Here is a 55,480-nt window from a genome sequence, read left to right as displayed (position 1 = left end):
GGCCGGTGTCCGGGTGCCGCTGATCGACAGGGAGCCCTCGGCGGTCCGCACCGGCTCCGCCGCCCAGCGCTGGTCCGCGGTCCGGCCGCGCACCTTGACGACGATGTCGGCGTTCGCGTCAAGGGCGGTCGGGGTGAGGGCCAGTTGTCCGTCCCAGCGGGGCAGCAGCTCGCCCTGCCCGGTGAGGTCGTAGCGCACGTCGTCGCCCCGCCGGTCGCCCCGGTCGGCGCAGGTGCCGAGGACCACGACACCGGCGTCCTTGTGCGAGTCCAGGCACAGACCGGGGTCGGCCACGCTGCGCAGCAGCCCGTCGTCCTCGTACGTCCACTGCTGGGTCCACCGGGCGGAGCACTCCGCCAGCCGGGCGCCGACGCCGTCCTGGGGCTCGCTCCGGATGTCGAGGCACAGGCCGGAGGCGACGTTGCGCAGCCGGGTGCGCTCCGGCGCCGTGGGGAGTCCGGCGGCGCCGGGCGGGGACACGGACGGCACGGAGGCGCCGCCCGCGACGCCGGTGGCTCCGGTCGGGTCGGCGCCGCCGCCGTCCGGCGTGGAGGACCCGGCGATGAGCACGCTCACCAGCACCCCGGCGGAGACGGCACCGAGGCCGGTGAGGAGCGTCCTGGTGGAGCGCACCGGGTCCGGGAGCGCGATGCCCGCGAGCCGGTCGGGAACGGGGATCCGGGACAGCAGGCGGTGGCGGCCGCTGCCGGAGGGCCCTCCGCCGCGCCGGTGCCCGCGGCGGGCGGCGCGGCCGCCGCGCGGACCCGACACCGCGCGGCCGGGGCGCGAGTCGAGATAGCGCCGGGCGCCCCAGCCGAGCACCGCCTCGGCCAGCAGCGTGCCCAGTCCGCCCTCGAAATGGCTGAGTTGTTCCGCCGCGTTCCGGCAGTGGCGGCACTCCGCCAGATGCTTCCGGACGTCCGGCAGCAGGGCCCCGCCCCGGCGGATGGGGACGTCGAGGAGGCGGTTGTAGAAGCGGCAGTCGTTCGTCGGTGACAGTTCCCGATGGGCTTGGACACAACCTTGACGGAATGTGTCACGTGCCCGTTCGAGTGCGCCCGACGCGATGTCGGGATCCATGCCGAGCAGACCGGCCGGGACGGAAATGGGTTCCGCCTCGACCTCGACGTGCCACAGCAGACAGCGCGCGAGTGCGGGCAGGGACCGGAATGCCCGCTGAGCGAGGGTGCGATTTTCCGGGGTCATGGTCGCCGCGGTGCGCATACCGCGTCCGCCGGCCGGTTTCCGCAGCGCGGGCAGAACACCGGTTATCCGATCGTCGGCGGCCCACTCCCGGACCGTGTCCCGCACGGCCACCAGCAGCGCCGGGCGCAGCGCGACGGCCGGCTCGCCGTGGGCGACCCGGTCCAGGACCCGGTGCAGGGCGGCTCCGGTGACCATCGCCGCGGTCGGCCCGGACGAGGCGAGGCAGACGACCGCGTAGTCGTGCACGGCCTGCCAGTGCCGCGCCGTCAGCAGCGCGACGGCACGGGCGGCTTCGCCCTCCGGACGGCCTCGCAACCGGGCGGCGAGGAGCTCGTCGGACTCCCCGGGGTCCCCGCCGGGCGGGGGATACGGAGGTCGAGGGGGGTGGGGGGTGGGCACTGAGATGGTTCCTTTCCCACGCGCAGTGACTCAGAAGTTCGACGCCGAAAAAGGGGGCTCCGAATGGTGCACACCTCTTTGGCGGGACGCGGAGGGCGAATTCACCGACGGCGAGCCGGCCCCGGTTCGTCAACTGGCATGTGACCCCGGCCTTTACCCCCCGCGCGGGTGGCTCACTCTCGCACAACCCGCACAGGACCAACAAGGCGGGTGAGCAAGATCTGCGCGTTGACAGAAAGTCAGAAAGGGAAGGCGGCCCGCACCTCTCGCACCCGCTTTCGACCTGGGTTTTCCCGCGGTTCACACCCGGGCGGCGAAAGGAGCGCCGGGAGCGCGGGCCGGGGCGCGCCGGGAGCGTTCCGCACCCCGTGTGAACTCCGCACATCCGCCGGGTGCGCCGCGCACGCTCCCGGCGCGCGCCGGAGCGTGGTCGACTGGTCACGGCCCTTCTCGGAGGTCACCGCACAGGACGGCGGCTCCCCTGCGCGCACGGCCGCCGGCCCAGCTCCCCCGCCCTCGGCCGGCGGCCCCGGAAGGGCCCGCGCCCCTCTCAGATCTGCCAGGACCGCAAACGGTCCGCCGCGCCGTAGACGTCCGTCGTACCGGACATCAGATCGCGGGCGAGGTCGACGAGGGCGCCGTAGGGCGGGTCGATGCCGACGCCGCTGACGAACATGTACGCCACCGCCGTGGCGCAGGCGAAGCGGGCGTTGGCCGACGGCAGCGGGCGGAGCACGGCGAGGGTGTGCAGCAGAGCCGCGGCCCGCCAGGCCGGGTCGGAGTCCACGCCGAGGCGGGGCGGGTCGACCCGGTGCCGGGCCACGGCGGCGACCAGCGCGGAGAAGTCGTTGATGGTGGGCTGGTCCGGGAGGACCTCCTCGTGCCGCTGGAGCAGCCAGGGCACGTCGATGTGCAGGACGGGAGCCATCGGTCAGGCGGCCCGTCCCGCACTCCCGGCGGGGTGTTCGTCGTCCGGGAACGCGGCGGCGAACTCGTCGGCGTGGGACGCGAAGAAGCGGCGGAACTCCTCCGCGCCCTCCTGCAGCGCGCGGTGGCGGGCTATGTCGGCCGCGGCCGCCTCCCGCACGAGCGCCTTCATGGACGTACCGCGCTCCTTGGCGATCTGCCGCAGGTCCTCCAGCTCGCGGTCGCTGAACTCCACATTGAGAGCAGGCATGCCCCTACGGTACCGCTCGGGTACTGACACGTAAATAACCCCAGCTCAGACGGCATACCGAGAGGTACCTGCCGGGACACGGACGGAAATGGATCAGCCTCTGCCCGGTGCTGCCGGCGGCAACGACGTCGTCGCGACCCGGTTCCACCCGTCGGTCAACACGGTGACGTGGGCGGTGCGGATCGCGGTGTTCGTGGTCCCGGCGGTGGTGTTCGCCGTCACCCGGCGCGTCTGCCCGGGCCTCCGGTCGCGCGACCGGGAACCGGTGGCGCACGGCGGGGCGACCGGCGTGGTCAAGCGGCTCCCGCACGGCGAGTACGTCGAGGTCCACGAGCCGCCCGACCGGGCCCGGCTGCACACCCCGGCCGCCCACGAACGGCCCGCGGAACCCGTGGAGCACGGGCCGGCGGCGAAGCGGCCGCCGGCCCGGCGGCGAAGCGGTTAGCCCTGGTCGGCCACGAAGGAGGCCATGCGGGTCAGGGCGGCGTTCCAGTTGATGGTGTGTTCGTTGGTGGACCAGGACTGGATGTCGTCGATGAAGCAGAACTGGGCGACGCAGCCCTGGAGCTTGGACTGGGCGTAGGGGTCCTGGATGCTGGAGTTGGGTCCGCCGGACAAGGTGCCGGCGGGCGGGCTCGGCAGGTTCGGGTCGAGCTGGCGGGCGTACCAGCGGCTGTGCTGGTTGTGCGCGTGGACCTCGCCGTAGCCGGTGACGTACGAGATGTTCAGGGCGTTGCGGCCCAGGATGTAGTCCATGCTCTGCAGCGCGCCGTCACGGTACTTCGCGGCGCCGGTGAGGTCGTAGGCGGTGGCGAGGACGACCGCGTTGTTGAGGATCTGGTGGCTGGAGCCCCAGTCGTAGACGTTGTCGGCCGGCGCGTACGGCATGCCGTACGGATGGGCCCTGAGCGTGGCCAGGTAACGGTCGGCGCCCTTGACGACGGAGCGGCGGACCGCGTCCCGGCCGGGCAGCTTGTTCGGCACGGTCGCCAGGTCGAGCCGGCCGGCCGCCGCGGTGCGCGACCAGTCGAAGCCGAGGGGGCCGAAGATGTCGGCGGTGTGCACCGGGGAGTTCAGCACGTACTCCTTGAACTGCTTCTCGCCCGTGGTGAGGTACAGCTCGGCCGCCGCCCAGTAGAACTCGTCGGTGACGTCGCCGTCGGGGTAGGCGCCGCCGCCGATGCCGTCGTCCGGGTCGGCGTACCTCTCCGGGTGGGCGAGGGCCGCCGTCCACGCCTGGCGTGCGGCCGCCAGGGCCTTCGCGGCGAACTCCTCGTCGTGGGGCCGGTACAGGCGCGCCGCCTGGGCGGCCGTGGCCGCCAGGTTCAGGGTGGCGGCGGTGGTCGGCGGGTGCAGTTCCCGCTTCTGCGGGTCGTCGCTGGGCAGCAGCGGCAGCCCGGTCCACTGCTCGTCGTGGATCTTGTGGTGGGCCATGCCGGCCAGCGGCTCGCCCTCGGGCACCTGCATCTTCAGCAGGAACTCCAGCTCCCAGCGGGCCTCGTCGAGGATGTCCGGCACCCCGTTGCCGCTCTCCGGGATGTCCAGGGTGCCGTCGCCGAGCCTGTCCGCCTGCCCGGTGCGGGCGTGCCGGGCGCGTTCGTAGGTGCTCAGCACCTCCCAGGTGCTGATGCCTCCGTTGACGACGTACTTGCCGTGGTCGCCGGCGTCGTACCAGCCGCCGGTGACGTCCAGCGTGTAGTCGCAGACGCCCGGCTGGCAGGGCACGTCGCCGTCGCCCCGGTTGGGTGCCACGTCCACGTGTCCGGCCGGGCGGCCGTAGCCGGGGCGCAGGTCGTCGCGGATCTCGGTGCCGCTGCGCTGGGTGTAGTAGTACTTCGCCGAGTCCAGCCGCAGCCGCTCGTAGGCGCTCGCGCCGATGTCGAAGGGCCGGCTCGTCTCGCCGTCCGCGGTCAGCGTGTAGCCCTCGCCGCGCCCGCGGAAGCCCCCGAAGTCGATGGAGTGGACGTTCTGCCCGGAGGAGGCGTCCACGCCGCGCGGCACGGTCCAGCCCTGCCGGACCACGTCGCCGTCGGCGTCCTTCAGCTGCCAGGGCAGGCGCTCGCCGGCGTCGGTGACGAGGGTGGCGTTCTTCGGCCCGGCGGGCAGGTAGGCGACCTGGTTGACGCGGACCCGGGGCCCGGTGTCGGGCACGTACGGCTCGGGCTCGACCCCGCCGAGCAGGGACACGTCGTCCACGCAGAAGCGCCAGGGGTCGGCGCTGCCGCCGAGCTGGAAGCCGACCTGGCCCTGGGCGGTGTCGACGGGGGAGGTGAAGGTGTAGGTGTACGTGTCGCCGGAGACGCTGAGCTGCGGGGTGACCTCGTGGTAGGTGTCGTACGGGGCCACCGACAGGCCGACGATCGCCCGGACGGCGTGGCCCGCGGGCGAGCCGGTCGCGGTGAAGGAGAAGCGGTACGACTCCCCCTTCACCAGCGTGATGTCGTTCTGGCCGACGGCGGCGTCCCAGCGGTTGGCGGTGCCGCCGGGGACGTCCGCGCACAGGCGGCCCTCGGACGGGCCCGCGGTGACGTTCGCCGAGGCCCACCAGGGGTCGGTGCCGGTGTCGAAGGTGCCGTTCCTGACCTGCTCGACCTCGTCGGCCCCGGCGGGTGCGGCGGGCAGCGCGGTGAGCGCGGTCGCCAGCAGGCCGGTCAGGGACAGCAGAGCGGTTCTGCGTCTGTTCACGTCTGGGCTCCTCTGGAGGAGGTGCGGGTGGCGCGGGAAGGGGCACACACGGTATGGGAGCGCTCCCATGTCCGGTGCGCAGACCATCGTTGTGGCAGGGGTGACATCCCGTCAACGGTTGGGACGGGACTGCACGACGGGGCGGCCGGAACGGGGTTCCGCTCCACGGCGGGCCGTGACGCACTAGGCTGGAACTCAGGCGGTACACCGGTTCACGGTGAGTGTGCGCGATGGAGTGGCGACGATGAGGCCGGACGACCCGTTCGACGATGCCGTGACGGCCCGGGCCGTCATCGCCGCCGACGGCACGCTCGCACGGTGGAGCGAGGGCGCGCGCCTGCTGCTGGGCCACACCGCCGAGGAGGTCGTCGGCCGCCCGGCCGCCGACCTGCTGGCCGACCCCGCCGACATGCCCCGTCCCCCGGAGAACGCGCGCTGGAGCGGCTCGCTCGCGCTGCGGCACCGCGGCGGCGACACCGTCACCGTGTGGGTGCTCGCCCACCGCAGACAGCCGGAGGACGGCGGTCCCGGTGACTGGCTCGCCGTCACCCCGCTGGAGGTCACGGAGCACGCGCTGCCCGACGACCCGCTGGTCAGGACGGCCGTGTTCCAGTCGCCCTGCGCCACCATGGTCTTCGACGAGCGGCTGCGGCTGCGCGGGCTCAACGACGCCATGGCGGACCTCCTCGGGCTCCCGGCCGACCACCTGCGGGGACTCAAGCCCACCGACATCGGCGGCCGGCCCCAGCACTCCGAGCTGGAGGAGCACATGCGCCGGGTGCTGCGCACCGGCCGGCCGCACGACATGCAGACGTACATGAAGGCCACCGGCGAGGACCGCCCGCACGCCTGGCTGGCCCGGCTCGCGCCGCTCACCGACGGCTCCGGCCGGGCGCGGGGCGTGTGCGTGACGGCCCACGACTTCACCGAGCAGTTCCGGGCCCGGGAGCGGCTGCAGCTGGTCAACGAGGCCAGCATCCGCATCGGCACCACCCTCGACGTCACCCGTACGGCGCAGGAGCTGGCGGAGGTGTGCGTGCCCGCGCTCGCCGACTTCGTCAGTGTGGACCTGCTCGAGCCCGAGGAGCCCGGCGGTGACCCCTCCGGGCCGCTGACCACGCCGGTCTCGCTGCGCCGGGTCGCCCACCACTCCCTCACCCCGGGCAGTCCCGAGTCGATCGCCGAGGCCGGCGAGGTGGTCGTCTACCCGGCCGCCGCGCCCCACGCCGACTCGCTGATCGCCGGTCACAGCGTCGTGGCCTCGGTGGAGTCCGGTGACCTGGACCCGTGGCTCGCGGTCGACGAGGCGCGCGCCCGGCAGATCCGGGAGTTCGGGGTCCACTCGATGCTGTCCGTCCCGCTCCAGGCCCGGGGCACCACCCTCGGCGTCGCCGCCTTCACCCGCTTCCGGCGCCCCGATTTCTTCACCCACGACGACGTGCTGCTGGCCGAGGAGGTCACCGCCCGCGCCGCCGTCTGCATCGACAACGCCCGCCGCTACTCCCGCGAGCGCGAGACCACCCTCACGCTCCAGCGCAGCCTGCTGCCGCGCACCCTGCCGCGCACGGCCGCCGTGGAGGCGGCCACCCGCTACCTGCCGGCCGCCCGCTCCGGTGTGGGCGGCGACTGGTTCGACGTGATCCCGCTGTCCGGGATGCGGGTGGCCATGGTGGTCGGGGACGTCGTCGGCCAGGGCATCCAGGCCTCCGCGACCATGGGCCGGCTGCGCACCGCCGTGCGCACCCTCGCCGACATCGACCTGGCCCCCGACGAACTGCTCGCCCACCTCGACGACCTGGTCCAGCACCTGTCGCACGAGTGGGGCAGCGACACCTCCCCCAGCGAGGTCGGCGCGACCTGTCTGTACGCGGTGTACGACCCGGTGTCACGGCGCTGCACCCTGGCGCGGGCGGGGCACCTCCCGCCGGTGCTGATCCCGCCGGGCGGCCCGGCCCGGCAGCTCGACCTGCCCTCCGGTCCGCCGCTGGGCACGGGGGGACTGCCCTTCGAGTCGGCCGAGTTCGAACTGCCCGAGAACACGGTGCTGGCGTTCTACACCGACGGACTGGTCACGGCCCCCGCACGGGACATGGAGGTCGGTCAGGCCCTGCTCCGCGAGGCGCTGTCGAACGCCTCCGGCTCGCTCGACGAGACCTGCGACCGCGTCCTGCACACCCTGCTCGTCTCGGGCGGACCCCCCGACGACGTGGCCCTGCTGCTGACCCGTACGCACGGACTGCCGTCGTCGCAGGTCGCCACCTGGGACATCCCCGCGGACCCGGCGCTGGTCGCCCCCGTCCGCAAGCAGGTCCTCGACCAGCTGGCCGACTGGGCGCTGACCGAGGCGTCGTTCACCGCCGAGCTGGTGGTGAGCGAGCTGGTCACCAACGCCATCCGGTACGGGGCCCCGCCGATCCGGCTGCGGCTGATCCACGACGCCTCGACGCTGATCTGCGAGGTGTCCGACACCAACCACACGGCCCCGCACCTGCGGCGGGCCAAGACCTGGGACGAGGGCGGCCGGGGACTGCTGCTGGTCGCACAGCTCACCCAGCGCTGGGGCAGCAGGCACACGGCCGAGGGCAAGACCATCTGGGCGGAGATGACGGTGGTGGACGAGATGTGAGGCGCCCGGCCGGGCGCGGACGACCGTACGTGAGGGATCCCTACGGGCGGGAGCGAGGCATGGCGAACAGGACACGGCGCGCGGTCGCGCCGGCCGCGGGCGCGCTGGCCGTACTGGGCGCACTGGCCGCCTGCGGCACCGGGAGCGGTGCGGCGGACGCCTCCCCGCGGCCCGCGGCGCTCACCGGCCGGACGGGCGGCGACGCCGCCCCGGCCTCCCCGAGCGGGGCCACGCCCTCCTCGCGTGAAGCCCCCGCCTCCCCGAGCGACGCGGCCGCGCCGGCCACCGGGCGCACGGACCGCCCGGAAACCCGGTGTCACACCTCCGAGCTGAGGGCCGCCGTCGGGCGCGTGGACCCGGGGGCGGGACAGCGCAACTTCCCCGTGGTGCTGACGAACGTCTCCTCCCGCGCCTGCACGCTGTACGGCTATCCGGGCGCCGCCTTCGTGAACGCCGCCGGCGAGCAGCTGGGCCCGGACCCGAAGCGCTCCCCCGGCGACGCGGCCACCGTCACGCTGGCCCCCGGCGGGAGCGCCTGGTCGGGACTGCGGTACGCGAGTCCCGGGGTGAGCGGCGCCCGCACGGCCACCCCGGCGGCGCTCCTGGTCACCCCGCCGGACGAACGGGAACCGCTGAAGGTGCCGTGGAAGGCCGGCCCGGTCCCGGTCGCCGGCAACGCGTCCGCGGTGTTCCTCACGGTGCTCGAGCCGGGCGACGGTCCCTGACCCCCGCGGGGGCGGGCGCCCCGGCCCCTCCCCCGGCGTCCGCGGCGGAGGTCCCTGCCCTCACCGGACCGGGAGGCCGCGGCCCCGCTCCGACTCGGGGCGCGGCCCCAGGATGCGGCGGTCCCGCTCCGCGATCGGCACGTCGTTGATGCTCGCCTCGCGCCGGGTCATCAGGCCGTGCTCGTCGAACTCCCACAGTTCGTTGCCGTACGAGCGCCACCACTGGCCGTCGGCGTCCCGGCACTCGTACTGGAAGCGCACCGCGATGCGGTTGCCGTCGAAGGCCCAGAGGTCCTTGCGCAGCGCGTACTCCCGCTCGCGCTCCCACTTGGCGGTCAGCAGCTCGGTGATCGCGGCGCGGCCGGTGACGAAGGTGTCGCGGTTGCGCCACACCGAGTCCGGCGCGTAGGCGAGGGCGACCCGGTGCGGATCGCGGGTGTTCCAGGCGTCCTCGGCTGCCTGGACCTTCTGCGCGGCGGTCTCGCGGGTGAACGGGGGCAGGGGCGGGCGAACGGTCACGGTGTCTCCCTGGAGAGGGGCGGCGGGCCGGGCGGGACGCGCGGAGAACGAGCGTTCTCCGCGCCCCTGCTACCGTAGGAGAACGCTCGTTCTCACGTCAAGGAGTGGTCGGTCCATGGACAGTGCGGTCGCCCGCGAGCGGGCCCTGGACGCCGCGGAGGAGCTGTTCTACGGGCGCGGGGTGCACTCCGTCGGCATGGACGAGGTGCGCGGCGCGTCCGGGGTCTCCCTCAAGCGGCTCTACCAGCTCTTCCCCTCGAAGGAACTGCTGGTGGAGGCCTATCTGGAACGGCGTGACACCCGCTGGCGCGAACGGCTCGCCGCCCATGTCGACCGGCACGGGGATCCGCGGCGGCGCGTCCTGGCCGTCTTCGACCGGCTCGAGGAGTGGTTCGCCGAACCGGACTTCCGCGGCTGCGCCTGGATCAACGCCCACGGAGAGCTCGGCGCCACCTCCCCCCGTGTGGCCGCCCAGGTCCGGGCGCACAAGCGGGCGTTCCACGCGTACCTCGCCCGGCTCGTCGCCGACGCCGGACTGCCCGGAGCGCTGGCCGGGCAGCTGTACCTGCTGGCCGAGGGGGCGATGGTCACCGCGGGCATCACGCGCACCACGGAGCCCGCGGCCCGGGCCCGCGAGGCGGCGGTCCTGCTGCTGCGGGCGGCGTGAGCCCCCACGGCGGGCGGCGGGCGGCGCGGAACCCGGCGGCCCGCCCGGCCCGGCGGCGGCGCGCTCCCCCGGAAAACCGGTTGTCCGTCCCGGGCGTCCGGCCCCAGGATCCCGCCATGCGCACGTTCCGCACCCCGACACCGCTGTCCGGCACCGCCCCCGCCGCGGGCCGACAGCGGCAGCCCGGCGGGCGGGGAGGTCCGACGCCGCCGCGCCCGTGACGGCCGCCCTGGTCGCGGGGCTGCTCGCCGGGTACGGCATCGCCGTCCCCGTCGGTGCCGTCGGGACCTATCTCGTCTCCCTCACCGCCCGCACCTCCCTGCGCACCGGAGTCTGCGCGGCCCTCGGCGTCGCCACGGCCGACGGGCTGTACGCCCTCGCGGCCACGGTCGGCGGCTCCGCCCTGGCGTCGGTGCTGCGGCCCGCGCTGGGGCCGCTGCGCCGGGTCTGCGTGCTGGTGCTGCTGGCGCTGGCGGCGTGGGGAGCGGTCACCGCGGTACGGCGGTACCGCGACCACCGGCTCACCGCCCGCTCCGACCCCGCTCCCCCGAGCCCCGCCCGGGCGTATCTGGCGCTGCTCGGGATCACCCTGCTCAACCCCACCACCGTGATCTACTTCGCGGCGCTCGTGCTCGGCTCCCGGGGCGGGCGGGCGGCCGGGCCCGTGGAGCAGGCCGTGTTCGTGACGGCGGCGTTCGCCGCGTCCGCGAGCTGGCAGGTGCTGCTGGCCGGGGGCGGCGCCCTGCTGGGCCGGGCACTGACCGGCCGCCGGGGACGCCTGGTGACCGCCCTGGTGGCGAGCGGGGTGATGACGGCACTCGCGGTACGCATGGCGATCGCTCCCGCCTAGACGGGCCGTCCGGGTGCCGGGCCGCCGGCCCCTGGTGGTGGACGGCGTCGGCGCGATCACCTCCGGGGTCGCGGGCCGGCCCGCGGGAGCCCTCCCGGTGCGGATGCGTTCCGGGTGCGGGAGCGTTGTGCGTGTGATCGAGTCGGTTTCAGGATGCGACGACGGGACGGTTGCCATGCCTCTCGAGGGCGAGTACGAACCCAGTCCGACGCGGTGGGTGCGCGAGCAGGTGGAACTGTACGAGGGTTCCGGCGGTGTGGAGGGGACGACCCTGCCGGGTACGGACCGGCCCGTCGTCCTGCTGACCAGCCGGGGCGTGAAGAGCGGCAAGCTGCGCAAGACGCCGGTGATGCGGGTCGAGCACGAGGGGCGCTACGCGGCCGTGGCGTCGCTGGGCGGAGCGCCCAGGCACCCGGTCTGGTACCACAACCTCAAGGCCGATCCGCGTGTCGAGCTCCAGGACGGCCCGGTGAAGCGGGACATGACGGCCCGCGAGGTCACGGGGGACGAGAAGGCCGAGTGGTGGAGGCGTGCCGTCGCGGCCTATCCGCCGTACGCCGACTACCAGAAGAAGACGGACCGGGAGATCCCGGTCTTCGTGCTGGAGCCGGGCGACGAGGGCTGACGTCGGGGACGCCCGCACGAGCGTCCGGCACGCCCGGTGTGCCGGACGCTCGTGCGGACGGGGGAATTCTCCGCGGCCGGCGCGATTTCCTGCGGCCCGGTGCGCATGGGACGCCGTCCGCCGGGCACACGTGAGTCAGGCCCCGCCGCGTTCCCCCGTCGCGGCGGGGCTTTCCCATGCCTCCTGCGCGTCGGGGGCACGCCGGTCGGTGACGTCGAGGAAGACCTGTTCCGCCTCGGGGAACACACCGGTGATGGACCGCTTGATGCGCACGGCGACCTCCTCCACCTGCTCGCTGTCCAGGCCTGGCACCAGGTCGACACGGGCGGCCACCAGCACGGTGTCCAGGCCCGTCTTCATCGTGAACAGCGCCTCCACGCTGTCGATCTCCGGCTGCGCCCGGAGCAGCGCCCGGATCCGCCCGCTCGCCTCCGGGTCCGCGGCCTCGCCGATCAGCTGGTCGCGGGCCTCGCGCCCCAGCCGGTAGGCCACGTAGACCAGCAGCGCGCCGATGGCGAGCGAGGCGGCCGCCTCCCACACCACCTGCCCGGTGGCCATGTGCAGCCCCATGCCCACGGCGGCCAGGGTGACGCCCACCACCGCGGTTCCGTCCTCGGCGACCACCGTGCGCAGCGCCGGATCGCGCAGCCCCCGGTCCGCACCGCCCTGCCGGCGCACCTGGTACAGGGCCCGCAGCAGTGAGCCGCCCTCGGCGAGGAGGGCCACGCCGAGCACGACCAGTCCGGCCACATAGCCGTCGAGCTCCTCCTCGCCGCCGGTCCTGAGGGCCTCGACGCCCTGGTAGAAGGAGAAGCAGCCGCCCATCACGAAGATCCCGACGGCGGCGAGCAGCGACCAGAAGAACCGTTCCTTGCCGTATCCGAAGGGGTGGCGCCGGTCGGCCGGGCGCCGGCTGCGCCGCAGCGCGGCCAGCAGGAACACCTCGTTCAGACTGTCGGCCACCGAGTGCGCCGCCTCCGACAGCAGGGCCGGGGAGGCCGCGGCCAGGCCTCCGACGGCCTTGGCGGCCGCGATCACCAGGTTGGCGGCGAGGGCCACCAGCACGGTGACCCGGGTTCTGCGATCCGATCGTGTACTCACGTCGGCCGATTGCCCCGGTCGGACCGGGGCACACCGTGCCGATCGCGGAAAACGGGGAACGTGGTGACAGGAACATCCGCACGGCGAAGGAGAGCACCATGGCCCGCGACGACGGGGGCGGCGGCAACAGCTCCTACGGCAGGAAGGCGTTCAAGCGGTCGAAGGCGCACTTCGCGGACCGGATCACCGCCGACGGCAGGGACGGGTGGCCGGTGGAGGCCGGGCGCTACCGGCTCGTCGTCAGCCGTGCCTGCCCGTGGGCGAGTCGGGCGCTGGTGTCCCGGCGGCTGCTCGGGCTCGAGGACGCCCTGTCCCTGGCCGTCGCCGACCCCGTCCAGGACGACCGCAGCTGGCGCTTCACCCTGGATCCGGACGGCCGCGACCCGGTCCTGGGCATCCGGTACTTGAGCGAGGCGTACGACCGGCGGGAGACGGACCACCCGGGCGGGGTGAGCGTGCCGGCGGTCGTGGACGTGCCCAGCGGGAAGCTGGTCACCAACGACTACCAGCGGATCACCCTCGACCTCGCCACCGAGTGGACGGCCCTGCACCGCGAGGGGGCGCCCGACCTGTATCCGCGGGAGCGGCGCGACGAGATCGACGCGGTGGCGGCGGACGTCTTCGAGGACGTCAACAACGGGGTGTACCGGGCGGGCTTCGCCACCGGCCAGGAGGAGTACGAGGCCGCGTGCGCGGGCGTGTTCCGGCGGCTGGAGCTGCTGGCGGAGCGGCTGGAGGGGCAGCGGTACCTGGTCGGCGACACCATCACCGAGGCGGACATCCGCCTGTTCACCACGCTGGTGCGGTTCGACGCCGTGTACCACGGCCACTTCAAGTGCAACCGGTGGAAGCTGACGGAGAACCGGGTGCTGTGGGCGTACGCCCGTGACCTGTACCAGACGCCCGGCTTCGGCGACACCGTCGACTTCGACCACATCAAGCGGCACTACTACCAGGTGCACACCGGGATCAACCCGTCCGGCATCGTGCCGCTCGGCCCGGACCTGTCCGGCTGGCTGACGCCCCACCACCGTGAGGAGCTGGGCGGCCGGCCGTTCGGGGACGGGACCCCGCCCGGGCCGGTGCCGGCCGGCGAGGAGGTTCCGGCACGGGGCCGTCCCTGACCGCCCCGACCCCACTCATCCACCGAAGGAAGCGGACCTAGGAGATCCACGTGGCGAAGAGCAAGAAGAAGAAACTCCCCCTGGCGTACAAGCCCATCGGGTTCGCCCTGGGCTGGACGAGCGGTACCCTGGCGGGGCTCGCCTTCCAGAAGACCTGGAAGATGATCCGGCACGAGGACAACGCGCCCGACGCGCTGGACCGGGACCGCCGTTGGGGCGAGATCCTGCTGGCCGCGGCGATCCAGGGCGCCATCTTCGCGGTGGTGCGCAGCGCCGTGGACCGTGCGGGCGCCAAGGTCATCGAGCGCTCCACCGGTGTCTGGCCGGCCCCGGACAAGGGCGGCCGCGACTGACCCGTCCGCAACCGCCCCTCCCGGCCGCTCCGTTCTTCTCGGAGCCGGTCCGGGAGGGGCGGACGTGTGTGGCGCCGCCGCGCCGTCGCGCCGCGCGGCGACGGGCCGTCCCTGTCGGTCATCCCTGTTTGGGCGCCGTCGGTGCTCCCCGGCGGACCGTGAAGGAGTGGCCGGCCGGGTCGGCGTAGCCCCGCTCCTCCGTGGGGCCGGACGCGTCGCCCGCTTCCATCGGGCGGCCGCCGAGGCCCACGATCCGGCGTTCCACCGCGTCCAGGTCGTCCACCACGAACTCCAGGTGCGCCTGGAGGGAGTTCTCCGGGCGGGGCCAGCTCGGCGGGGTCGCGTTGACGTCACGGCGCAGGGCCAGGCGGAAGCCGCCGGCGGCCCGGATCTCCACCCGGTTGGCATGGGCCTCGACCTCCTCCGCCGCCAGCAGCTCCTTGTAGAAGGCGGCGAGTTTCTCGGGTTCGGCGCAGTCGAGCACCACGACGCCCGCAGTCACCAGTGCCATGTCTCCTCCGCAGGGTCCGGGGCGCGGGGCGCTCCTGCCCCGCCCGGTAGGTGACGCCTATCCCCGCTCGCCGGATTCAGTCGGGTCCCGCACCCGGTGGCTCCGGGGAGGGCTGCGCGGCTCGAGTCCCCTGCGCGGCAACGGAGTTCGTCTCGTTCAGCATGCCGTCCGGAACGTACGGCGGTAGGCCTGCGGCGACACCCCTATGGCGGCGTGCAGGTGCCGGCGCAGCGAGGTGCCGGTGGCGAAGCCGACCCGGCCGGCGATCTGGTCCACCGTCAGGTCACTGGACTCCAGCAGGTGCCGGGCCCGGGCGACGCGCTGCTGGATCAGCCAGCGGCCGGGGCTGAGGCCCACCTCGTCGTGGAAGCGGCGGGCGAAGGTGCGCCGGCTCATCCGGGCGTGGCCGGCGAGGTCGGCCAGCACCAGTGGTTCGCCGAGGCGTTCCAGCGCCCAGGCGCGGGTGGCCGCCGTGCTCGTGGCGCCCTGCTCGGGGACGGGCTGTTCGATGTACTGGGCCTGGCCGCCGTCCCGGAACGGCGGGACGACGCAGCGCCGGGCGACCGCGTTGGCCAGCCGGCTGCCGTGGTCCTCGCGGACGAGGTGGAGGCAGACGTCCACCCCGGACGCGGCTCCGGCGGAGGTCAGGATCCGGCCGTCGTCGACGAAGAGGACGTCCGGGTCGAGTTCGACGTGCGGGTACATGCGCCGGAACAGCCCGGTGAGCTGCCAGTGGGTGGTCGCCCGCCGCCCGTCGAGGAGACCGGCCGCGGCGAGCACGAAGGCACCGGTGCAGATGGAGACGATGCGCGCCCCGGGACGGATGAGCGCGAGGGCCGCCGCCATCTCGCCCGGCAGTCCGTCGGTCACCCGGTCGGGTGAAACCGGTGCGACCACGACCGTGTCCGCCGTGGCCAGCACCTCGGGGCCGTGGTCGACGGTGATGCCGAAGTCGGCGTTGCTGCGCACCGGCCGCCCGTCGACGGTGCACGTCAGCACCTCGTACCGGCCGTCGGCGGCGCCGAGGATCCGGGCGGGGATGCCGAGCTCGAAGGGATAGACGCCGTCGAGGGCGAGGACCACGACCCGTTCGGTGCGGGGTGCCGCGCGCTTGGTCTGCCGCATGGCACGATCTTATCGGAGGGCGGCAATCTTGCCACTACCCGATCAGCGGCCGGCCCGGCAGGCTGGACGGCATGAGCAACGACAACACGATGCGAGCCATCGGCCAGGACGTCCTCGGCGGTCCCGAGGTCCTGAAGGAAGTACGGCTCCCGCGCCCGGCGCCGCGCCCGAACGAGGTACTGGTGCGGGTGCGGGCGGCGGGGGTCAACCCCACCGACTGGAAGCACCGCGAAACGGGCGGGTTCCTCGGCGCTCCGCCGTTCGTGCTCGGCTGGGACGTCTCCGGAGTGGTGGAGGAGGTGGGCATCGGCGTCGCCCTGTTCGAGCCCGGCGACGAGGTCTTCGGCATGCTGCCCTACCCGTTCGGACACGGCTCGCACGCCGAGTACGTGACCGCTCCGGCCCGCGCCTTCGCCCGGAAGCCGGCCGGCGTCGACCACGTCCAGGCGGGCGCGCTCCCGCTGGTCTCGCTCACCGCCTGGCAGGCCCTGGTCGAGCGGGCCGACCTGCGGCCGGGGCAGCGGGTGCTGATCCACGCGGCGGCCGGCGGGGTCGGTCATGTGGCCGTGCAGATCGCGAAGGCGCGCGGCGCGCACGTGATCGGCACGGCGAGCGCGGGCAAGCACGACTTCCTGCGCGGCATCGGCGTGGACGAGCCGGTCGACTACCGGGAGACGGACTTCGCCGAGGTGGTGAAGGACGCCGACGTGGTGCTGGACACGATCGGCGGCGACTACGCGCTGCGTTCCCTGCGCGTGCTGCGCCCGGGCGGGATCGTGGTGTCGATCCTGCCGGTGGGGTCCCCGGAGTTCCACGAGGAGGCCGAACGGCTCGGGGTCCGGGCGGTGCGCATGCTGGTGGACGCCGATCACACCGGTATGCGGGCGATCGCCGGGCTGGTCGAGGAGGGCCGGCTGCGCGCCACGGTCGCCGACACGTTCCCGCTCGCCGACGCCGCCGAGGCGCACCGCCGGGGCGAGACCGGCCGGACCACGGGGAAGCTGGTGCTGGTGATCGACTGACCGCCGCCGGAGAGCGGGTACGGACGGGACCGGACCCTCCGTACCCGCGCCCCTGCCCGTACCCGCACCGCGCACGCGCCCCGTGAAACCTTGGAAGAACTCGGTCGCAATTCGAAGACATATGTCAATCGAACATGCTCAGATTCCCTCGATCGAGGGTAACTTGCAGGACGGGGAACGGTGTTGGAGCCGATCCCCGCCCTCATGTACGGAGCAGGCTGGAGGCGATGGCGTCGTGCGGTACGAACCTGCGCCGCTGACCCGGCATCTGCGCGTCCGCCAGGACCGGGGACACACGGTGCTGGAGTTCCGCGGCGAGATCGACATCGCCGCGGCCGAGGAGATCGCCCCGCACCTGGACGCGGCGACGGCGGCCCCGGACGCCCGGATCGTGATCGACCTGACCGGGATCGAGTTCTTCGACTGCTCCGGCCTGCGCCTGCTGTTCCGGGCCCGGCACCGGGTCCTGGCCGGGCAGGGCCGCCTGTGTCTCGTCTGCACCCACCCGCTGACCCTGCGCATGCTGCGGATCACCGGCCTGACCCGCCTGCTGCCCCCGCGCCCGACGCTGGACGCCGCCCTGGGACAGCCCGAGTCCACGTCCGGTCCGGTGTGACGGCGGGAGCTCCACCCGGAGGGAGCGGGGGCCCGGTTCCCGCAGCCGCCCGAGCGGTCCGGGCGCCGTGCCGCCCTCGGCGATCTCGTCGTCCAGGACGATGACGTCCCTCCCGGCCGCCCCGCCGACGGCGGAACGCGGCGGTGTCGCGCACGGCCGGCTCCTCGCACGATCGGATCGGCCGGGAGGCCCGTGCCGCCGGCCCGGACCCGGTTCCGGTCCGCCGCTCCCGCGCCCGTGGTGCGGAGCGTGCGCCCTCCATGCTTCCGGCGATGTCCCGCCTCCTCCAAGTTCCTTGTCTGGCCCGGTTGCTGAGGGGCATCCGGACAGGAGGAAGGAGGTTCGCCGCCATGACGACTCCCCTCAGGGGTCTCCCCACCCGCGTCCCGGGCTGGGTGAAGGCGCTGATCGCACTGGTGGTGCTGCTCGCCGTGCTGTTCGCCGGAATCCGGCTGAGTGTGCTGCCGGGGCTGAAGGACCTCTTCGGCACTCAGACCCACGACCGCTCCGGCCCCGCGCTGCTGGAGTCCGTCCAGGACATCAGCCGTTACGAGGCGGCCTCGGGGAACTTCCAGGTCGTGGTGGACCTGGAGAAGGACGCCCGGTTCCTGCCCGACGCGGTCCGCGGCAGCCGCACGCTGTACGTGGGCGCGGGCACCGTCGACGCCTACGTCGACCTCGGCAAGCTGGACGAGGACGACGTGCGGGTCGACGACGACCGTACGTCCGCCACGCTGCGGTTGCCCCACGCCCGCCTGGGCACCCCGGCGCTGGACCCCGAGCGTTCCTATGCCGTCTCCAAGCAGCGCGGCCTGCTCGACCGCCTCGGAGACCTCTTCTCGGACAATCCCAACGGCGAACAGGCCGTGCAGAAACTCGCGGTGCGGCACATCGGCGACGCCGCGCGGGAGAGCGGGCTGACCGCGCGGGCCGAGGCCAACACCACGGAGATGCTCGAAGGCCTGCTGCGTTCCCTGGGGTTCGAGAAGGTACGGGTCACCTACGGCGACTGACCGGGCGACCGGCGCACCACACGACGAAGCAGACGACTGGAGGACCGAATGTCCCGTGCCGCCCCACATCCGCACTCCCAGGTGCGCCGGCGTTCCCGCCCGCCCGGGCGCGGAGCCGGGGACGAAAGCGAGCGGCGTCCGCTCCCCCTGCCGCTGAGGCTGCTGGCGATGCTGTGCGCGTTCGCGTTCATGGTCGTCTTCGCGGTGGTCCTGGCCCGGCTCACGCTGCAGCCCTCCCCCGCCTCGGAGGCGCTGACCCACACCAACCTGCATCCGGGCCGCTCGCTGCGGGCCTATCTCGACCAGCCCGCGCTGCGCGACGCCGTGCGCCAGGTCGGCGGCAACATCCTGCTCGGTGTGCCCTTCGGCGTCCTCGCACCGGTCGTCGCACCGCGGACGCGCGGGTTCCTGCGGATCCTCGCGCTGACCGCCGTCGTGATGCTGCTGGTGGAGTGCGCGCAGGGCGTCCTGGTGACGGGCCGCGCCTTCGACATCGACGACGTCATCCTGAACACCTGCGGGGCCCTGATCGGTTACCTGCTCGTGGGGCGGCGGATGAGCCGGGCCGTGCACGCGCGCAGGCCGAAGCAGTGACCGCGGGCCCGCGCACGTCACCGCGCCCGGGCACCGCGCGCGCGGTACGGCGGCACCGCTCCGGCGCAGCGTGAACGTGCTTGCCCGGGCTCCGCGCCACTACCCGCTTCGAGGGCGACGGCTGTACGGAGGGCCGCCCTGGTCCGCCTCGCCGGAGCCTCGGTGTCCAAGCCCGGGGCCATGCCGGCCGGGGTGGAGGGAGCCTACGAGGAGGCGCGGGGACGGATCGGCGTCGAGCCAGGCTCCGAGGGCTGGGCGCTGTGGAACACCCGGAGCGGCGGTGACCTGAAGGTGCCCGTGGCGGTGTCCGCCGTCGAGACGGCCGAGGGGCTGTTCGAGAACCGGGCACGCGGGAGGGCGCTCGATCCGGTTGCACCGCTGCCGTCCCGGATCGCCCTCGTCCGCCGGGGCCGGACAGGACCGGTGACGTTCTCGCCCCGCGGCGTCAGCCGGACGGGCCCGGGCGGTCGGCCGCTGTCCCGGCCGTGTCCCTTCGACGGGCCGGTCGGTCGTCCCGACGGACCCGGCCCGTTCCGGACCGCGCACCGGCGGCCGACCGGACGGGCCGTCGACGGCCACGAGAACCCGGTGCCGGGCCGTGCGGTCGGCGGTGACCCGGAACCGGGGACGATCGGGGCGTACTTCCCCGGTCCTCCCCCGGCCCCGGCAGGCGCCGGGCTCCCGGATCAGTGCGGTGAGGCGCTCCGCGTCCTGCGCGACCGCGCGCCTGGTCGTCCTGGCCGCGTCCGCCGCAGTTCAGGGGCGAACACCACCGGGGCCCATTGCCTGCCCGGCCTTGTTCCGCTTTCGGAGCGCGTCCTAGTGCACGGTCCAGGTGAACTTGTCCCCGCCCACCCAGCGGACCACGTCCGGGTCGTCCAGGTCGTGGACCGTGATCCCGAACGCGGCGGCGGCCTGCAGCACATCGGTGACGGCCTTGGCCTCGCCGACCACCTGTCCGTCGATCTCCACGATCCGGAACGGCGGCGTCCCGGGCTGCACCCCGAGCACCATGATCCGCGGGTGCGACATGTACGGGCTCGCGCTTTCGGTCATGCCTAGAGGGTAGAGCGCGAGCCGCGCGAACGCGGTGTCACGGCCCCCGGGCCGCACCCCGGGGCCCGCGTCCCTCAGGGCCGCCGCCAGTCGTCGCTCGTCAGGTGCGAACCGGCCTGCGGGCCCATCCTGAGCATGCCGCCGTCCACGGTCCAGGACGCGCCGGTGACGTACGAGGAGTCGGGTCCGGCGAGGAAGGCGATGACGGCCGCGACCTCACGCGCGTCGCCGGGCCGCCCGAGCGGGACGCCGGGGCGGCTCTCGGTGTGCGGATCGGTGTCCTCCTGGCCGGTCATGGGTGTGGCGATCTCGCCCGGGGCGACCGCGTTGACGGTGATGCCGTGCTCGGCGAGCTCCAGCGCCATCACCTGGGTGAGCAGGCCCAGGCCGCCCTTGGCCGCGCAGTACGGCGCGGCGCCCACCCGGGGCTGGTGCTCGTGGACGGAGGTGACGTTGACGATGCGGCCCCCGCCGCCCTGCCGGATCATGTGCCGCGCCGCCTTCTGCCCGCACAGGAACGGGCCGACCAGATCGACGTCCAGGACCTCGCGGACCTTCTCCGGCTCCAGCTCGAGGAAGGGCGTCATCGTGCCCGTACCGGCGTTGTTGACCAGCACGTCGACACGGCCCAGACGTGCGCACAGCTCGTCGACGGTGTCCGCGGCGGCGGGCAGCCGGGTGAGGTCCATCTGCGCCACCTCCGCCCTCCGCCCGTGCGCCCTGACCTCCTCGGCCGTCCGCTCGGCGCCCTCGTGGTCGCTGTGCCAGGTGATGCCGACGTCCATGCCCGCGGCGGCCAGGCGCACGGCGGTGGCCCGGCCGATGCCGGAGTCGGCGCCGGTGATCACGGCGACCTTGCTGCTGGGGGCGGTGGGAGCGGACATGCGGGCCTCCTGATCCGTACGGGGTGGAACGTCGCATCGCAGTACCCGGGCGCGTACCGGACAAACCGCGCTTCCACCGTGCGGCCGTACGCGCGCCGCGGAACTCCGGAGCCGGGAGACGGCGACGGGTCCCTTCGGGACGTCGGACCGGATCGCGTTCCCGCCGGAGCGGGCGGGAGCTGCGGGCGCCGCCCGGGCCCTGGAGGGGCTGCCGGCGTGGCGGGCGGCTGGAGTGGTACCCGTGCGGCTCGTGAGGAGACGAAGGGACCACACCATGGAACGGGCGGCCGTGTTCGACGTCGACGGCACTCTGGTCGACACCAACCACCTCCACGTGACGGCGTGGTGGGAGGCCTTCCGGCAGGCGGGCCACCGGGTGCCGATGCACGCCGTCCACCGGGCCGTGGGCCTGCCCTCCTCCGACCTGGTCGCCCATCTGCTGGGCGAGGACCGGGACCGGGACCGCGACGAGGAGCTGAGCGCCGCGCACAAGGCGCTGTACGGGCAGTACTTCGACCGGCTGCCCGCGTTGCCGGACGCCGGCCGGCTGCTCGAGCGGCTGCACCGGGACGGCTGGAAGGTCGTGCTCGCCACCTCGGCCGGCGGTGCCGAGCTGAGCGCGCTGCGCCGGGCGATCAACGCGGACGCGGCGATCACGGCCACGGCGAGCGCCGACGACGTCGACCGGGGCAAACCCTCGGCGGAACCCGTCGAGCACGCCCTGGAACTCGCCGGGGTGCCCGCGGAGCGCGCGGTGTTCGTCGGCGACACCGTCTGGGACATGCGCGCGGGCAGCCGCGCCGGGGTGCGCTGCGTGGGGGTGCTGTGCGGCGGCATTCCGCGCGCCGACCTGGAGGAGGCCGGCGCGGACGCGGTCTACGACGACCCGGCCCATCTCCTCGCCTCCCTGCCGGACAGCCCCCTGGCATGAGGTCGCACACGTGTGGGGTCGCGGGGCATGGGGCCCCGCCCGCCCGGGATACCCGCAGCGCATGACGCGTGTGAGGGAAGAGATACGGCTGGGGAAGACCGCACGGCAAGTGGCTCCGGTGTCGCGGGTGGCGGACGCCGCACGGCGGGACGCGCTGGCCGTCGGCCGGGCGGCGCGCGCCGTCCTGGAGGGGCCCGGGCGGGAGCGGGACCTGATCGTCCAGTCGCTGAAGGCCGCCGCGGCGGCGCTGCTCGCCTGGCTGGTGGCGCAGGTCTGGCTCGGCGACCCGATGGCGCTGATGGCGCCCTGGGTGGCGCTGGTCCTGGTGCAGGCCACCGTGTACAGCTCGCTGGTGCAGGCGGCCCGGCAGTTCACCGCGATCTGCGTCGGGGCCCTGGTCGCCTCGGGAGCCCAGGCGATCACCGACGACACGACGTGGGCCCTGGCGCTGTCCGTGCCGGTGCTGATGCTGCTGTCGAACTGGCCCCGCTTCGGCGACCAGGGCATCTACGCCGCCACCACGGCGGTGTTCACGATCGCCTCGGGAACGGTGAGCGCGGTCGCCGTGGGACACCGGCTGGGGCAGGCGGCGCTCGGCGCCCTCATCGGCGTGGCCGTCAACGCGCTCGTCCTGCCGCCGATCCATCTGCGGGACGTGCGGGAGAACCTGGCGGCGCTCGCCCGGGAGGCGGGTGACGTGCTGCGGACCGTCGCCGGGGACCTGCACGAGGGCGAGTGGGACGCGCAGACCGCCGCGGGCTGGCTGGACGCCTCGGCCCGGCTGCAGGGCCGCGTGGACGCGCTGCGCTCGGCCCGCGGCTGGAGCAAGGAGAGCCTGCGGCTGACCTCGGGCGCGCTGCGCGCCCTGCACCGGGCGCCGACCGCGGCCCTGCCGCCGGAGGACGAGGACGAGCGGTTCGGCCGTGTCTCCGGGCACATCGCGGCGCTCGTCCGCACCCTGGCGGTGGCCGCCGACGAGGACCGCACCCCCACCCCGCCCGACGCGGAGGTCCTGCGCTGCTACGCCGAGCTGCTGGACCTGCTCGGCGACACCTGCCACGCGGAGACCGAGCGCCTGCTGGACGGCGGCGGGCCGCCGGACGCCCGCCTGGACGAGCGGACCGAGTCGGTGATGCGGGAACTCCACGAGAGGCTTCAGGAGGGGCTGCGGGAACAGGCCGGGCGGGGCGCCGCGCGGACGGCCGTCCTGGGCACGCTGCTGCTCCAGGCGGAGAACCTCTGGGCCGAGCTCGACCCCGACGCCCGGGGCCGGTGAGGCCGTACGGCCCCGGGGCCGGAAGGACCGGGCCGCACGGTGCCGCGGGACGGGTGACGCACATCACCCCATAAGGGGCGGAAGGGTGGAACACCCGGGGGTGGTCTCCCGTTGAACAAGCCGTGGGTGCGGAGGGGACAGTGTCCCCGGGCCTCACCTTCCGCCCACAGGGACGATCGTTCGGCTGAAGCCCTGTGGAGCCTTTCGCCGAGAGGCGACCGCCCTCCGCGCCCACCCCACGACCGCCCCGACCGCGATCCCCCCGTCGCGGTCGGGGCCTCTTTTTGCGCCGGGCAGGAGGGGTACCCGGTCCGCCCCGCGGGAGCATCGGCCGAGAGGAGCGGAAGTGGGCAGCGGAACGGGCATGAGGGTCGTCGTCACGGGCGCCACCGGCAACGTCGGGACCAGCGTGGTGCGCGTGCTCTCGGAGGAGCCGGAGATCGGGTCCGTACGGGGGCTGGCCCGGCGGATCCCCGAGTGGTCGCCGCCGAAGACCGAGTGGTCGGCGGTGGACCTGGCCTCCCGGCGGTTCGACCTGGTGGAGGAGTTCACGGGCGCCGACGCGGTGATCCATCTGGCCTGGGCGTTCCAGCCGACGCACGACCCGGCGACCACCTGGCGCACCAATGTGCTCGGCAGCATCCGGGTGTTCGACGCGGCGGCGGAGGCACGGGTGCCGGTGCTGGTGCACGCCTCGTCGGTCGGGGCGTACTCACCGGGTTCGAAGGACCACGCGGTGACCGAGTCCTGGCCGACGCACGGCTGGCCGGACGCCGCGTACTGCCGCGAGAAGGCCTACCTGGAGCGGACCCTGGACACCTTCGAGCGCGATCACCCGGACATGCGGGTGGTGCGGATGCGGCCCGCGTTCCTCTTCAAGCGGGAGTCGGCGAGCGAGCAGCGCCGCATCTTCGGCGGACGCTTCCTGCCGGGCCCGCTGGCGCGGCCCGACCTGCTGCCCTTCCTCCCCGACGTCCCGGGGCTGCGGGTGCAGGCGCTGCACACCGACGACGCGGCCCACGCCTACCGGCTGGCGGTGCTGTCCGCCGACGCCCGGGACGCCTACAACCTCGCCGCGGAGCCGCCGGTCGACGCGGAACTGCTCGGCGAGATGCTCGGCACCCGCCGCGTCAGGCTGCCGCGCACCGCGGCCCGCTCGGCGATCGCCGCCGCCTGGGGGCTGCACCTGCTGCCCGCCTCCCCGCACCTGTTCGACGCCGTGCTGAGGCTGCCGCTGATGGACTGCACGCGGGCGCGTACGGAACTGGGCTGGCGGCCGACGCGTACGGCCACCGAGGTGGTGGAGGAGTTCCTGCAGGGCGTGCGGCAGGGCGCGGGCGCGGCCACGGAGCCGATGCGGGGCCGCAAGGCGGGCTGACGGCCCGGGCCGGACGCCCGGGCCCGCCCGGGCTACGCCGAGGACTCGTCGGGCGTGGGCTCCTCCGCGTCGCCGGAGGCCGGGCCCGGGGCGCCCTGCCGGCCCGTGCCGGCCTCGTCGGTGTCGGGGACGTCGGGCCCGGCGGACTCGCCGGACGCCTTTTCGCTCTCCCGCTCCGCGGCGGCGGGCGCGACCTCCCAGGGATCCTCACCGGCGCCGGCCTGCTGGTCGGGCAGGTCGCGGGGAATGCCCTCGCCGTTCTCGCCCGGTCCCTCGAGGCGGTGGTCGGTCACGACGGCTCCCTTCGTTCGTACGGACCCGGGCGGGTACCTCCGCCGTGACCGGCGAAACCTCAGCGCGGCACCCGCTCCTGGAGCGCCGTGCGCCAGGCGGGCGGCGGGGACTCGGGGCCCGGGTCGGAGCGCCGTCCGCCGCGGGCGAAGAAGTCGGCGAGCGGCAGGATCGCGGCGCCGACGGTCACCGCGTCGGGCCCCAGGCTGCCCAGCTCGATCGTCACCTTCTCGGCCGGGTGGCGCAGCGCGTACGACAGGGCGTGCCTGCGCACGGCCGGCAGGAAGCGGGAGCCGAGCTGGAGGCCGGCCCAGCCGCCCATCAGGATGCGCTCCGGCTGGAAGAGGTTGATCAGGTCGGACAGGCCCGCGCCCAGGTACTCGGCGGTCTCCTCCAGCACGGCGAGGGCGACCGGGTCGGCGGCGGTGCCGTCGGACGGGTAGGCGGCGGCGAGCATCGCGGTCAGCGCCGTCTCCTCGTCCGTGGCCTCGGGCACGCTGCCGCCCTCCTCGCGCCACCGGGCGAGCAGCGACTCGGCCCCGGCGTACGCCTCCAGGCAGCCGAGCGCGCCGCACCGGCAGCGGCGCCCGCGGACCCGTACGGTCAGGTGGCCCCATTCGACCGCTCGGCCGTGTTCCACCTCGGGGGTGACGAGGCAGGCGCCGACGCCGGAGCCGAAGAGCACCACGAGGGCGTTGCGGGCGCCGCGCCCGGCGCCGAACCACATCTCGGCCTGGCCGAGGGTCCTGGCGCCGTTGTCGATGAAGTAGGGCACCGTGTCGGGCAGCGGGGATCCGCCGCGCAGCAGGGACTCCAGGGGAATCGCGTCCCAGCCGATGGTCTGCCCGTGCACGACGGCGCCCCGGTCGGCGGTGCGCTCGACGATGCCGGGGACGCCGATGCCGACGCCGAGGAGCCGCTCGGCGGCGAGGCCGGCGGCGGCGAGCACCCCGGCGACGCCGGAGCGGATGTGGTCGACGATGACCTCGACCTCGTAGCGCTGCTGCTCCAGCGGGAGCTCGGCGCGGGCGAGCTCGGTGAGGGTCAGGTCGAACAGTTCGACGCGCACCCGGGTCTCGCCCACGTCGACCCCGATCATGTGGCCGCTCTCCGGCGCGACCCGCAGCAGGGTGCGCGGACGCCCGCCGTCGGAGTCGACGCTGCCGGCCTCCTCGACCAGGCCGTCGGCGACGAGATCGGCGACGACGTTGCTCACGGACCCGGAGCTGAGCCCGGTCGCCGGGCCGAGCTCGAAGCGGCTGAGCGGGCCGTCGAAGTAGAGCCGTTGCAGCACGGCCGTACGGTTGGCCCGCCTGAGGTCGCGCACCGTGCGCCCGTTCCGCCCCGCCATGTGGCTCCTTCCGAAACCCTGTCCGACCTGCAACATACCGCCGCGGACCGACCGGGCGCGACTTTCTCCCCCCCTTATTTCATGATGTGAACTAACAGGGTCCGGCCATTTCGTCCAACGCGGCCTCGAGTTCCGGGGCGACGGTGGTCCGGACCCGGCGCTCGTGGTCGTCCCCGGATGCCCGCGGCACCGTCTCGGTGAGCATGATCAGGTAGAGGTAGGCGCGATAGAGGGCGAGCCGCACGCGGGCCCGCGCGTCGAACCCGGCCCGGCCCCGGCCTCCCGGTACCCGGCCAGGAACGCCTCGTCCTCCCTGATGTCACCGAGCAGCGCCAGGGAGACGAAGTCGGCGAGCGGGTCGTCCCGGAACATGCGCTCCCCGTCGACGAGTCCGCCGACGCGCGCCCGGCCCGCCGCCGAACGGGTCACGAGGATGTTGCCCGGCCACAGGTCGAAGTGCACGAGGGCCGGCACGGTGACCTCGTCGAGCGCCGGACCCGCCGCACGGATCGCACCGGCCACCTCGTCGACGGGGCGGGGCAGCCGGGCGCCGTAGTGGCGGGCGTCGGCGAGGACCGCGTCGGCCATCGCGGTGAAAGCGGTCCGCCAGTCGGGGGCGAGCGGGCCGAGGGCGCCGGAGGGGTAGCCGAACCCGGGACCCGTCACGCGGTGCAGGCGGGCCACCTGCCGGCCCAGCTCCCTGCGCAGGTCCGCCCGCTCCCCGTCGGCCGGCACCGCCTCCGTCCAGGGTTCGCCCGGGCAGGCGGTCATCAGCAGATGCGGTGCGCCGTCGTCGTCGCCGACGGAGACGGCCCGCGGCGCGGGCACCCCGGCCTCGGCGGCGCCGGCGCAGAACGCGGCCTCGGAGACGAGGAGGCGCCGCTCGTACCGCAGGCCGGGCGTGGCGGGTGCGGGCGGGATCTTCAGCACGTAGCGGCCGCCGTCGGCGAGGACGAGTTCCTCGACGGTGCTGCAGGTGCCTCCGGCCAGCGGGCGCACCCCGGTGAGAGCCCCGGGCGGCAGCCCCGCCGCCGCGAGCGCGTGCCGGGCCCGGACCCAGGAGTCCCCCATCGTGCGCACCCCTCCCCCTCGGCCACTGCGGTACAGCGTACGGAACGCGGGCCCGTCTTCCCGGGTCCAGTGCCCGGGTGCGCGGCCCTGACGGAAAATCACTGGCCCCCTCCCGCCGGGTACTTACCCTGACCCAGAAACCTAGACCTCCTAGGTTTCGCAGGACCACACCGGGAGAACCCCATGAGACCGCTCACCGAGCAGGACGTCCGCGCCTCCTTCATCAACTGCTCGAAGGGCGAGGCCAGGCGTCTGGCCGTACCCCGTGACCTGGGTGAGCTCCCCTGGGACGATCTGGACTTCCTGGGCTGGCGCGATCCGGGCGCGCCCGACCGGAGCTACCTCGTCACCGAGCGCGAGGACCGCCTCGTCGGGGTGGCCATGCGGTTCCAGCCCGCCCAGCGCGGCTTCCTGCACCGCAGCATGTGCTCGCTGTGCCTGACGACCCATCCGCGCGGCGGCGTCTCGCTGATGACCGCGCGCAAGGCGGGTCCGGCCGGCCGCGAGGGCAACTCGGTCGGCGCCTACATGTGCACCGATCTCGCCTGCTCCCTCTACCTGCGCGGCAGGAAGATCCCGGAGACCGGGGCCCGCTTCGAGGAGAGCCTCACCCTGGAGGAGCAGATCGCCCGCACGCGGGCCAACCTGTTCGCCTTCCTCGACAAGGTGTAGGCCCGTCCGGTTCCGGGTGCGGCGACCGGGCGGCCGACCCGTGGCGGAGGACCGCACGGGGCCGCCGGGGGGGCGCACGGTGCGCGCGTCGCCGGCCGTGCGCTCCGAGGGGAGGCGGATCGCGGGTGTCGCCGCCCGGTTCCACGGCGCGCGGGGGGTGCGGCCCGGTCCGGGCCGCGACGACCGGGGTGGCCGATTCGGCCACCCGGGCGGGCCCGGCCGCAGCCCGCGCCGCCGCGGCCGGGGTACCCGCCGTCACCGCGCCGGGATGACGAACAGGGGCATGACGGCTGCGATCCGGTGCCGTTCCGTGATCCGGGACTGCCGCGCCGCCGGGTCCCGGCGCCCTGCGGTGGCCCCCCGACCTGGGGCGCGGGCGACCACCGGCCCTCCCCCGGGGGTTTTCCGCGGTGCCCGCTCGCGCACCGCGCCCGACCGGCAGCGGTACGGCCGGCGGCGCACGGCGGGTGGGAACGGGCCCGGCCGCCTGCGTCCGGTTACCGGACTGTCCGAATACGTTCGATGCGCCTGGGGACGGGGAACAGCCCCAGGATGCTGGATGTACGTGAAACCGCGGCGTCCGTCGCGCGCCTGGTGAAGTGGCACCGGGATCCCATGGCCGTGCAGGCGGTGCGCTCGGCCGCCGCGGCGTCGATCGCCTATGTGATCGCGGTGCGGCTGAGCCCCGACGACGCCCCGCCGCTCACCGCGCCCCTCACCGCGCTGCTGGTCGTGCAGGTCACCCTGTACGCCACGCTCAAGATGAGCGTCCGCCGGGTGAACTCCGTGGTGGCCGGTGTGCTGGTCGCCATCGCCTTCAGCGCGGTGGTGGGTCTGAGCTGGTGGAGCCTGGCCCTGGTGATCCTGGCGGCGCTGGGCGTCGGGCACCTGGTGCGGGCGCACGAGTTCGTGGCCGAGGTGGCGATCAGCGCGATGCTGGTGCTCGGTGTGACCGCGCACGGGGCCCTGGCCTGGGCCCGTGTGGTGGAGACGCTGATCGGGGCGGCCGTGGGGCTGGCCTTCAACCTGCTCTTCGCCCCGCCGGTGTGGGTGGAGCAGGCCGGCGAGTCGATCGAGGGGCTGGCCCGGCGGGTGCGGCAGCTGATGCTGCGCATGGGCGAGGAGGCCGCCGGCCGCACCCCGTACCACGAGGCGGCGGCCCGCCTGCACGAGGCGCGGCGGCTCGACCACGACATCGCCGAGGTGGACGAGGACCTCCGGCAGGCCGAGGACAGCCTGCGGCTCAACCCCCGGGTCCGCGAGGGGCTGCTGCACCGGATCGTGCTGCGCACCGGCCTGGACACCCTGGAGATCTGCACCGTCGTCCTCCGGGTGCTCGCGCGCACCCTCACCGACCTCGCCAAGGAACGCGAACCCGAGCCCCTGTTCTCCCGGGAGACGGGCGCCGCCATCGAGCAGCTGCTGTCCGAGATCGCCGACGCCGTGGTCAGTTTCGCGGTGCTGGTGACCACCAGCGTGAGCGCGAGCGCCGAATCGGCGGAGGAACGGCTCACCTCCCAGCTGCGGCAGGCCGCCGCCACCCGCGACAAGCTCGCCCAGCTCCTCCTGGAGGAGATCCGGCAGGACACCCGTCAGTGGCAGCTGTACGGCGCGGTGCTGACCGAGGTGAACCGCATCCTCGACGAGATGGACACCGAGCACCGCTCGCGCCGGCTGCTGGAGGAGCTGGACCGCCACACGAGCGAGCAGCGGGAGCGCCGGCCGCGGCTGACCCGGCTGCGGGACCGGACGCTGGGCTGGCTGGGCCGGATCGGGCCGCGGCGCCGGAACCGGGCCGGGGCCGGGCACCGTTCCCGGTGACCGGCCCGCACCGGGGACGGCGACCGGTGGTCCGGGTGCGCGCCCGCGCTGCTTGCACCCGGTGGGTGATCGACGCCAGGGTGGCCGTGGCGACCGGACGTGCGACGACCCGAGGGGCGTGTGGATGAGCAGGGCTGACTGGAGCAGGCGCCGTTTCGTCGGCGCCCTCACGGGAACGGCCGCCGCGGCGGCCCTCCCGGCGTGCGACGACGACGTGCCGGCGGACGCGCCGCCGTCCCCGGGGACCCCCGCGGCGAGCACGGGTCCGCGGCGCGGGAGCGATCCGTCCTCCGGGCCGCGACCGCTCTACCTCGGGACCTACACCTCGGCCGACGGCGGCGGCAAGGGCATCGGGACAGCCGTGTACGACAGCGCGACAGGGCGGATCAGCGGCACCGGCACCCTCACCGGCGTCGGCGACCCGTCGTACCTGGCGGTGCACCCCGACGGCCGGACGCTGTACGCGGTGAACGAGCGCGAGGACGGCGCGGTGACCGCCGTGCGGCTGTCCGACCGGAAGGTCCTGGGCAGCCGGAGCACCGGCGGCGCGGGCCCCTGCCACCTGTCGGTGCACCCGCGGGGGCGCTGGCTGCTGAGCGCCAACTACGGTTCCGGCAGCGTCGCGGTGCACCCCGTCGACGCCTCGGGGGCGCTCGGCGAGCGCACCGAGCTGGTCACGCACACGAGCCCGCCGCCCGGCCCGGGACAACAGGGACCGCACGCCCACCAGTTCGTCACCGGTCCGGACGGCGGCCACGTCCTCGCCGTCGACCTGGGAACGGACACGGTGTACACGTACCGGCTGGACACCGGGGCCGGCACCCTCACCGGGACGTCGCGGGCGAGCACCCGGCCGGGCGCCGGTCCGCGCCACCTCACCTTCCACCCCGGGGGCCGGTACGCCTACCTCGCCAACGAGGTCGACAACACCGTCGCGGTGTGCGCGTACGACCCGGACTCGGGACGTCTGCGGATCGGTGAGGCGCAGTCCACGGGCACGGGTTCCGGCACCAGCCACCCGGCGCAGATCCTGGTGGCCGGGAACGGCCGGTACGCCTACCTCGCCAACCGCGGCCACGACAGTCTCACCCGCTACGCCGTCGAGGCGGACGGCGCCCGGCTGAGGCTGCTGGACACCGTGCCGGTGGGCGGTGGCTTCCCGCGCCAGATCGCCTTCTCCCCCGACGGCGGGCTGCTGTTCGCGGCGAACCAGGGGTCGGGCACCGTCAGCGTGTTCCACGTGGACGAGGACAGCGGTGAACTGCGGTCCGCGGGCGAGCCGTTCGCCTCACCCGTCGCGGTCTGCGCGCTGCCGCTGTAGGGCGCGGGGGCAGGACGCGGCGCTCGCCTGGGAGAGCAGCACGTGCATGCGTTCGGTGAGCGCGGCGACGTCGTCGGCGGGCGCGTGGAACGGCAGCCGTACGTCGCCGTCGGCGCGGACGCGTTCGATGCGCAGCGTCAGTCCGTGCCGGTCGACGGCGAGCGGCTGGACGCGGACCGCGCCGTGCAGGCTGCCGGTGTCGACCAGGCGGGTCAGCCGTTCGACCGCGTCGGCGTGGCAGTCGGCGAGATGGGTCAGCAGCCGGGCCTCGGCGGTGGCGAGCGGGTCGGGAGCGGCCGCGGCGAACTCGTCGAGGCCGACGACCTCCGCGCCGGACAGCCGGCGCAGCACCACCCGGGTGGGCCGGAAGGCGAGGTGGCCGTCGTCCTGGACGCGGAACCAGCCGGCGAGCCACAGCCGGGCGCGGATCCTGCTGCGCACCGGGACGGGTGCGACGTCGGCGAACTCCAGCACGGCGGACGGTTCGCCGCGGGGCGCGCAGATCGCGGCGGCGAGCAGGGCGCTGTCCTCGGGCACGTGCAGCAGCACGCGTCCGTCGTCGGTCACGGTGTGCGCGCCGACGAACTCCTCCCGGGTGCCCTCGGCGGTCACCGCGCAGGACCACGCGGCGGCGAGCACCGAGCGGGCCCGTTCCGCCGCGCCGGGCGCGGCCGTCCAGCTCTGCCTGTCGTCACCCATCCCGAAACCTCCTATTAGGTAAGCCTTGCCTAACTTATCGGAGATCGGAGTGCGCGCCAACCGGGCGGTGCGATCTTTACGGAACCTTTCAGTCCGCGAGAACGCCCAGCAGGGCGCGGGCGCACAGGTCGCGCACCTGTTCCCGGCCCAGCTCCGGGCCGCGCAGCCACTCCAGACAGACGGCGGTGGTGAAGGCCAGCCAGCCGCGCACGGCGAGGCGGGTGTCCGGCCGCGCCCCGAGGACCGGACCGAACTCGGGGTCCTCGGCCAGCGCCGCCAGGATCTGCCGTTCCTGGGCGGCGAGCGCCCGCCGGTAGACGCGGCGCACCGCCCGGTCCCCCGCGGCGTCGGCCCGGTGGAAGGCGCGGTAGCCGTGCGCGTGGGCCTCGACGTACGCCAGATAGGCGTCCAGGCCCGCCGTGAGCTGCTCGCGCACCGGGACGCCGGGGACCGCCGCCGTCATGCGCAGCATCCGCTCGCTCTCGCGCTCCACGACCGCCGCGAAGAAGTCCCGTTTGGTCGGGAAGTAGTGGTAGAGCAGCCCCCGCGAGACCCCCGCGATCTCGGCGACCTGCTCGATCCACACGTCGTCGTAGGGGCTCTCCGAGAACAACCGCGCCCCGACCGACAGGAGCTGCTCCCTGCGCTCCTCGGTGCTGAGCCGGCGGCGCGTGCGTCCGCCCTGGTTCACGGCCATTCCCGCACTGTAGTTGACGCCGGTTCGACGGCCGGACCAGACTGGACCGCGCTATTGAACCCACGTACAACACGTCCCGATCGCCCGCCGGACCGAAGGGGACCGCGCCATGGCACAGACGACATCCGCCGGGCTGCCGAGGGGGTTCCGCGGCGCCGAGCCGGGCTGGCCCGAGCTGCACCGCATTCCGCACCCGCCGTACCGTCTTCCGCTGCTCGGCGACGTGCTCGGGGCGAGCGGGCGCACGCCGCTCCAGGACTCGCTGAAGTACGCCCGCCGCCTGGGTCCGATCTTCCGGCGGAACGCCTTCGGCAAGGAGTTCGTGTTCACGTGGGGCGCCGCCCTGGTGGCCGATCTCGCCGACGAGGCCCGGTTCGCCAAGCACGTCGGGCTGGGCGTCGCCAACCTCCGGCCGGTCGCAGGCGACGGACTGTTCACCGCGTACAACCACGAACCCAACTGGCGGCTGGCGCACGACGTGCTGGCCCCCGGCTTCAACCGCGAGGCCATGGCGGGCTACCACACGATGATGCTGGCCGTCGCCGAGCGGCTGACGGACCACTGGGACCGTGCGGCCGCGGCGGGCCGGACGGTGGACGTGCCCGGCGACATGACCAAGCTCACCCTGGAGACGATCGCGCGCACCGGGTTCGGGCACGACTTCGGCTCGTTCGAGCGGCCCCGGCCGCACCCCTTCGTGACCGCGATGGTGGGCACCCTGACGTACGCGCAGCGGCTCAACAGCGTGCCCGCGCCGCTGGCGCCGCTGCTGCTGCGGCGGGCGGACCGCCGCAACGCGGCCGACATCGGCCGTCTCCACCGCATCGTCGACGAGGTGGTCCGCACCCGGCGCGCCCGCGGCGGCGGGGACGGGGACCTCCTGGACCGGATGCTGGACACCGCCCACCCGGAGACCGGCGAGCGGCTCTCGCCCGAGAACGTCCGGCGCCAGGTCATCACCTTCCTGGTCGCCGGCCACGAGACCACCTCGGGCGCCCTCTCCTTCGCCCTGCACCACCTCTCCCGGCATCCGGACGTCGCGGCCCGCGCCCGCGCCGAGGTGGACCGCGTCTGGGGCGGCACGGCGGCGCCGGGCTACGAGCAGGTGGCCAGGCTCCGCTACGTCCGCCGGGTGCTGGACGAGTCGCTGCGGCTGTGGCCGACGGCGCCCGCCTTCGCCCGGGAGGCCAGGGAGGACACCGTGCTCGCCGGGGAGCATCCGATGCGGCGCGGCGCGTGGACGCTGGTACTGACGCCGATGCTGCACCGGGACCCCGAGGTGTGGGGCGCGGACGCCGAGCGGTTCGACCCGGACCGCTTCGACGCGCGGGCGGTGCGGTCCCGCCCCCCGCACACCTTCAAGCCGTTCGGCACGGGGGCGCGGGCGTGCATCGGGCGGCAGTTCGCCCTGCACGAGGCGACGCTGGTGCTCGGGCTGCTGCTGCGCCGCTACGAACTGGCCCCCGACCCCGGCTACCGGCTGCGCGTGACCGAGCGGCTCACGCTGATGCCGCAGGGGCTGCGGCTGCGCCCGGCGCGGCGGACGGCGCCCGCCGCGCCCCGGACGGACGGGGGCGCCGCCTCGGGCTCCCGCCGCCCGGTGCGCGGGGCGGGCGGGTGAACCCGGCGGTCCCGTAACGGCGCTCCCCCGGGCCGCGGGCGTTCGGCCCGGGGGACCGGACGCCGGAGCCGGTCCGCCGGCCGGGTTCACGCCGCGTCGTCCGGCACCTCCAGACGCCCCAGCCGCTCCGGGTCGGCCAGGATGTACATGCCGGTGATGCGGCCGCCGGCGACGGTGACGGACACGACCGACCGGATGCGGCCGCCGGCCGTGCTGACCAGGCCCATCCCGTCGTTGACCAGGACCGTCCGGGCCGTCGCGGTGTACCGGGCGAACATGAGCGCCGACTCGGCCACCGCCTTCGCCCCCCGGAGCGTCCTGGACCCGGCCGCGCCGCGCACCAGGGCGCCCGCGTCGGCCCGCAGGACCACGTCCGGGTGGAGGACGGCGACCAGCGCCTCGAAGTCACCACCGCGCGCGGCGGCCATGAAGGCGTCGAGGGCCTCCCTCTGCCGGCCGAGGTCGGGCTCCGACGGAGGGGTCGCGTCCCTCACCCGGCGGCGGGCCCGGCTGGCGAGCTGCCGGGTGGCGGCCGCGCTGCGCTCCACGACCGGTGCGATGTCGTCGAAGGGCACGGCGAACATGTCGTGCAGGACGAACGCGAGCCGCTCGTCGGGCTCCAGCCTGTCCAGGACCACCAGCAGGGCCACGCTCACCGAGTCGGCGTGCAGCGCCTCCTGTTCCGGGTCGGTCCGGGGCAGGGGCCTGATCACCGGGTCGGGGACGAAGGTCTCGTCCATCGGCTGCTCGCGGCGCGCGGTGCGCGAGCGCAGCTGGTCCAGGCAGATGCGGCCGGTCACCGTGGTCAGCCAGCCGCCGAGGTTGCCGATCTCGCCCGGGTGCGCGCGGCCCAGTCTCAGCCAGGCCTCCTGGACGACGTCCTCCGCCTCGGCCGGTGACCCGAGCATGCGGTGGGCGACGGCCTCGAGGTGTCCGCGGTGCTCCTCGAAGCGTTCCGCCAGCAGTTCCGTGTCGTTCACGCCGTCACCGCGGGAACAGCTCGAAGGCGACCGCCGGCCGGCCCCCGAACCGCTTGCCCGTCTCCTCGGCGTACTGCGTCAGGAAGCCGCGTGCGTAGGCTTCCGGGTCCTCGTCGGTCAACGCCTCGATGTAGGCCCGGTGTTCGAGCAGGGAGCGCACCGCCCGCTCCATCCCGTCCGTGGCGTCCACGGCGTGCGTGGGGGTGCCGGAGCCGGCGACGGCGACCCAGCGGACCCCGTCCCACGGTTCGAGGCCCCGCTCGGTCAGCTCGGGGAAGATCCAGCGGTTGCCGGCGTCACCGGCCGCGTCGAGCACGGCACGTCCGACGGCGACGTGGTCCGGGGTGTTCCAGTGGGTGCCGCCCCAGGTGTCCCGGTGGTTGAGGGTGATCACCAGCTCGGGCCGGTGGCGGCGGATCGCGGCGGCGATGTCCCGGCGCAGCGCGGGGCCGTACTCGACCACCCCGTCCCGGTGGTCGAGGAACTCCACCGCGGACACGCCGACCACGGCCGCGCTCGCGCGCTGCTCCCGTTCCCTGAGCGGGCCGCACTCCGCCGGCTCCAGGGTGTCGATGCCCGCCTCGCCGCGGGTCGCCAGGACGTAGGCGATCTCGCGGCCGGCGTCGGTCCAGGAGGCGATCGCCGCCGCGCAGCCGTACTCGAGGTCGTCGGGGTGGGCCACGACGGCCAGGGCGCGCCGCCAATCGTCGGGCATGGGCTGGAGTTGACTGGTCGTCGGCTCGGTCATGCCCGCAGACTAACCCCGGCACCGCCCGGGGCCCGGCTCAGACCTCGCCGCGCGCGAGGGCGAGCAGCCGGTCCAGGACGCGGGGGCCGCCGGCCCGGACGCCGTCGTGCTCGAACTCGTCGGTGACCCAGGTGCGCAGGCCGCGGATCGCGCGGGCGGTCTCCAGCGAGTGGGCGGTGTGGACGTACATGTCGTCGTGGTAGACGGCCGCCGCGGCCGGGACCTCGTTGGCGGCCAGCCGGGCCGGGTCGTACAGGGGCGTCCAGTCGGTGCGGGCGGCGAGCAGTTCGGCGGTCTCGCGCAGCGGGCGCAGCGCGGGGTCGCAGTCGAACATCCACGGGTGGACCGTCTCGCCGGTGAACGGCAGCGGTTCGTCGCCGGCGAGCGCCTTGGCCGCGTCGAACTGCGGGAACTCGGCCCGCACCCGCTCGGCGGACCAGGCGGTGGGACGGGCGTCCTGGGCGTAGATCGCCTCGTGGACCAGCGCGTACAGCGGGTGGCCGGCGTACGACAGCAGGCCCTGGACCTGCTCCTGGAACGCGTCGGACAGCGCGGGTCCCGCCGGGGTGCGGACGAAGGCGTCCTCGAGGAGGTGGTGCAGGCGGTGGCTGCCGTCGCCGCTGCCCAGGAGGATGCCGAGGGACTGGAAGGCCTCGACGGTGAACCGGTAGCCGTTCGGGAGGACGACCTCGTGGGCCAGGAGGTGGTCGGCGATGCGGCGGGCGCGTTCGACGTCCTGCGGGTAACGGGCGTAGTGGGCGGCGACCTTGCGTGCGATGCGCGGGTAGGCGGCCCGGTAGACGTCGTCCGCGTGGGCGTCCAGGGAGGGCAGTCCGCCGGTGACGAGTGCGGTGTCCAGTCCCTCGGGGGCCATGGACAGGTAGGCGACGGTGCAGAAGCCGCCGAAGCTCTGGCCGAGGACGGTCCACGGGGCACCGCCGGTGACCTCGGGGCGGATCGCCTCGCAGTCGCGGACGATGGAGTCCGCGCGGAAGCGGGTGAGGTAGTCGGCCTGCTCGGCGGGGCCGCCGCGCAGCGGGAGCGTCTGCCGGTTGGCGGGGGTGGAGTGGCCGGTGCCGCGCTGGTCGAGGAGCAGCACGCGGTACTCCTCCAGCGCCCGGCCGAGCCAGGCCTGCTTCCCGATGAAACGGTTCGCCCCGAAGCCGGGGCCGCCCTGGAGGTACAGCAGCCACGGCAGGTCCCCGTCCGCCTTGTCACCGGCGACGACCTCGCGCGCGTACAGCTCGATCGTCTCCCCCGAGGGGTCGTCGTGGTCGAGGGGCACGGTGAAGCGGCGGTCGGTGAGGACGACGCCGGGCTGGCGGTAGCTGACGGTCAACGGGGCTCCCGGGACGGACGGATTGTCGGACCGCGACCCAGTTCAGCACACGTTCGTCCGGTCGACGAACCCGGGATCACCATGTTCTCCACCGGAACGGCCGGTCAGCGGGACGACAGACTGGAGCGGCGGACCACCAGCTCGGGGCTCAGGACGACCCGCCGGTGCTCGTGCGGCTTCTCCGCGGTCCCGGCCTCCGTCTCCTCCAGCAGCAGCTCCGCCGCCATGGCCCCCATGGTGACGGCCGGCTGCCGCACCGAGGTGAGCGGGACGGCCGCGGCGGCGGCGAACTCGATGTCGTCGTAGCCGACGATCGCGAGGTCGTCGGGGACGCCGACCCCGGCCGCGTACATCGCCTGCAGCACGCCGAGGGCGAGCAGGTCGTTGGCGCAGAACACGGCGGTGGGGCGGTCGGCGAGGCCCAGGAGGCGGGCGCCGGCGTCCCGTCCCGCGGCGACGTCGAGCCGCTCGGTGGGCAGCTCGCGCAGGCGGTCCGGGCCCAGTCCGGCCTCGGCGAGGGCGTCCAGGGCGCCGATGCGGCGGTCGCGGACCTGGTTCAGGCCGGGCGGTCCGCTGACGTACGCGATGGACCGGTGCCCCGCGTCGACGAGGTGCCGCACGGCCAGCGCGCCGCCCGCCACGTCGTCCACGGAGACCGAGCACTCGGTGGTGCCCTCGGCGACCCGGTCGACCAGCACGAAGGGGATGCCGTGGCGGCGGAACGCCTCGATGTTGTGGCCGGTGGCGTCCGCCGGGGTGAGCAGGACGCCCCGGACCCGCTGTTCGGCGAAGAGGGAGAGGTACTCGGCCTCCTCGCTCGCGTTCTGGGCGCTGTTGCAGATCATCACGCCGAGGCCGGCCCGGCGCGCGGCGCGCTCGGCGCCGCGCGCCACGTCGACGAAGAAGGGGTTGCCCATGTCGAGGACGAGCAGGCCCATGATCCGGCTGCGGCCCGCACGCAGCTGGCGCGCCGACTCGCTGCGGACGTAGCCGAGCCGGTCGATGGCGGACAGCACCCGCGCCCGGGTCTCGGCGGCGACCGTGTCCGGGCGGTTGATCACGTTGGAGACGGTGCCGACGGACACTCCGGCGACGCGGGCGACGTCCTTGATACCCACCGACTGGGCCATCGGACAGGGACCTCCAGAAAGAGCGGGGCGACGCGGCGGGCCATCACACTACCGGCAGCGCCGCCCTTGAGCGGGCACGGTCAGGCGGGCAGCCCGAAGTCGATCACGTGCAGGGGCGAGGGTGTCGTACCGGTGGACTTCTCCTGGTACATGACCGACAGCACGCCGTCCTGGGCGACGCGGGTCTCGTCGATCACCACCTCGCCGAAGGCGTTCAGGCCGGCGCCGTCGTACAGCAGCTTCCAGTCGGTGTGCCCGGAGGCCGCGGAGGCGGCGGCGACGCGGCCGTAGGGGAACACGGCGTAGGCGTTGTCGTACCGGTCCAGGACCAGTCTGGTGCGCCGGCTGGAGTTCAGCGGGACGGGGATCTCGGTCTTCCGCCGGCCGCCGGCGGCGGTCCGGCGGACGTGGAAGGCACGGCCGTTCGCCGTGCGGTCGGCGACGTAGTCCGTGGTGCACTGGCCGAAGCGGCCGGGGACGTAGGAGATGATCGCGTGCGGCCGGCCGGCGGAGTCGGTGAACTGGCTCTCCTGGTTCATCAGGGAGTGGTCCGGGTTCAGCGGGCCGACCACCCGTCCCGCGTCGGTGACGGAGACCCGGTCGGAGGTCCCGGTCCTGCCGACGACGGTGCCCGCGTCGTTGCGCCAGGTACGGCCGCGGTCGTCGGAGTACACGTAACCGGTGTCGTGGTTGGTGAGGCCGCCGCCGGAGCACATCACGGCGCCGTTCTGCTCGCGCCAGGTGAAGAAGGCGTGCAGGCGGCCGTTCCGGTCGTAGTCGATGCCGTGCAGGTACATGTTGCGGGCGGTGGAGGAGCCGTGCTCACTGGTGTACGTGCCGGTGGAGCTGGTCCACTCCCCCAGCGCCGTCCACTTCGTGCCGTCGTACTCGGCCAGTGCGTTGCGGCCGTTGCCGGAGACGCCGGCCCGGTGGCTGAGCTGGAGGCGGCCCTCGGGGGTGGCGACGAACTGCGGGTAGGTGAACTGCCGGGTGAGGGCGAGTCCGTCCAGGGTGGACTGCGGGGCGCCGAAGCGGCTCGCGGTCCAGCTCAGTCCCGTCGGGTCGTCCAGGAGTCCGGCGACCGACCTGACGTAGGTGAAGCCGTCGCTGTGGGAGTCCATGTGGAGGTGCAGACGGCCGTCGGTCCTCGACACGCCCATGGAGATGACGTTGTGGGAGTCGTCGTAGCGCAGGGTGTGGCCGGCCCGCACGGTCTGCCAGGTGCTCGCACCGAGGGCGCGGCGGGCGACCACGGCGCTGCGGTCCGCGGTGTACCAGGCGGCGTACTGGTGGCCCTTGTGGGTGAGCAGGCCGTTCTTCTGGAAGGAGTTGTTGTTGACCAGGCCGTCGTAGGACACGAAGTGGACGGCCCGGCTGTCGGGCGTGGTGCGGCCGGTGCGGGTGACCGACGGGCCGGGCGCGGCGGCCCGGGCGGTGCCGGCGGCGGGGGCGGGGACCGCCGCGGTGCCGAGGAGCGCGCCGGCCAGGAGGGTGCGTCGTCTCATCGCGGGCTCCGTCGTCAGGCGAGGTGGAAGACCTCGGTCAGCGGTTTCATCGCCTCGTCCGGCCGGGAGCCGTCGAGGGACTCGAAGAAGGGGGACATCTCGGCCTGCCAGCGGCCGTTGACCTCGGTGGCCTCCATGCCGGCCCTGGCCGCCTCGAAGTCCTCGGTCTCCAGGTAACCGACGAGGAGGCCGTCGTCGCGCAGGAAGAGGGAGTAGTTGTGCCAGCCGGTGGCCGAGAGCGCCTCGCGCATCTCGGGCCACACGGCGGCGTGGCGTTCGCGGTACTCGGCGATCCGGTCCTGTCGGACCTTGAGCAGGAAACAGACGCGTTGCATGAGGTACCGCTCCTCCGGAGTGGTGGGGATCAGAAGTCGAACTGGTCGATGTTCTCGGCGTTGAAGACGGTGGGCTTGCCGAGGTTGATCACGCCGTCCTTGCCGATGGTGTACTCGCCCATCGCGCCGGCCGTGAAGGTCTCGCCCTCCTTGCCGGTGATCTGGCCGGAGGACAGGGCGATCGCGGTGCGGGCGGCCAGCTCGCCGAGCTTGGCCGGGTCCCAGAGCTCGAACGCCTCGACGGTGCCGTTCTTGACGTACTTGCGCATGTCGTTGGGGGTGCCGAGGCCGGTCAGCTTGACCTTGCCCTTGTACTTGGAGCCGGACAGGTACTGGGCGGCGGCCTTGATGCCGACGGTGGTCGGGGAGATGATCCCCTTCAGGTTCGGGTGCTCCTGGAGCAGGCCCTGGGTCTGCTGGAAGGACTGCTGGGCGTCGTCGTTGCCGTAGGCGACCTTGACCAGCTTCATGTTCTTGTACTCGGGCTTCTTCAGCTCGTCCTTCATGAAGTCGATCCAGATGTTCTGGTTCGTCGCCGTCTGCGCGGCGGACAGGATCGCGATCTCGCCCTTGTAGTCGATCTGTTCGGCGAGCAGCTGCACCTCGGTGCGGCCGAGGTCCTCGGCGGAGGCCTGCGAGACGAAGGCGTTGCGGCAGTCGGCGGTGGTGTCGGAGTCGTAGGTGACGACCTCGATGCCGTTCTTCATCGCCTGCTTGAGCGCGGTGCACAGGGCGCCGGGGTCCTGCGCGGAGACGGCCATGGCGTCGACCTGCTGCTGGGTGAGGGTGTTGACGTAGGAGACCTGGCCGGCGGTGTCGGTGGCGCTGGACGGGCCGACCTCCTTGTAGGTGGAGCCCAGTTCCTCGACGGCCTTCTCGCCGCCCTTGTCGGCGGTGGTGAAGTAGGGGTTGTTGACCTGCTTGGGCAGGAAGCCGACGGTCAGGCCCTTCTTGGTGGCCGCGTTCGGGTCGGCCTTGCCGGCCGAGGCCGCCGCGCCGCCGCCCTCGTTCTTGACGTCCTCCTTGGTGGTGCCGCCGCAGGCGGTGGCGGCCAGGGCGAGCGAGGTGACGGCGGCGAAGGCCGCGCAGGTGCGGCGGAGGGTTGCCTTGCGCATGGTGGGTTCCTTAAGGGACGGGACGAGAGAGGGGTTCAGGAGGCCGGGGTGGGCGCCTTGGACGCCGGTGGTGCGGCGGTCGACCGGCGTCCGGCGCGTGCGACGGCGATCTGCCGGGCGACACGGGGACCGAGCACGGACAGGACCAGCAGCACACCGGTGACGACGATCTGGGACTGCGCGGACACGTCCTGCAGGCTCATCACGTTCTGCAGCGCGCCGAGCAGGAACACACCGGCGATCGCGCCGCCGAGCGTGCCCTTGCCGCCGTCGAAGTCGATGCCGCCGAGCAGCACGGCCGCCACGACGGACAGTTCGAGGCCGGTGGCGTTGTCGTAGCGGGCGCTGGCGTAGTGCAGCGCCCAGAAGACGCCGGTGAGGGAGGCCATCAGGCCGGTCAGGGTGAACAGGATCAGCTTCTGCCGCTTGACGCGGATGCCGGCGAACCGGGCCGCCTCCTCGCTCGCGCCGACCGCGAACAGCGACCGGCCGAACGGGGTGGCGTGCAGGGCGACGACGGCGATGGCGAGCAGCACCAGGAAGGGCGGGAGGGCGTACGGGATGAACGTGTCGCCGATGCGTCCGGCGGCGAAGTCCAGGTACGGGGCGGGGAAGTCGGTCACCGCGTCGGAGCCGAGCACGATCTGCGCGATGCCCCGGTAGGCGGCCAGCGTGCCGATGGTGACGGCGAGGGAGGGCAGGCCGAGGCGGGTCACCAGCAGGCCGTTGACCAGGCCGCAGACGACGCCGATCACGAGGCAGACCGGGATGATCGCCTCGATGGCCATGCCCTGGTTCCACAGGGCGCCCATCACCGCGCCGGACAGGCCGGCCGTGGAGGCCACGGACAGGTCGATCTCGCCGGAGACCACCAGCAGGGTCATGGGCAGGGCGATCAGCGCGATCGGCAGGGTGTTGCCGATGAGGAACGACAGGTTGAGCGCGTTGCCGAAGCCGTCGACCGTGGTGAAGGACAGCAGCAGGACGACGACGAGCAGGGCGCCGACGACCGTGTCCCAGCGGACCGCGCGCGTCAGGGACTCAGGCATGGCGGGCGTTCCTCTTCTTCAGGGCGGAGGCCACGCGCAGCGCGACGATCCGGTCGACCGCGATGGCGAGGATGAGCAGGATGCCGTTGATGGCGAGCACCCACACGGAGCTGACGCCGAGGGCGGGCAGCACGCTGTTGACGGAGGTCAGCAGCAGCGCGCCGAGGGCCGCGCCGTAGACGCTGCCGGAGCCGCCGGTGAAGACCACGCCGCCGACCACGACCGCGCTGACGACGGTGAGTTCGTAGCCGTTGCCGGTGCCGGAGTCGACGTTGCCGAACCGGGCCAGGTACAGGGCGCCGGCGAGGCCCGCGAGGGCGCCGCAGAAGGTGTACGCGGCGAGGATCCGCTTGCGCACCGGGATGCCGGCGAGGCGGGCTGCCTCGGGGTTGGAGCCGAGCGCGTACAGCTCGCGCCCGCTGCCGAAGTGCTTGAGGTAGTACGCCGTCGCCACGAGCACCGCGAGCGCGATGAGCGCCAGGTACGGCACCGCCGAGATGCCGCCGGAGCCGAAGTCGACGAATCCGCCGGGGAGATCGGCGGCCGTGATCTGCCGGGAACCGACCCAGACGGAGTCGATGCCGCGGATGATGTAGAGGGTGCCGAGGGTGACCACGAGGGCGGGCACCTGGCCGAGGCTGACGAGCAGGCCGTTGAGCAGTCCGAAGCCGACGCCGAGCAGGACGGCCAGGGCGACGGCGACGACCGGGTTCCCGCCGTCCTGGAGGTGGACGCCGGCGGCGAAGGCGCTGATGCCGAGGGTGGAGCCCACGGACAGGTCGACGTTGCGGGTGATGACGACCAGGGACTGGCCGGTGGCGACCAGGACCAGGATGGTCGCGTTCAGCAGCAGGTCCTTGATGCCCTGCTCGGACAGGAACTCGCTGTTGCCGGCCTGGGTGACGGCGATCATCACCAGGAAGACGACGAGGATGGCGAGTTCGCGCATCTTGAAGACGCGGTCCACCAGCCGGGTGGCGCCGGCCTTGGGCGCCTCGGCGACGGGGGCTTCTTCGGGAGCGGCGACCGTCATGCGGCGGCCCTCCCCGTGGCTGCGGCCATCACGGTTTCCTCGGTGGCGTCGGTGCGGGGGATCTCGGCGGTGAGCCGGCCCTCGTGCATCACCAGCACGCGGTCGGCCATGCCGAGGATCTCGGGCAGGTCGGAGGAGATCATCAGGACGGCGACGCCGTCGGCGGCGAGCTGGGACAGCAGCCGGTGCACCTCGGCCTTGGTGCCGACGTCGATGCCGCGCGTGGGCTCGTCCACGATCAGCACCTTCGGGCCGGTGGCGAGCCACTTGGCGAGGACGACCTTCTGCTGGTTGCCGCCGGACAGGGTGTTCACCGCGTCGGCGATCCGGGCGTACTTGACCTGGAGCTTGACGGCCCAGTCGAGGGAGCGGCTGCGTTCGGCGCCGCGGTCCATCAGGCCGGCCCTCACGGTCGTGCGGAGTCCGGTGAGGCCGATGTTGCGTTCGATGGACATGTCCATCACCAGGCCCTGGGCGCGCCGGTCCTCGGGGACCAGGGCGAGGCCCGCGGCCATGGCCGTGGACGGGGCGCCGTTGGTCAGCTTCCGTCCGTCGACCTCGACCTCCCCGGCGTCCCAGCGGTCGACGCCGAACACGGCGCGGGCCACCTCGGTGCGCCCGGCGCCGACGAGTCCGGCCAGGCCGACGATCTCACCGCGCCGCACGTCGAAGGAGACGTCGGTGAAGACGCCCTCGCGGGTCAGCCGGCGCACGCTCAGGGCGATCTCGCCCGGCGTCACGTCCTGCTTGGGGTAGAGCTCCTCGAGGTCGCGGCCGACCATGCGGCGGACCAGGTCGTCCTCGGTCATGCCGGCCAGCGGCTCGCTGGAGATCCAGGCGCCGTCGCGGAGCGTGGTGACCCGCCCGCAGATCTCGAAGATCTCCTCCAGGCGGTGGGAGATGAACAGCACCGCGGCGCCCTGGTCGCGCAGGGTGCGCACGACGCCGAAGAGGCGGGCGACCTCGCTGCCGGTGAGGGCGGCGGTGGGCTCGTCCATGATCAGGACGCGGGCGTCGAAGGAGAGCGCCTTGGCGATCTCGACGATCTGCTGGTCGGCGATGGACAGACCGCGGGCCGGACGGTCCGGGTCGAGTTCGACGCCGAGCCGCCGCATCAGGGCGGCGGTCGCGTCGTGGGTGGCCCGGTGGTCGATCCGGCCGAGCGCCCGCCGGGGCTGCCGGCCCATGAAGATGTTCTCGGCGATCGACAGGTCGGGGAAGAGCGTGGGCTCCTGGTAGATCACGGCGATGCCGGCGTCGCGGGCGTCACCGGGGCCGTGGAAGACGACGGGGGCGCCGTCGAGCAGCACCTGGCCGGTGTCCGGCCGGTGCACTCCGGCGAGCGTCTTGATGAGAGTCGACTTGCCGGCTCCGTTCTCGCCGGCGAGGGCGTGCACCTCCCCGGGGAACAGCTCCAGGGAGACGTCCCGCAGTGCGCGGACCGCGCCGAAGGACTTGGAGATGTCCTTCAGCGCGAGAACCGGGGCCGGACCCGTGTCGGACGGGTGGGTCATGAGGGCTCCTCGACGACGCCGGTGGGAGGCCCTCGCGACGTCGTGAAAGGTTTCAACTGGGTTGCCGGGACGTTAGGCGCGCGGCGCATGTCACGTCAATGGGTCCCGGTCGAAAAAGTTTCGACGCTTTCAGGTCACGCCCTGGTCACGGCGAACAGTCTCGGCCGGAGGGGTTGACACCCCCTTGAGAGCCCCATAGCTTCCCGTCCTGAATCGTTTCACTCAGTGGTCGTTACGACCCGATGTCACAGGAGCCCTGACGTGACCGAGCTCGCCGCGGCGAAGGCCGCTCTCAAGACACAGGCCGTGGAGACGCCGTCCTGGGCGTACGGGAACTCGGGGACCCGGTTCAAGGTGTTCGCGCAACAGGGTGTCCCCCGCACCCCGCAGGAGAAGCTGGACGACGCCGCGCAGGTGCACGCGTTCACGGGTGTCGCGCCGACCGTGGCGCTGCACATCCCGTGGGACAAGGTCGAGGACTACGCGGCGCTGGCCAAGCACGCCGAGGACCGCGGGGTGAGGATCGGCGCGATCAACTCCAACACCTTCCAGGACGACGACTACAAGCTCGGCAGCATCTGCGCCCCGGACGCGGCGGTGCGCAGGAAGGCCGTCGACCACCTGCTGGAGTGCGTCGACATCATGGACGCGACCGGCTCCAAGGACCTGAAGCTGTGGTTCGCCGACGGGACGAACTACCCCGGGCAGGACGACGTCCGGGCGCGGCAGGACCGGCTCGCCGAGGGGCTCGCCGAGGTGTACGAGCGGCTCGGGGACGACCAGCGGATGCTGCTGGAGTACAAGTTCTTCGAGCCGGCGTTCTACACGACGGACGTGCCGGACTGGGGCACCGCCTACGCGCACTGCCTGAAGCTGGGTGAGAAGGCGCAGGTGGTGGTCGACACCGGTCACCACGCTCCGGGGACCAACATCGAGTTCATCGTGGCGACGCTGCTGCGGGAGGGGAAGCTCGGCGCGTTCGACTTCAACTCGCGGTTCTACGCCGACGACGACCTGATGGTCGGTGCCGCCGACCCGTTCCAGCTGTTCCGGATCATGTACGAGGTGATCCGCGGGGGTGGGTTCACTCCCGAGGTGGCGTTCATGCTCGACCAGTGCCACAACATCGAGGCGAAGATCCCGGCGATCATTCGTTCCGTCATGAACGTTCAGGAGGCAACGGCCAAAGCCCTGCTTGTCGATCGGGTGGCGTTGGGTGAGGCACAGGCCTCGGGGGATGTGCTCGAGGCGAACGCCGTGCTGATGGACGCGTACAACACGGATGTGCGTCCGTTGCTCCGTGAGGTGCGGGAGGAGATGGGGTTGGACCCCGAGCCGATCGCTGCCTACCGGCGGTCCGGGTGGGCCGAGAAGATCGTTGCCGAGCGGGTCGGCGGGGAGCAGGCGGGCTGGGGGGCGTGAGCGTCCGCCCCGTGCTGTTCGTCGCGGACCGCGGGTCGGTCGTGGTTGCTCGCGCCCGCGCGGCGGTAGCCGCATGTCCCGTGTCTCCCCGCGCCCCTGAAGGGGCGCTCCGCATCCCCTCCTCCGAAAAGGACTGATCGTTGATGTCTGCCCATCCCGAAGCCGCCGCTCTCCTCGCCCGGTCCCACCGGCTCGGTGCTGATCCCCGTAACACCAACTACGCCGGCGGCAACACCTCCGCCAAGGGCACCGGCACCGACCCCGTCACCGGCGGTGACGTCGAGCTGATGTGGGTCAAGGGGTCCGGCGGGGACCTCGGGACGCTCACCGGGGCGGGGCTTGCCGTGCTGCGGCTGGACCGGCTGCGCGGGCTCGTCGACGTCTACCCGGGCGTCGAGCGCGAGGACGAGATGGTCGCCGCGTTCGACTACTGCCTGCACGGCAAGGGCGGTGCGGCCCCGTCGATCGACACCGCGATGCACGGGCTCGTCGACGCCGCGCACGTGGACCACCTCCACCCCGACTCCGGGATCGCGCTCGCCTGCGCGGCCGACGGGGAGAAGCTGACCGCCGAGTGCTTCGGCGACACCGTGGTGTGGGTGCCGTGGCGGCGGCCCGGTTTCCAGCTCGGGCTGGACATCGCCGCCGTGAAGGAGGCCAACCCGCAGGCCATCGGGTGTGTGCTCGGCGGGCACGGCATCACCGCGTGGGGCGACACCTCCGAGGAGTGCGAGCGCAACTCCCTGCACATCATCCGCACCGCCGAGGAGTTCCTCGCCGAGCGCGGCCGGCCGGAGCCGTTCGGACCGGTGATCGAGGGGTACGAGGCGCTGCCCGGGGCCGAACGGCGGGAGCGGGCGGCCGCCCTGGCGCCGTACGTGCGGGCCGTCGCCTCGCAGGACCGGCCGCAGGTCGGCCACTTCGACGACTCCGACGTCGTACTGGACTTCCTGGCCCGCGCCGAGCACCCGCGGCTGACCGCGCTGGGCACCTCCTGCCCGGACCACTTCCTGCGCACCAAGGTCCGGCCGCTGGTCCTCGATCTGCCGCCGTCCGCCCCGCTCGACGAGGCGGTCGCCCGGCTGAAGGAGCTGCACGCGGCCTACCGCGAGGAGTACGCCGCCTACTACGCGCGGCACGCGGAGCCGGACTCCCCCGCGATGCGCGGGGCCGACCCGGCGATCGTACTGGTGCCGGGTGTGGGCATGTTCAGCTTCGGCAAGGACAAGCAGACCGCGCGGGTGGCCGGCGAGTTCTACGTCAACGCGATCAACGTGATGCGCGGAGCCGAGGCGGTCTCCACGTACGCGCCGATCGAGGAGTCGGAGAAGTTCCGCATCGAGTACTGGGCGCTGGAGGAGGCCAAGCTCCGGCGGATGCCGAAGCCGAAGGCGCTGGCCACCCGGGTGGCGCTGGTGACCGGTGCGGGCAGCGGCATCGGGAAGGCGATCGCGCGGCGGCTGGTGGCCGAGGGCGCGTGCGTCGTCGTGGCGGACCTGAACGGGGAGAACGCCGCCGCCGTCGCCGAGGAACTGGGCGGACCCGACAAGGCCGTCGCCGTCACCGTGGACGTCACCTCGGAGGAGCAGATCGCCGAGGCGTTCCGGGCGGCGGTGCTGGCGTTCGGCGGCGTGGACCTGGTGGTGAACAACGCCGGCATCTCCGTCTCCAAGCCGCTGCTGGAGACGTCCGCGAAGGACTGGGACCTCCAGCACGACATCATGGCCCGCGGCTCCTTCCTCGTCTCGCGGGAGGCGGCCCGGGTGATGATCGCGCAGCGGCTGGGCGGCGACATCGTCTACATCGCCTCCAAGAACGCCGTCTTCGCCGGCCCGAACAACATCGCCTACTCGGCCACCAAGGCCGACCAGGCCCACCAGGTGCGGCTGCTGGCCGCCGAGCTGGGTGAACACGGCATCCGGGTCAACGGCGTCAACCCGGACGGCGTGGTGCGCGGTTCCGGGATCTTCGCGAGCGGCTGGGGCGCCGAGCGCGCCGCCGTGTACGGGGTGCCGGAGGAGAAGCTGGGCGAGTTCTACGCCCAGCGCACGCTGCTGAAGCGGGAGGTGCTGCCCGAGCACGTGGCGAACGCCGTGTTCGCGCTGACCGGCGGCGACCTCACCCACACCACCGGCCTGCACGTCCCGGTCGACGCCGGCGTCGCCGCCGCGTTCCTGCGATGAGTGCCGCCGTGAAGCGGTACGCCGCGGTCGACCTCGGCGCGTCCAGCGGGCGCGTCATGGTCGGCCGCGTCGGCCCCGACAGCCTGGAGCTGACCGAGGTCAACCGCTTCCCCAACCGGCCGGTGCGGGTGCCCGAAGGGCTGCGCTGGGACGTCCTCTCGCTGTACGCCGGGGTGCTGGACGGGCTGAAGGCGGCCGGCGCGGTGGATTCCGTCGGCATCGACAGCTGGGCCGTGGACTACGGGCTGCTGGACGCGGACGGGGCGCTGCTCGGCAACCCCGTGCACTACCGCGACAGCCGTACCGAGGGGATCGCGGAGGAGGTGTGGGCGACCGTGCCCGCCGAGGAGCTGTACGCGGCGACCGGGCTGCAGTACGCGCCGTTCAACACGCTGTACCAGCTGGCGGCGGCCCGCGGCTCGGCCCAACTGGCTCAGGCGAAAAGGCTGTTGCTGATCCCGGACCTGCTGACGTACTGGCTGACGGGCGAGCAGGGCACGGAGCTGACCAACGCCTCGACCACCCAGCTGATCGACCCGCGCACCCGCGACTGGGCGCACGGCCTCGCGGAGCGCCTCGGCATCGACCTCGGGCTGTTCGCGCCGCTGCGCCGGCCCGGGGACGCGGCCGGGGTACTGCGGCCCGAGGTCCTGGAGGAGACCGGGCTGGCCGGACCGGTCCCGGTGACGGCGGTCGGCTCGCACGACACCGCGTCCGCGGTGGCCGCCGTACCGGCGGACGGCGAACGGTTCGCGTACATCTGCACCGGCACCTGGTCGCTGGCCGGGCTGGAGCTGGACGCGCCGGTGCTCACCGAGGAGAGCCGGGCCGCCAACTTCACCAATGAGCTGGGGCTGGACGGCACGGTCCGCTATCTGCGCAACATCATGGGCCTGTGGCTGCTCCAGGAGTGCCTGCGGGCCTGGGGACAGCCGGATCTGGGCGCGCTGCTCCTCGACGCGGGCAGGGTTCCGGCGCTGCGGTCGGTGGTGGACGCCGGGGACGCGGCGTTCCTCGCGCCCGGGCGGATGCCGGAGCGGATCGCCGAGGCCTGCCGGGACTCGGGACAGCCCGTGCCGGCCACCCCCGCCGAGATCACCCGGTGCATCCTCGACTCGCTCGCCCTGGCCCACCGCAAGGCCGTCACCGACGCGCAGCGGCTCGCCGGGCGGCCGGCCGACGTCGTGCACATCGTGGGCGGCGGCACCCGCAACGCCCTGCTGTGCCAGCTGACCGCCGACGCCTGCGGGCTGCCGGTGGTGTCCGGGCCGACGGAGGCGGCGGCGCTGGGCAATGTGCTGGTGCAGGCCCGTGCCCACGGACTGGTCGGCGACCTGGCCGGGATGCGGCGGCTGCTCACCCGTACGCAACTGCTGACGCGGTACGAACCGCGCGGCGGTACGCAGCGGTGGCAGGCGGCGCAGGCCCGGCTCGCCCGGGGCTGACGCGGTCTCCCCCGGGCCCCGCTCCCCCACTACCCTGCATCCACCCGATGATCGATCTCACGAGGAGCCGCGATGCGTGTCGCACTGTTCCTGACCTGTGTCAACGACACGCTGTATCCGGACACCGGGCGCGCCGTGGTGAAACTCCTGACCAGGCTGGGCGTCGACGTCGACTTCCCGATGGCGCAGACCTGTTGCGGGCAGGCGCACTACAACACGGGCTATCGGCACGAGGCCGAGCCGCTCGCCCGGCATTTCTCCGATGTCTTCGGGGAGTACGAGGCGATCGTGACGCCGTCCGGGTCGTGCGGGGCGATGGTGCGGGAGCTGTATCCGCGGATGGGTGAGCGGGCCCGGGCGGAGGGGCGCGGGGACACCCTCGCGGCGACGCTGGCCCCGGTGGTGCCGAAGACGTACGAGCTCACGGAGTTCCTGGTGGACGTGCTGGGGGTGACGGACGTCGGGGCGTACTACCCGCACAAGGTGACCTACCACCCGACCTGTCACGGACTGCGCGGGCTGGGCCTGGGCGAGCGGCCCCGGCGGCTGCTGCGGGCGGTGAAGGGGCTGGAGCTGGTCGAGCTGCCGGGCGCCGGGGAGTGCTGTGGTTTCGGCGGCACCTTCGCCCTGAAGAACTCCGATGTCTCGGCGGCGATGGGCACCGACAAGGTGCGCAACGCCGAGTCGACGGGGGCCGAGGTGCTGTGCGCGGCGGACAACTCCTGTCTGATGCACCTCGGCGGAACGATGACCAGACTGCGGACCGGCATGCGGCCGGTGCACATCGCGGAGATCCTGGCGAGCACGGAGGAGGAGCCGGCCGTATGAGCGGGACTTTCATCGGGATGCCGGCGTTTCCGGTGGCCGCGCGGGACGCCGTACGGGACGGCACCCTGCGCGGCAATCTGCGGCACGCCACGCACACCATCCGGGCCAAGCGCGCCGCCGCGGTCGCCGAGGTGTCCGACTGGGCGGAGCTGCGGGAGGCCGGCAGGCGGATCAAGGACCACACGCTCCGTCACCTGGACCGCTACCTGGTGCAGTTGGAGGAGGCGGTCACGGCCGCGGGCGGCACCGTCCACTGGGCGGCCGACGCCGAGGAGGCCAACCGGATCGTGACCCGGCTCGTCAAGGAGACGGGCGAGTCGGAGGTCGTCAAGGTCAAGTCGATGGCCACGCAGGAGATCGGGCTCAACGAGGCGCTCGAGGCGGAGGGCATCCGCGCCTACGAGACCGACCTGGCCGAGCTGATCGTGCAGTTGGGCGAGGACCGGCCCTCACACATCCTGGTGCCGGCGATCCACCGCAACCGCGGGGAGATCCGGGAGATCTTCGCCCGGGAGATGAGCGAGTGGGGCCGCCCCGCCCCCGAAGGGCTGACGGACGCTCCCGCCGAACTCGCCGAGGCGGCCCGGCTGCACCTGCGGGAGAAGTTCCTGCGCGCCAAGGTCGGCGTCTCCGGCGCCAACTTCATGGTCGCCGAGACCGGCACGCTGGTGGTGGTGGAGTCCGAGGGCAACGGGCGGATGTGCCTGACCCTGCCCGAGACGCTGATCTCGGTCGTCGGCATCGAGAAGATCGTGCCAGCCTGGCAGGACCTGGAGGTGTTCCTGCAGACCCTCCCCCGCTCCTCGACCGCCGAGCGGATGAACCCGTACACCTCGACGTGGACCGGCACCACCGACGAGGACGGACCTCGGAACTTCCACCTGGTCCTGCTGGACAACGGCCGCACCGACACCCTCGCCGACGAGGTGGGCCGGCAGGCACTGCGCTGCATCCGCTGCTCCGCCTGCCTCAACGTGTGCCCGGTGTACGAGCGGGCCGGCGGCCACGCGTACGGCTCGGTCTACCCGGGACCGATCGGCGCCATCCTCAGCCCCCAGCTCCGGGGAACCGGAAGCGAGATCGACGCCTCCCTGCCGTACGCCTCGTCGCTGTGCGGGGCCTGCTACGAGGTGTGCCCGGTCGCCATCGACATCCCCGAGGTGCTGGTGCATCTGCGGGAGCGGGTGGTGGAGGGCGGACAGGTGACGCGGGCGGGCAACAAGGTGGTGCTGCAACCGGCGAAGGGGCACGCCGCCGAGCGCGCCGCGATGCGCGCCGCCCGCTGGGCGCTCACGCGCCCGGGGGCGCTGCGCACCGGCCAGCGCCTGGCCTCGCGCACCCGGCGCCTCCATCCGCGCACCCTGCCGGGCCCCGGCCGGGCGTGGAGCGGCACCCGGGACCTGCCGCCGGTGCCGGCGGAACCGTTCCGTGACTGGTGGCAGCGTACGCAGGGCGGGAAGGGAGCGGAGAAGTGAGCAGCAGGGAACGGATCCTGGGCCGGGTGCGGCGCGCCCTCGCCGACGTGCCGAAGGACGACACGCCGTACGAGCGGGCCGTCGCCCGTGACTATCTGCGCGAGCACGGCGGGCGCACCGTCGAGGAGACGGTGGGCCTCCTCGCGGAGAACCTGGCCGACTACCGGGCGGCCGTGCACCGTACGGACCCGGCAGGGCTGGCCGGGGTGGTCGCCGGGCTGCTCGCGGCGCGCGGCGCGTCGTCGGTGCTCGTTCCGCCCGGCCTCGACGAGGACTGGCTCGCCTCGACGGAGGTGACCCGGGTCATGGACCGGGCGGAGAGCACGCCGCACGAGCTGGACCGGGTCGACAGTGTGGTCACCGCCTGCGCGGTGGCGGTCGCCGAGACGGGCACGATCGTCCTGGACGGCTCCCCCGACCAGGGCCGCCGCCGCATCACCCTGGTCCCCGACCACCACATCTGCGTGGTCCGCGTCCCGGACCAGGTCGTCTCCTCCGTCCCCCAGGCCCTCGCACGCCTCGACCCGGCCCGCCCGCTCACCTGGATCTCCGGTCCCTCGGCGACCAGCGACATCGAACTCGACCGGGTGGAGGGCGTGCACGGACCGCGCACCCTGGAGGTCGTGCTGGTCGGGTGAACCCCCTCGGGGGGTGTCCCTGGCTGCACCCCCCGATACGGGTTCTGCGCCCCCTGTGGTGCGGCCGTCTCCTCCGTAGCGTCTTCGGTGGGGCACAAGGCGTGCCGGACGGAGGCGATGACGATGTTTCGCAACGGGGCACGGCGCGGCCACGACACGGGACCCGCCGCCGAGGCGCTGCGGCTGGTGAAGGTCACCAAGTCCTACGGCACCGCCGGGAGTGCCGTGACCGCGCTGGACGGGGTGACGCTCGGGCTCGGGCGCGGCACTTTCACGGCGGTCATGGGACCGTCGGGCTCGGGCAAGTCCACGCTGCTGCGGTGCGCGGCCGGGCTGGAGCGGCCGGACAGCGGGATCGTGCGGGTCGACGGGACCGAGCTGACGGGCGGCGGCGAGGCGGAGCTGACGAGGTTCCGGCGCGGGCGGATCGGGTTCGTGTTCCAGCAGTACAACCTGCTGGAGACGCTGACCGTCGCGCAGAACACGGTGCTGCCGCTGAAGCTGGCCGGGCGGCGCGTGGACCGGGCGCGCGTCCGGGAGGTCCTGACCGCCGTCGGCCTGGGCGACCGGCTCGGGCACCGGCCCGACCGGCTCTCCGGCGGTCAGCGGCAGCGGGTCGCGATCGCCCGGGCGCTGGTCACCGAGCCCCGGGTGGTCTTCGCGGACGAGCCGACCGGCGCCCTGGACCTGCGCAGCGCGCGGGACGTGCTGCGGCTGCTCCGGCAGGCGGTGCGGGTGCACGGGCGGACCGTGGTGATGGTGACGCACGACCCGGTCGCCGCCTCCTACGCCGACAGCGTGCTGTTCCTCGCGGACGGCCGGCTCGCGGGCCGGATGGACGCGCCGACGGCGGACGCGGTGGCCGAGCGGCTGGCGCACCTGGGCGACGACGTGGCGGCGGGGGTGTGAGCGGTGTTCGCACTGGCGGTGCGGTCGGTCCGGCGGCGGCCCGGACGGTTCCTCTCGACGCTGCTCTCCGCGTTCCTGGGCGCGGCGGTCGTCATGACGTTCAGCTCCCTGCACGACACGGCCGGGCAGCCGGGCGTGGACCCGGTGAGCGAGCAGACCCTGCGCACGGCGGCCGGGGTGGTCGGCGGATACGGCACCCTGCTGGTGTTCTTCGCCGTCGCCTCCACCCTGACGGTCACCGTGCGGCAGCGGGCGGCCGAGCTGGAACTGCTGCGCTGCTCGGGGGCGACCCCGGCGCAGCTGAAGCGGATGGTCGTGGGCGAGGCGGCGGCCGTGGCCCTGGTGGGCGCGGCCCTGGCGGTCGTGCCGGCGATGCTGGGCGGGCGGGTCCTGCTGGAGGTCTTCCGGGACAGCGGGCAGGTCGCGGACTCCGTCGGCCGTTCCTTCGGGCCGATCGCACTGGTGAGCGGCATCGGCACCACGCTGCTCGCGGCGGCCGGCGCGGCGTTCCTCGCGCTGCGGCGGGCGACGCGGGAGGACCGGGGGCCGGGACGGGCGCGGACGTTCCTCGCGTACGCGGCGCTGGTGGCCGGTGCCGCCGCGGTGTGCTCCACCTTCGCCTTCTCGGCGACGGACTCCGCGCTGATGGCGCCGCCCGCCCAGGGGTCGATCCTGCTGTCGGTGGGGTGCGCGCTGCTGGCGGCGCGGCTGCTGAAGGGCGTGCCGGTCCGGCCGGCGCCGGGCGGCGCGAGCGGCTGGCTGGCCGTGCGGAACCTGCGGGAGCGGTCCGGGCAGCTCGCCGGGATCCTGATGTCGCTGATCATGTTCACGGCGGTGTCCACGGCCACGCTGACCATGCAGAGGGTCGAGAACGACGCCGTCGAGGCCGCCGGCACGGTGAAGTCGGTCGACGCGAAGAACCTGGAGACGCTCAACTTCACGGTGGTCGGCATCATCGTGGTCTTCGTCTGCGTCATGCTGGTCAACTCGCTGTACGCGGCGACGATCTACCGGGGCCGAGAGTTCGGGCAGCAGCGGCTCGCCGGGGCGACGCCCGCGCAGGTGCTGGGAACGGTGGGGGCCGAGGCGCTGGTCCTGACGGTCACCGGGGTGCTGTTCGGCACGCTGGCGGCACTGGCGGGGATCGTGCCGTTCACCGTGGTCCGCGGTGACGCGGTGGTGCCGGGGCAGACGGCCGGTGTCTGGGCCGTCGTGGTCTCGATCGCGGCGGTGACGACGCTGGGGACGAGTCTGCTCACGGCCCGGCACGTGCTGCGCACTCCGGCGGTGCGGGCGGTCGCGGTGACCGCGTGAGACCGGCCCGGGCACCGGGGCGTCCGCCGCGGCGGACGCCCCTCGGCCGTCCCCCGCCGCCGGCTTCCCGGGAGCGCGGGGCGGCACCCCGTGACAGCGGGCCTGAACAAGCGCTTAGATAGGTCTCCTGGTATCGCCGCCGGTCTGGAGGCCCTTCCGTGTTCACTTCCGTCGACGACGTCTCCGCACGCCTCGCCGGGACGGGCTATCTGGCCTCGCCCGCGGTCGCCACCACGGTCTTCCTCGCCGACCGGCTCGGCAAGCCGCTGCTGGTGGAGGGCCCCGCCGGGGTCGGCAAGACCGAGCTGGCCAAGGCCGTCGCACGGGTCGCCGGGGCCCGGCTGGTGCGCCTGCAGTGCTACGAGGGCGTCGACGAGTCGCGGGCGCTGTACGAGTGGAACCACGCCAAGCAGCTGCTGCGCATCAGCGCCGGCCGGGACGAGACCTGGGACGAGACCCGCACGGACATCTTCAGCGAGGAGTTCCTGCTCCCCCGTCCGCTGCTGGCCGC

At 73.8% G+C, this 55,480-nt stretch carries 52 protein-coding genes and 2 pseudogenes (2 of these 54 only partly in view); 28 read left to right on the top strand and 26 right to left on the bottom strand.

From position 1 onward, the window contains the following. From GL259_RS35110 to GL259_RS35100, 3 genes are all read right to left on the bottom strand, one after another. Positions 1-1,605: the 5' portion of an RICIN domain-containing protein gene (locus GL259_RS35110; protein WP_159537508.1), read on the bottom strand. 36 nt of this gene lie to the left of the window's left edge; 1,605 of the gene's 1,641 nt are visible here — the first part of the coding sequence; the start codon lies at positions 1,603-1,605; its stop codon lies beyond the left edge, outside the window. A 550-nt stretch (positions 1,606-2,155) separates the two neighbouring features. After that, positions 2,156-2,533, bottom strand: coding sequence for a toxin Doc (locus tag GL259_RS35105; protein WP_159537506.1), 378 nt, complete (start codon positions 2,531-2,533; stop codon positions 2,156-2,158). Positions 2,534-2,536: 3 nt separating this feature from the next. After that, a complete protein-coding gene (locus GL259_RS35100) occupies positions 2,537-2,782 on the bottom strand; it encodes a hypothetical protein (RefSeq protein ID WP_159537504.1) in 246 nt (81 codons plus the stop codon). 88 nt (positions 2,783-2,870) lie between these two features. Here GL259_RS35100 and GL259_RS35095 point away from each other — a divergent pair, with 88 nt between their 5' ends. Next, entirely contained in the window at positions 2,871-3,227 is a 357-nt protein-coding gene (locus GL259_RS35095) for a hypothetical protein (RefSeq protein ID WP_347814637.1), read from the top strand. Here GL259_RS35095 and GL259_RS35090 read toward each other — a convergent pair. Then, a complete protein-coding gene (locus GL259_RS35090) occupies positions 3,224-5,467 on the bottom strand; it encodes a glycoside hydrolase family 9 protein (protein WP_159537502.1) in 2,244 nt (747 codons plus the stop codon). The two genes, GL259_RS35095 and GL259_RS35090, sit on opposite strands and share 4 nt — an antisense overlap. Positions 5,468-5,711: 244 nt before the next feature. On the opposite strand from GL259_RS35090, the gene GL259_RS35085 reads away from it, so the two are divergent. Both GL259_RS35085 and GL259_RS35080 read left to right on the top strand, forming a co-directional pair. Next, a complete protein-coding gene (locus GL259_RS35085) occupies positions 5,712-8,093 on the top strand; it encodes a SpoIIE family protein phosphatase (RefSeq protein WP_159537500.1) in 2,382 nt (793 codons plus the stop codon). 59 nt (positions 8,094-8,152) lie between these two features. Beyond that, on the top strand, positions 8,153-8,818 hold the full coding sequence (locus tag GL259_RS35080) for a DUF4232 domain-containing protein (protein WP_159537498.1): 666 nt from the start codon (positions 8,153-8,155) through the stop codon (positions 8,816-8,818). A gap of 60 nt (positions 8,819-8,878) precedes the next feature. Here the strand turns inward: GL259_RS35080 and GL259_RS35075 are convergent, their stop codons facing one another. Further along, the gene (locus GL259_RS35075) at positions 8,879-9,337 is read right to left on the bottom strand and encodes a nuclear transport factor 2 family protein (RefSeq protein WP_159537496.1); all 459 of its coding nucleotides are present in this window, start codon (positions 9,335-9,337) and stop codon (positions 8,879-8,881) included. Positions 9,338-9,452: 115 nt separating this feature from the next. Between GL259_RS35075 and GL259_RS35070 the strand changes: the two genes are divergently transcribed. The 3 genes from GL259_RS35070 (at position 9,453) to GL259_RS35060 (ending at position 11,479) form a co-directional block, all read left to right on the top strand. Further along, entirely contained in the window at positions 9,453-10,004 is a 552-nt protein-coding gene (locus GL259_RS35070; protein WP_159537494.1) for a TetR/AcrR family transcriptional regulator, read from the top strand. A 217-nt stretch (positions 10,005-10,221) separates the two neighbouring features. Next, positions 10,222-10,854 carry a LysE family transporter gene (locus GL259_RS35065; RefSeq protein WP_159537492.1) on the top strand — a complete coding sequence of 211 codons (633 nt, stop codon included), beginning with the start codon at positions 10,222-10,224 and terminating at the stop codon, positions 10,852-10,854. A gap of 175 nt (positions 10,855-11,029) precedes the next feature. Then, a complete protein-coding gene (locus GL259_RS35060; protein ID WP_159537490.1) occupies positions 11,030-11,479 on the top strand; it encodes a nitroreductase family deazaflavin-dependent oxidoreductase in 450 nt (149 codons plus the stop codon). 135 nt (positions 11,480-11,614) lie between these two features. On the opposite strand, the gene GL259_RS35055 is transcribed toward GL259_RS35060, so the two are convergent. After that, entirely contained in the window at positions 11,615-12,544 is a 930-nt protein-coding gene (locus GL259_RS35055; protein WP_159539216.1) for a cation diffusion facilitator family transporter, read from the bottom strand. Between the two features lie 134 nt (positions 12,545-12,678). Here GL259_RS35055 and GL259_RS35050 point away from each other — a divergent pair, with 134 nt between their 5' ends. Next, a complete protein-coding gene (locus GL259_RS35050) occupies positions 12,679-13,704 on the top strand; it encodes a glutathione S-transferase C-terminal domain-containing protein (RefSeq protein ID WP_159537488.1) in 1,026 nt (341 codons plus the stop codon). Between the two features lie 50 nt (positions 13,705-13,754). Then, positions 13,755-14,057: a DUF4235 domain-containing protein gene (locus tag GL259_RS35045; protein WP_166461599.1), complete on the top strand. Its 303-nt coding sequence runs from the start codon at positions 13,755-13,757 to the stop codon at positions 14,055-14,057. Between the two features lie 118 nt (positions 14,058-14,175). On the opposite strand, the gene GL259_RS35040 is transcribed toward GL259_RS35045, so the two are convergent. Together GL259_RS35040 and GL259_RS35035 are read right to left on the bottom strand one after the other, a co-directional pair. Then, positions 14,176-14,568, bottom strand: coding sequence for a VOC family protein (locus GL259_RS35040; protein ID WP_159537486.1), 393 nt, complete (start codon positions 14,566-14,568; stop codon positions 14,176-14,178). A 156-nt stretch (positions 14,569-14,724) separates the two neighbouring features. After that, the gene (locus GL259_RS35035; RefSeq protein ID WP_159537484.1) at positions 14,725-15,693 is read right to left on the bottom strand and encodes a helix-turn-helix domain-containing protein; all 969 of its coding nucleotides are present in this window, start codon (positions 15,691-15,693) and stop codon (positions 14,725-14,727) included. A 71-nt stretch (positions 15,694-15,764) separates the two neighbouring features. Between GL259_RS35035 and GL259_RS35030 the strand changes: the two genes are divergently transcribed. Both GL259_RS35030 and GL259_RS35025 read left to right on the top strand, forming a co-directional pair. Then, the gene (locus GL259_RS35030; protein ID WP_159537481.1) at positions 15,765-16,715 is read left to right on the top strand and encodes an NADP-dependent oxidoreductase; all 951 of its coding nucleotides are present in this window, start codon (positions 15,765-15,767) and stop codon (positions 16,713-16,715) included. A gap of 235 nt (positions 16,716-16,950) precedes the next feature. Continuing rightward, positions 16,951-17,331, top strand: coding sequence for an anti-sigma factor antagonist (locus GL259_RS35025; protein WP_243762484.1), 381 nt, complete (start codon positions 16,951-16,953; stop codon positions 17,329-17,331). 12 nt (positions 17,332-17,343) lie between these two features. Here the strand turns inward: GL259_RS35025 and GL259_RS39145 are convergent. Beyond that, a pseudogene (locus GL259_RS39145) lies at positions 17,344-17,466 on the bottom strand (ribose-phosphate pyrophosphokinase); the annotation flags it as partial. Between the two features lie 215 nt (positions 17,467-17,681). Here GL259_RS39145 and GL259_RS35020 point away from each other — a divergent pair. Both GL259_RS35020 and GL259_RS35015 read left to right on the top strand, forming a co-directional pair. Further along, positions 17,682-18,344 carry a DUF4230 domain-containing protein gene (locus GL259_RS35020; RefSeq protein ID WP_159537477.1) on the top strand — a complete coding sequence of 221 codons (663 nt, stop codon included), beginning with the start codon at positions 17,682-17,684 and terminating at the stop codon, positions 18,342-18,344. A 48-nt stretch (positions 18,345-18,392) separates the two neighbouring features. Continuing rightward, positions 18,393-18,938 carry a VanZ family protein gene (locus GL259_RS35015; protein WP_159537475.1) on the top strand — a complete coding sequence of 182 codons (546 nt, stop codon included), beginning with the start codon at positions 18,393-18,395 and terminating at the stop codon, positions 18,936-18,938. A gap of 819 nt (positions 18,939-19,757) precedes the next feature. On the opposite strand, the gene GL259_RS35010 is transcribed toward GL259_RS35015, so the two are convergent. Continuing rightward, on the bottom strand, positions 19,758-19,994 hold the full coding sequence (locus tag GL259_RS35010; protein ID WP_159537473.1) for a hypothetical protein: 237 nt from the start codon (positions 19,992-19,994) through the stop codon (positions 19,758-19,760). A gap of 74 nt (positions 19,995-20,068) precedes the next feature. After that, positions 20,069-20,878 carry an SDR family oxidoreductase gene (locus GL259_RS35005; RefSeq protein WP_159537471.1) on the bottom strand — a complete coding sequence of 270 codons (810 nt, stop codon included), beginning with the start codon at positions 20,876-20,878 and terminating at the stop codon, positions 20,069-20,071. A 274-nt stretch (positions 20,879-21,152) separates the two neighbouring features. Between GL259_RS35005 and GL259_RS35000 the strand changes: the two genes are divergently transcribed. From GL259_RS35000 to GL259_RS34990, 3 genes are all read left to right on the top strand, one after another. Next, complete coding sequence (locus tag GL259_RS35000; protein WP_159537469.1) at positions 21,153-21,809, top strand: HAD family hydrolase; 657 nt, start codon at positions 21,153-21,155, stop codon at positions 21,807-21,809. A 61-nt stretch (positions 21,810-21,870) separates the two neighbouring features. Then, positions 21,871-23,085 (top strand): aromatic acid exporter family protein, encoded by a 1,215-nt coding sequence (locus GL259_RS34995; protein WP_243762483.1) that lies wholly within the window; start codon positions 21,871-21,873, stop codon positions 23,083-23,085. 346 nt (positions 23,086-23,431) lie between these two features. Beyond that, on the top strand, positions 23,432-24,463 hold the full coding sequence (locus GL259_RS34990; RefSeq protein WP_159537468.1) for an SDR family oxidoreductase: 1,032 nt from the start codon (positions 23,432-23,434) through the stop codon (positions 24,461-24,463). Between the two features lie 32 nt (positions 24,464-24,495). Here GL259_RS34990 and GL259_RS34985 read toward each other — a convergent pair whose 3' ends face one another. The 3 genes and pseudogenes from GL259_RS34985 to GL259_RS34975 all read right to left on the bottom strand — a co-directional run bounded on the left by GL259_RS34985 (position 24,496) and on the right by GL259_RS34975 (position 27,176). Next, positions 24,496-24,756, bottom strand: coding sequence for a hypothetical protein (locus tag GL259_RS34985; protein WP_159537467.1), 261 nt, complete (start codon positions 24,754-24,756; stop codon positions 24,496-24,498). A gap of 59 nt (positions 24,757-24,815) precedes the next feature. Beyond that, on the bottom strand, positions 24,816-26,105 hold the full coding sequence (locus tag GL259_RS34980; protein WP_159537466.1) for an ROK family transcriptional regulator: 1,290 nt from the start codon (positions 26,103-26,105) through the stop codon (positions 24,816-24,818). Positions 26,106-26,196: 91 nt separating this feature from the next. Further along, a pseudogene (locus GL259_RS34975) lies at positions 26,197-27,176 on the bottom strand (aminoglycoside phosphotransferase family protein). Between the two features lie 183 nt (positions 27,177-27,359). On the opposite strand from GL259_RS34975, the gene GL259_RS34970 reads away from it, so the two are divergent. The 3 genes from GL259_RS34970 to GL259_RS34960 all read left to right on the top strand — a co-directional run bounded on the left by GL259_RS34970 (position 27,360) and on the right by GL259_RS34960 (position 30,990). After that, the gene (locus GL259_RS34970; RefSeq protein WP_159537465.1) at positions 27,360-27,848 is read left to right on the top strand and encodes an FBP domain-containing protein; all 489 of its coding nucleotides are present in this window, start codon (positions 27,360-27,362) and stop codon (positions 27,846-27,848) included. A 552-nt stretch (positions 27,849-28,400) separates the two neighbouring features. After that, entirely contained in the window at positions 28,401-29,669 is a 1,269-nt protein-coding gene (locus GL259_RS34965; RefSeq protein WP_159537464.1) for an FUSC family protein, read from the top strand. A gap of 124 nt (positions 29,670-29,793) precedes the next feature. Continuing rightward, positions 29,794-30,990, top strand: coding sequence for a lactonase family protein (locus tag GL259_RS34960; RefSeq protein ID WP_159537463.1), 1,197 nt, complete (start codon positions 29,794-29,796; stop codon positions 30,988-30,990). Here GL259_RS34960 and GL259_RS34955 read toward each other — a convergent pair. Continuing rightward, positions 30,958-31,689: a DUF2470 domain-containing protein gene (locus GL259_RS34955; RefSeq protein WP_159537462.1), complete on the bottom strand. Its 732-nt coding sequence runs from the start codon at positions 31,687-31,689 to the stop codon at positions 30,958-30,960. The genes GL259_RS34960 and GL259_RS34955 overlap by 33 nt on opposite strands. A gap of 88 nt (positions 31,690-31,777) precedes the next feature. Continuing rightward, a complete protein-coding gene (locus GL259_RS34950) occupies positions 31,778-32,386 on the bottom strand; it encodes a TetR/AcrR family transcriptional regulator (protein WP_159537461.1) in 609 nt (202 codons plus the stop codon). A gap of 109 nt (positions 32,387-32,495) precedes the next feature. On the opposite strand from GL259_RS34950, the gene GL259_RS34945 reads away from it, so the two are divergent. Then, entirely contained in the window at positions 32,496-34,007 is a 1,512-nt protein-coding gene (locus GL259_RS34945) for a cytochrome P450 (protein WP_159537460.1), read from the top strand. Positions 34,008-34,093: 86 nt separating this feature from the next. Here the strand turns inward: GL259_RS34945 and GL259_RS34940 are convergent, their stop codons facing one another. The 10 genes from GL259_RS34940 to GL259_RS34895 form a co-directional block, all read right to left on the bottom strand. Further along, the gene (locus GL259_RS34940; RefSeq protein ID WP_159537458.1) at positions 34,094-34,987 is read right to left on the bottom strand and encodes a sigma-70 family RNA polymerase sigma factor; all 894 of its coding nucleotides are present in this window, start codon (positions 34,985-34,987) and stop codon (positions 34,094-34,096) included. 4 nt (positions 34,988-34,991) lie between these two features. After that, positions 34,992-35,735 carry a PIG-L deacetylase family protein gene (locus GL259_RS34935; protein WP_159537456.1) on the bottom strand — a complete coding sequence of 248 codons (744 nt, stop codon included), beginning with the start codon at positions 35,733-35,735 and terminating at the stop codon, positions 34,992-34,994. Between the two features lie 37 nt (positions 35,736-35,772). Continuing rightward, positions 35,773-37,074, bottom strand: coding sequence for an alpha/beta fold hydrolase (locus GL259_RS34930; protein WP_159537454.1), 1,302 nt, complete (start codon positions 37,072-37,074; stop codon positions 35,773-35,775). Between the two features lie 104 nt (positions 37,075-37,178). Continuing rightward, positions 37,179-38,204, bottom strand: coding sequence for a LacI family DNA-binding transcriptional regulator (locus tag GL259_RS34925; protein WP_159537452.1), 1,026 nt, complete (start codon positions 38,202-38,204; stop codon positions 37,179-37,181). An 80-nt stretch (positions 38,205-38,284) separates the two neighbouring features. Further along, positions 38,285-39,709: a BNR repeat-containing protein gene (locus GL259_RS34920; RefSeq protein WP_159537450.1), complete on the bottom strand. Its 1,425-nt coding sequence runs from the start codon at positions 39,707-39,709 to the stop codon at positions 38,285-38,287. A gap of 14 nt (positions 39,710-39,723) precedes the next feature. After that, a complete protein-coding gene (locus GL259_RS34915) occupies positions 39,724-40,044 on the bottom strand; it encodes an L-rhamnose mutarotase (RefSeq protein ID WP_159537448.1) in 321 nt (106 codons plus the stop codon). A 29-nt stretch (positions 40,045-40,073) separates the two neighbouring features. Further along, the gene (rhaS, locus tag GL259_RS34910; protein WP_159537446.1) at positions 40,074-41,159 is read right to left on the bottom strand and encodes a rhamnose ABC transporter substrate-binding protein; all 1,086 of its coding nucleotides are present in this window, start codon (positions 41,157-41,159) and stop codon (positions 40,074-40,076) included. A gap of 35 nt (positions 41,160-41,194) precedes the next feature. Next, a complete protein-coding gene (locus GL259_RS34905) occupies positions 41,195-42,208 on the bottom strand; it encodes an ABC transporter permease (RefSeq protein WP_159537444.1) in 1,014 nt (337 codons plus the stop codon). After that, positions 42,201-43,241 carry an ABC transporter permease gene (locus GL259_RS34900; protein WP_159537442.1) on the bottom strand — a complete coding sequence of 347 codons (1,041 nt, stop codon included), beginning with the start codon at positions 43,239-43,241 and terminating at the stop codon, positions 42,201-42,203. The genes GL259_RS34905 and GL259_RS34900 overlap by 8 nt, the downstream gene beginning before the upstream one ends. Beyond that, positions 43,238-44,755 carry a sugar ABC transporter ATP-binding protein gene (locus GL259_RS34895; protein WP_159537440.1) on the bottom strand — a complete coding sequence of 506 codons (1,518 nt, stop codon included), beginning with the start codon at positions 44,753-44,755 and terminating at the stop codon, positions 43,238-43,240. The genes GL259_RS34900 and GL259_RS34895 overlap by 4 nt, the downstream gene beginning before the upstream one ends. Before the next feature lie 261 nt (positions 44,756-45,016). On the opposite strand from GL259_RS34895, the gene rhaI reads away from it, so the two are divergent. The 9 genes from rhaI to GL259_RS34850 all read left to right on the top strand — a co-directional run. Continuing rightward, positions 45,017-46,177 carry an L-rhamnose isomerase gene (gene rhaI, locus GL259_RS34890; RefSeq protein WP_159537438.1) on the top strand — a complete coding sequence of 387 codons (1,161 nt, stop codon included), beginning with the start codon at positions 45,017-45,019 and terminating at the stop codon, positions 46,175-46,177. A gap of 143 nt (positions 46,178-46,320) precedes the next feature. After that, entirely contained in the window at positions 46,321-48,360 is a 2,040-nt protein-coding gene (locus GL259_RS34885; RefSeq protein ID WP_159537436.1) for a bifunctional aldolase/short-chain dehydrogenase, read from the top strand. Beyond that, entirely contained in the window at positions 48,357-49,805 is a 1,449-nt protein-coding gene (locus GL259_RS34880) for a rhamnulokinase family protein (RefSeq protein WP_159537434.1), read from the top strand. The genes GL259_RS34885 and GL259_RS34880 overlap by 4 nt, the downstream gene beginning before the upstream one ends. A gap of 72 nt (positions 49,806-49,877) precedes the next feature. Next, positions 49,878-50,633 carry a (Fe-S)-binding protein gene (locus GL259_RS34875; protein ID WP_159537432.1) on the top strand — a complete coding sequence of 252 codons (756 nt, stop codon included), beginning with the start codon at positions 49,878-49,880 and terminating at the stop codon, positions 50,631-50,633. After that, a complete protein-coding gene (locus tag GL259_RS34870) occupies positions 50,630-52,108 on the top strand; it encodes a LutB/LldF family L-lactate oxidation iron-sulfur protein (protein ID WP_159537430.1) in 1,479 nt (492 codons plus the stop codon). The genes GL259_RS34875 and GL259_RS34870 overlap by 4 nt, the downstream gene beginning before the upstream one ends. Next, entirely contained in the window at positions 52,105-52,746 is a 642-nt protein-coding gene (locus GL259_RS34865) for an LUD domain-containing protein (protein WP_159537428.1), read from the top strand. Before GL259_RS34870 ends, GL259_RS34865 begins: the two co-directional genes overlap by 4 nt. 117 nt (positions 52,747-52,863) lie before the next feature. Continuing rightward, positions 52,864-53,655, top strand: a complete 792-nt coding sequence (locus tag GL259_RS34860; RefSeq protein WP_159537426.1) for an ABC transporter ATP-binding protein — start codon at positions 52,864-52,866, stop codon at positions 53,653-53,655. Between the two features lie 3 nt (positions 53,656-53,658). Beyond that, positions 53,659-54,969 carry an ABC transporter permease gene (locus tag GL259_RS34855; RefSeq protein ID WP_159537424.1) on the top strand — a complete coding sequence of 437 codons (1,311 nt, stop codon included), beginning with the start codon at positions 53,659-53,661 and terminating at the stop codon, positions 54,967-54,969. A 158-nt stretch (positions 54,970-55,127) separates the two neighbouring features. Continuing rightward, positions 55,128-55,480 carry the 5' portion of a MoxR family ATPase gene (locus GL259_RS34850; protein ID WP_159537422.1) on the top strand. It continues 505 nt past the right edge of the window, so 353 of the gene's 858 nt are visible here — the first part of the coding sequence; its start codon is at positions 55,128-55,130; its stop codon lies off the right edge, out of view.

Source organism: Streptomyces sp. Tu 3180, from assembly GCF_009852415.1.
Classification (GTDB): domain Bacteria; phylum Actinomycetota; class Actinomycetes; order Streptomycetales; family Streptomycetaceae; genus Streptomyces.
This window is presented reverse-complemented; position numbering and strand designations above follow the sequence as displayed.

Bases quoted from the DNA above. Each gene is read 5' to 3' on its own strand.
- GL259_RS35105 (WP_159537506.1), bottom strand. From the start codon at position 2,533: ATGGCTCCCGTCCTGCACATCGACGTGCCCTGGCTGCTCCAGCGGCAC.
- GL259_RS35100 (WP_159537504.1), bottom strand. From the start codon at position 2,782: ATGCCTGCTCTCAATGTGGAGTTCAGCGACCGCGAGCTGGAGGACCTG.
- GL259_RS35095 (WP_347814637.1), top strand. From the start codon at position 2,871: ATGGATCAGCCTCTGCCCGGTGCTGCCGGCGGCAACGACGTCGTCGCG.
- GL259_RS35085 (WP_159537500.1), top strand. From the start codon at position 5,712: ATGAGGCCGGACGACCCGTTCGACGATGCCGTGACGGCCCGGGCCGTC.
- GL259_RS35080 (WP_159537498.1), top strand. From the start codon at position 8,153: ATGGCGAACAGGACACGGCGCGCGGTCGCGCCGGCCGCGGGCGCGCTG.
- GL259_RS35070 (WP_159537494.1), top strand. From the start codon at position 9,453: ATGGACAGTGCGGTCGCCCGCGAGCGGGCCCTGGACGCCGCGGAGGAG.
- GL259_RS35060 (WP_159537490.1), top strand. From the start codon at position 11,030: ATGCCTCTCGAGGGCGAGTACGAACCCAGTCCGACGCGGTGGGTGCGC.
- GL259_RS35050 (WP_159537488.1), top strand. From the start codon at position 12,679: ATGGCCCGCGACGACGGGGGCGGCGGCAACAGCTCCTACGGCAGGAAG.
- GL259_RS35040 (WP_159537486.1), bottom strand. From the start codon at position 14,568: ATGGCACTGGTGACTGCGGGCGTCGTGGTGCTCGACTGCGCCGAACCC.
- GL259_RS35035 (WP_159537484.1), bottom strand. From the start codon at position 15,693: ATGCGGCAGACCAAGCGCGCGGCACCCCGCACCGAACGGGTCGTGGTC.
- GL259_RS35030 (WP_159537481.1), top strand. From the start codon at position 15,765: ATGAGCAACGACAACACGATGCGAGCCATCGGCCAGGACGTCCTCGGC.
- GL259_RS35020 (WP_159537477.1), top strand. From the start codon at position 17,682: ATGACGACTCCCCTCAGGGGTCTCCCCACCCGCGTCCCGGGCTGGGTG.
- GL259_RS35015 (WP_159537475.1), top strand. From the start codon at position 18,393: ATGTCCCGTGCCGCCCCACATCCGCACTCCCAGGTGCGCCGGCGTTCC.
- GL259_RS35010 (WP_159537473.1), bottom strand. From the start codon at position 19,994: ATGACCGAAAGCGCGAGCCCGTACATGTCGCACCCGCGGATCATGGTG.
- GL259_RS35005 (WP_159537471.1), bottom strand. From the start codon at position 20,878: ATGTCCGCTCCCACCGCCCCCAGCAGCAAGGTCGCCGTGATCACCGGC.
- GL259_RS35000 (WP_159537469.1), top strand. From the start codon at position 21,153: ATGGAACGGGCGGCCGTGTTCGACGTCGACGGCACTCTGGTCGACACC.
- GL259_RS34995 (WP_243762483.1), top strand. From the start codon at position 21,871: ATGACGCGTGTGAGGGAAGAGATACGGCTGGGGAAGACCGCACGGCAA.
- GL259_RS34980 (WP_159537466.1), bottom strand. From the start codon at position 26,105: ATGGCGGGGCGGAACGGGCGCACGGTGCGCGACCTCAGGCGGGCCAAC.
- GL259_RS34970 (WP_159537465.1), top strand. From the start codon at position 27,360: ATGAGACCGCTCACCGAGCAGGACGTCCGCGCCTCCTTCATCAACTGC.
- GL259_RS34965 (WP_159537464.1), top strand. From the start codon at position 28,401: ATGCTGGATGTACGTGAAACCGCGGCGTCCGTCGCGCGCCTGGTGAAG.
- GL259_RS34960 (WP_159537463.1), top strand. From the start codon at position 29,794: ATGAGCAGGGCTGACTGGAGCAGGCGCCGTTTCGTCGGCGCCCTCACG.
- GL259_RS34955 (WP_159537462.1), bottom strand. From the start codon at position 31,689: ATGGGTGACGACAGGCAGAGCTGGACGGCCGCGCCCGGCGCGGCGGAA.
- GL259_RS34950 (WP_159537461.1), bottom strand. From the start codon at position 32,386: ATGGCCGTGAACCAGGGCGGACGCACGCGCCGCCGGCTCAGCACCGAG.
- GL259_RS34945 (WP_159537460.1), top strand. From the start codon at position 32,496: ATGGCACAGACGACATCCGCCGGGCTGCCGAGGGGGTTCCGCGGCGCC.
- GL259_RS34935 (WP_159537456.1), bottom strand. From the start codon at position 35,735: ATGACCGAGCCGACGACCAGTCAACTCCAGCCCATGCCCGACGATTGG.
- GL259_RS34925 (WP_159537452.1), bottom strand. From the start codon at position 38,204: ATGGCCCAGTCGGTGGGTATCAAGGACGTCGCCCGCGTCGCCGGAGTG.
- GL259_RS34920 (WP_159537450.1), bottom strand. From the start codon at position 39,709: ATGAGACGACGCACCCTCCTGGCCGGCGCGCTCCTCGGCACCGCGGCG.
- GL259_RS34915 (WP_159537448.1), bottom strand. From the start codon at position 40,044: ATGCAACGCGTCTGTTTCCTGCTCAAGGTCCGACAGGACCGGATCGCC.
- rhaS (WP_159537446.1), bottom strand. From the start codon at position 41,159: ATGCGCAAGGCAACCCTCCGCCGCACCTGCGCGGCCTTCGCCGCCGTC.
- GL259_RS34905 (WP_159537444.1), bottom strand. From the start codon at position 42,208: ATGCCTGAGTCCCTGACGCGCGCGGTCCGCTGGGACACGGTCGTCGGC.
- GL259_RS34900 (WP_159537442.1), bottom strand. From the start codon at position 43,241: ATGACGGTCGCCGCTCCCGAAGAAGCCCCCGTCGCCGAGGCGCCCAAG.
- GL259_RS34895 (WP_159537440.1), bottom strand. From the start codon at position 44,755: ATGACCCACCCGTCCGACACGGGTCCGGCCCCGGTTCTCGCGCTGAAG.
- GL259_RS34885 (WP_159537436.1), top strand. From the start codon at position 46,321: ATGTCTGCCCATCCCGAAGCCGCCGCTCTCCTCGCCCGGTCCCACCGG.
- GL259_RS34880 (WP_159537434.1), top strand. From the start codon at position 48,357: ATGAGTGCCGCCGTGAAGCGGTACGCCGCGGTCGACCTCGGCGCGTCC.
- GL259_RS34875 (WP_159537432.1), top strand. From the start codon at position 49,878: ATGCGTGTCGCACTGTTCCTGACCTGTGTCAACGACACGCTGTATCCG.
- GL259_RS34870 (WP_159537430.1), top strand. From the start codon at position 50,630: ATGAGCGGGACTTTCATCGGGATGCCGGCGTTTCCGGTGGCCGCGCGG.
- GL259_RS34860 (WP_159537426.1), top strand. From the start codon at position 52,864: ATGACGATGTTTCGCAACGGGGCACGGCGCGGCCACGACACGGGACCC.